49 protein-coding genes (2 of these 49 running past the window's edge) are annotated in these 57,671 nt (G+C 62.5%); 20 read left to right on the top strand and 29 right to left on the bottom strand.

Features of this window, described 5'->3' with window-relative positions:
- Positions 1–1,041 carry the 3' portion of a coiled-coil domain-containing protein gene (locus tag PO860_RS15935; protein WP_275032191.1) on the top strand. Its footprint begins 123 nt before the window's first position, so the window shows 1,041 of its 1,164 coding nt (coding positions 124–1,164); its start codon lies beyond the left edge, outside the window; its stop codon occupies positions 1,039–1,041.
- A gap of 54 nt (positions 1,042–1,095) precedes the next feature.
- On the opposite strand, the gene PO860_RS15940 is transcribed toward PO860_RS15935, so the two are convergent.
- Both PO860_RS15940 and PO860_RS15945 read right to left on the bottom strand, forming a co-directional pair.
- Positions 1,096–1,920 carry a TrmH family RNA methyltransferase gene (locus PO860_RS15940; RefSeq protein WP_275032192.1) on the bottom strand — a complete coding sequence of 275 codons (825 nt, stop codon included), beginning with the start codon at positions 1,918–1,920 and terminating at the stop codon, positions 1,096–1,098.
- A 6-nt stretch (positions 1,921–1,926) separates the two neighbouring features.
- Positions 1,927–2,313 (bottom strand): hypothetical protein, encoded by a 387-nt coding sequence (locus tag PO860_RS15945; RefSeq protein WP_183607786.1) that lies wholly within the window; start codon positions 2,311–2,313, stop codon positions 1,927–1,929.
- Between the two features lie 43 nt (positions 2,314–2,356).
- Between PO860_RS15945 and PO860_RS15950 the strand changes: the two genes are divergently transcribed.
- Both PO860_RS15950 and rpoH read left to right on the top strand, forming a co-directional pair.
- Positions 2,357–3,382 (top strand): RluA family pseudouridine synthase, encoded by a 1,026-nt coding sequence (locus PO860_RS15950; protein ID WP_183607785.1) that lies wholly within the window; start codon positions 2,357–2,359, stop codon positions 3,380–3,382.
- A gap of 176 nt (positions 3,383–3,558) precedes the next feature.
- Complete coding sequence (rpoH, locus tag PO860_RS15955) at positions 3,559–4,467, top strand: RNA polymerase sigma factor RpoH (RefSeq protein ID WP_003566040.1); 909 nt, start codon at positions 3,559–3,561, stop codon at positions 4,465–4,467.
- A 122-nt stretch (positions 4,468–4,589) separates the two neighbouring features.
- Here the strand turns inward: rpoH and PO860_RS15960 are convergent, their stop codons facing one another.
- Both PO860_RS15960 and PO860_RS15965 read right to left on the bottom strand, forming a co-directional pair.
- Positions 4,590–7,070, bottom strand: coding sequence for a hypothetical protein (locus PO860_RS15960; protein WP_275032193.1), 2,481 nt, complete (start codon positions 7,068–7,070; stop codon positions 4,590–4,592).
- Between the two features lie 60 nt (positions 7,071–7,130).
- Entirely contained in the window at positions 7,131–8,429 is a 1,299-nt protein-coding gene (locus PO860_RS15965; RefSeq protein ID WP_097613755.1) for an adenylosuccinate synthase, read from the bottom strand.
- A gap of 191 nt (positions 8,430–8,620) precedes the next feature.
- Between PO860_RS15965 and PO860_RS15970 the strand changes: the two genes are divergently transcribed.
- A complete protein-coding gene (locus tag PO860_RS15970; protein WP_183607783.1) occupies positions 8,621–9,538 on the top strand; it encodes a DMT family transporter in 918 nt (305 codons plus the stop codon).
- Here PO860_RS15970 and PO860_RS15975 read toward each other — a convergent pair whose 3' ends face one another.
- The 7 genes from PO860_RS15975 to PO860_RS16005 all read right to left on the bottom strand — a co-directional run bounded on the left by PO860_RS15975 (position 9,539) and on the right by PO860_RS16005 (position 20,934).
- A complete protein-coding gene (locus PO860_RS15975; protein WP_183607782.1) occupies positions 9,539–10,387 on the bottom strand; it encodes a GNAT family N-acetyltransferase in 849 nt (282 codons plus the stop codon).
- 313 nt (positions 10,388–10,700) lie between these two features.
- Positions 10,701–12,500 carry a putative bifunctional diguanylate cyclase/phosphodiesterase gene (locus PO860_RS15980; RefSeq protein ID WP_272781785.1) on the bottom strand — a complete coding sequence of 600 codons (1,800 nt, stop codon included), beginning with the start codon at positions 12,498–12,500 and terminating at the stop codon, positions 10,701–10,703.
- 157 nt (positions 12,501–12,657) lie between these two features.
- The gene (locus tag PO860_RS15985; RefSeq protein WP_275032194.1) at positions 12,658–14,442 is read right to left on the bottom strand and encodes an IlvD/Edd family dehydratase; all 1,785 of its coding nucleotides are present in this window, start codon (positions 14,440–14,442) and stop codon (positions 12,658–12,660) included.
- Positions 14,439–15,347, bottom strand: a complete 909-nt coding sequence (locus tag PO860_RS15990) for an NAD(P)-dependent oxidoreductase (protein WP_272781783.1) — start codon at positions 15,345–15,347, stop codon at positions 14,439–14,441. The genes PO860_RS15985 and PO860_RS15990 overlap by 4 nt, the downstream gene beginning before the upstream one ends.
- Positions 15,348–15,563: 216 nt before the next feature.
- Positions 15,564–18,764, bottom strand: a complete 3,201-nt coding sequence (locus PO860_RS15995; protein WP_272781782.1) for an efflux RND transporter permease subunit — start codon at positions 18,762–18,764, stop codon at positions 15,564–15,566.
- A 118-nt stretch (positions 18,765–18,882) separates the two neighbouring features.
- Entirely contained in the window at positions 18,883–20,073 is a 1,191-nt protein-coding gene (locus tag PO860_RS16000) for an efflux RND transporter periplasmic adaptor subunit (protein WP_275032195.1), read from the bottom strand.
- Positions 20,074–20,121: 48 nt separating this feature from the next.
- Positions 20,122–20,934, bottom strand: coding sequence for an alpha/beta hydrolase (locus tag PO860_RS16005; protein ID WP_183607776.1), 813 nt, complete (start codon positions 20,932–20,934; stop codon positions 20,122–20,124).
- Between the two features lie 164 nt (positions 20,935–21,098).
- Between PO860_RS16005 and PO860_RS16010 the strand changes: the two genes are divergently transcribed.
- Positions 21,099–22,010 (top strand): LysR family transcriptional regulator, encoded by a 912-nt coding sequence (locus tag PO860_RS16010; RefSeq protein WP_272781780.1) that lies wholly within the window; start codon positions 21,099–21,101, stop codon positions 22,008–22,010.
- 252 nt (positions 22,011–22,262) lie between these two features.
- Here PO860_RS16010 and PO860_RS16015 read toward each other — a convergent pair whose 3' ends face one another.
- On the bottom strand, positions 22,263–23,006 hold the full coding sequence (locus tag PO860_RS16015) for an SDR family oxidoreductase (RefSeq protein WP_183607774.1): 744 nt from the start codon (positions 23,004–23,006) through the stop codon (positions 22,263–22,265).
- Between the two features lie 120 nt (positions 23,007–23,126).
- Here PO860_RS16015 and PO860_RS16020 point away from each other — a divergent pair, with 120 nt between their 5' ends.
- The 3 genes from PO860_RS16020 to PO860_RS16030 are packed head-to-tail and all read left to right on the top strand — an operon-like array spanning position 23,127 to position 25,054.
- Positions 23,127–24,047, top strand: coding sequence for a LysR family transcriptional regulator (locus PO860_RS16020; protein WP_272781779.1), 921 nt, complete (start codon positions 23,127–23,129; stop codon positions 24,045–24,047).
- Positions 24,048–24,069: 22 nt separating this feature from the next.
- Positions 24,070–24,384 carry a hypothetical protein gene (locus PO860_RS16025; protein WP_183607772.1) on the top strand — a complete coding sequence of 105 codons (315 nt, stop codon included), beginning with the start codon at positions 24,070–24,072 and terminating at the stop codon, positions 24,382–24,384.
- 52 nt (positions 24,385–24,436) lie between these two features.
- Positions 24,437–25,054 carry a DNA-3-methyladenine glycosylase gene (locus PO860_RS16030; RefSeq protein ID WP_272781778.1) on the top strand — a complete coding sequence of 206 codons (618 nt, stop codon included), beginning with the start codon at positions 24,437–24,439 and terminating at the stop codon, positions 25,052–25,054.
- Here the strand turns inward: PO860_RS16030 and PO860_RS16035 are convergent, their stop codons facing one another.
- The 3 genes from PO860_RS16035 to PO860_RS16045 are packed head-to-tail and all read right to left on the bottom strand — an operon-like array spanning position 25,055 to position 28,269.
- Positions 25,055–26,596 carry a DHA2 family efflux MFS transporter permease subunit gene (locus PO860_RS16035; protein ID WP_272781777.1) on the bottom strand — a complete coding sequence of 514 codons (1,542 nt, stop codon included), beginning with the start codon at positions 26,594–26,596 and terminating at the stop codon, positions 25,055–25,057. It abuts the gene before it with no gap.
- Positions 26,589–27,812, bottom strand: coding sequence for an HlyD family secretion protein (locus PO860_RS16040; protein ID WP_275037896.1), 1,224 nt, complete (start codon positions 27,810–27,812; stop codon positions 26,589–26,591). The genes PO860_RS16035 and PO860_RS16040 overlap by 8 nt, the downstream gene beginning before the upstream one ends.
- The gene (locus PO860_RS16045) at positions 27,805–28,269 is read right to left on the bottom strand and encodes a MarR family winged helix-turn-helix transcriptional regulator (RefSeq protein ID WP_272781775.1); all 465 of its coding nucleotides are present in this window, start codon (positions 28,267–28,269) and stop codon (positions 27,805–27,807) included. The genes PO860_RS16040 and PO860_RS16045 overlap by 8 nt, the downstream gene beginning before the upstream one ends.
- A 246-nt stretch (positions 28,270–28,515) precedes the next feature.
- On the opposite strand from PO860_RS16045, the gene PO860_RS16050 reads away from it, so the two are divergent.
- From PO860_RS16050 to PO860_RS16060, 3 genes are all read left to right on the top strand, one after another.
- Entirely contained in the window at positions 28,516–30,060 is a 1,545-nt protein-coding gene (locus PO860_RS16050; protein WP_183607767.1) for a cation:proton antiporter, read from the top strand.
- 257 nt (positions 30,061–30,317) lie between these two features.
- Positions 30,318–31,496: an efflux RND transporter periplasmic adaptor subunit gene (locus PO860_RS16055; protein WP_273884596.1), complete on the top strand. Its 1,179-nt coding sequence runs from the start codon at positions 30,318–30,320 to the stop codon at positions 31,494–31,496.
- Entirely contained in the window at positions 31,493–34,678 is a 3,186-nt protein-coding gene (locus PO860_RS16060; RefSeq protein WP_275032197.1) for an efflux RND transporter permease subunit, read from the top strand. Before PO860_RS16055 ends, PO860_RS16060 begins: the two co-directional genes overlap by 4 nt.
- 10 nt (positions 34,679–34,688) lie before the next feature.
- Here the strand turns inward: PO860_RS16060 and PO860_RS16065 are convergent, their stop codons facing one another.
- A complete protein-coding gene (locus PO860_RS16065; RefSeq protein ID WP_183608332.1) occupies positions 34,689–35,426 on the bottom strand; it encodes a metallophosphoesterase family protein in 738 nt (245 codons plus the stop codon).
- A 170-nt stretch (positions 35,427–35,596) separates the two neighbouring features.
- Here PO860_RS16065 and PO860_RS16070 point away from each other — a divergent pair, with 170 nt between their 5' ends.
- Positions 35,597–36,721 (top strand): acyl-CoA dehydrogenase, encoded by a 1,125-nt coding sequence (locus tag PO860_RS16070; protein WP_275032198.1) that lies wholly within the window; start codon positions 35,597–35,599, stop codon positions 36,719–36,721.
- On the opposite strand, the gene PO860_RS16075 is transcribed toward PO860_RS16070, so the two are convergent.
- Together PO860_RS16075 and PO860_RS16080 are read right to left on the bottom strand one after the other, a co-directional pair.
- Positions 36,722–37,186 (bottom strand): RrF2 family transcriptional regulator, encoded by a 465-nt coding sequence (locus PO860_RS16075; protein ID WP_183607763.1) that lies wholly within the window; start codon positions 37,184–37,186, stop codon positions 36,722–36,724.
- Positions 37,187–37,359: 173 nt separating this feature from the next.
- Entirely contained in the window at positions 37,360–38,148 is a 789-nt protein-coding gene (locus PO860_RS16080; RefSeq protein WP_183607762.1) for an SDR family NAD(P)-dependent oxidoreductase, read from the bottom strand.
- Between the two features lie 139 nt (positions 38,149–38,287).
- On the opposite strand from PO860_RS16080, the gene PO860_RS16085 reads away from it, so the two are divergent.
- A complete protein-coding gene (locus PO860_RS16085; protein WP_273884599.1) occupies positions 38,288–39,058 on the top strand; it encodes a TIM barrel protein in 771 nt (256 codons plus the stop codon).
- Here PO860_RS16085 and PO860_RS16090 read toward each other — a convergent pair.
- Complete coding sequence (locus PO860_RS16090; protein WP_273884600.1) at positions 39,055–39,591, bottom strand: carboxymuconolactone decarboxylase family protein; 537 nt, start codon at positions 39,589–39,591, stop codon at positions 39,055–39,057. The two genes, PO860_RS16085 and PO860_RS16090, sit on opposite strands and share 4 nt — an antisense overlap.
- A 122-nt stretch (positions 39,592–39,713) precedes the next feature.
- Here PO860_RS16090 and PO860_RS16095 point away from each other — a divergent pair, with 122 nt between their 5' ends.
- Positions 39,714–40,187 carry a cupin domain-containing protein gene (locus PO860_RS16095; RefSeq protein ID WP_047618592.1) on the top strand — a complete coding sequence of 158 codons (474 nt, stop codon included), beginning with the start codon at positions 39,714–39,716 and terminating at the stop codon, positions 40,185–40,187.
- 41 nt (positions 40,188–40,228) lie between these two features.
- Here PO860_RS16095 and PO860_RS16100 read toward each other — a convergent pair whose 3' ends face one another.
- The 5 genes from PO860_RS16100 to PO860_RS16120 all read right to left on the bottom strand — a co-directional run bounded on the left by PO860_RS16100 (position 40,229) and on the right by PO860_RS16120 (position 46,209).
- Positions 40,229–41,338: a sn-glycerol-3-phosphate import ATP-binding protein UgpC gene (locus tag PO860_RS16100; protein ID WP_183607759.1), complete on the bottom strand. Its 1,110-nt coding sequence runs from the start codon at positions 41,336–41,338 to the stop codon at positions 40,229–40,231.
- 12 nt (positions 41,339–41,350) lie between these two features.
- A complete protein-coding gene (locus tag PO860_RS16105; RefSeq protein ID WP_183607758.1) occupies positions 41,351–42,265 on the bottom strand; it encodes an ABC transporter permease subunit in 915 nt (304 codons plus the stop codon).
- A 10-nt stretch (positions 42,266–42,275) separates the two neighbouring features.
- A complete protein-coding gene (locus tag PO860_RS16110; protein ID WP_183607757.1) occupies positions 42,276–43,160 on the bottom strand; it encodes a carbohydrate ABC transporter permease in 885 nt (294 codons plus the stop codon).
- Between the two features lie 124 nt (positions 43,161–43,284).
- On the bottom strand, positions 43,285–44,640 hold the full coding sequence (locus PO860_RS16115) for an extracellular solute-binding protein (protein ID WP_275032205.1): 1,356 nt from the start codon (positions 44,638–44,640) through the stop codon (positions 43,285–43,287).
- A 363-nt stretch (positions 44,641–45,003) separates the two neighbouring features.
- Complete coding sequence (locus PO860_RS16120; protein WP_272781768.1) at positions 45,004–46,209, bottom strand: ROK family transcriptional regulator; 1,206 nt, start codon at positions 46,207–46,209, stop codon at positions 45,004–45,006.
- 222 nt (positions 46,210–46,431) lie between these two features.
- Here PO860_RS16120 and PO860_RS16125 point away from each other — a divergent pair, with 222 nt between their 5' ends.
- The 6 genes from PO860_RS16125 to PO860_RS16150 all read left to right on the top strand — a co-directional run bounded on the left by PO860_RS16125 (position 46,432) and on the right by PO860_RS16150 (position 52,499).
- Positions 46,432–47,670 carry an extracellular solute-binding protein gene (locus tag PO860_RS16125; protein ID WP_272781767.1) on the top strand — a complete coding sequence of 413 codons (1,239 nt, stop codon included), beginning with the start codon at positions 46,432–46,434 and terminating at the stop codon, positions 47,668–47,670.
- 80 nt (positions 47,671–47,750) lie between these two features.
- A complete protein-coding gene (locus PO860_RS16130) occupies positions 47,751–48,635 on the top strand; it encodes a carbohydrate ABC transporter permease (RefSeq protein ID WP_183607753.1) in 885 nt (294 codons plus the stop codon).
- Positions 48,635–49,480, top strand: coding sequence for a carbohydrate ABC transporter permease (locus PO860_RS16135; RefSeq protein ID WP_183607752.1), 846 nt, complete (start codon positions 48,635–48,637; stop codon positions 49,478–49,480). The genes PO860_RS16130 and PO860_RS16135 overlap by 1 nt, the downstream gene beginning before the upstream one ends.
- Positions 49,477–50,499 (top strand): SIS domain-containing protein, encoded by a 1,023-nt coding sequence (locus PO860_RS16140; RefSeq protein WP_272781766.1) that lies wholly within the window; start codon positions 49,477–49,479, stop codon positions 50,497–50,499. The genes PO860_RS16135 and PO860_RS16140 overlap by 4 nt, the downstream gene beginning before the upstream one ends.
- Positions 50,500–51,429: a PfkB family carbohydrate kinase gene (locus PO860_RS16145; protein WP_183607750.1), complete on the top strand. Its 930-nt coding sequence runs from the start codon at positions 50,500–50,502 to the stop codon at positions 51,427–51,429.
- Positions 51,426–52,499 (top strand): ABC transporter ATP-binding protein, encoded by a 1,074-nt coding sequence (locus PO860_RS16150; RefSeq protein ID WP_183607749.1) that lies wholly within the window; start codon positions 51,426–51,428, stop codon positions 52,497–52,499. The genes PO860_RS16145 and PO860_RS16150 overlap by 4 nt, the downstream gene beginning before the upstream one ends.
- 43 nt (positions 52,500–52,542) lie before the next feature.
- Here PO860_RS16150 and PO860_RS16155 read toward each other — a convergent pair whose 3' ends face one another.
- From PO860_RS16155 to PO860_RS16175, 5 genes are all read right to left on the bottom strand, one after another.
- Positions 52,543–53,370, bottom strand: a complete 828-nt coding sequence (locus PO860_RS16155; RefSeq protein WP_183608331.1) for a glycoside hydrolase family 16 protein — start codon at positions 53,368–53,370, stop codon at positions 52,543–52,545.
- Positions 53,371–53,420: 50 nt separating this feature from the next.
- A complete protein-coding gene (locus tag PO860_RS16160; protein ID WP_275037897.1) occupies positions 53,421–54,902 on the bottom strand; it encodes a lipopolysaccharide biosynthesis protein in 1,482 nt (493 codons plus the stop codon).
- 80 nt (positions 54,903–54,982) lie between these two features.
- Complete coding sequence (locus tag PO860_RS16165) at positions 54,983–56,227, bottom strand: glycosyltransferase family 4 protein (RefSeq protein WP_183607747.1); 1,245 nt, start codon at positions 56,225–56,227, stop codon at positions 54,983–54,985.
- Positions 56,224–57,570, bottom strand: a complete 1,347-nt coding sequence (locus PO860_RS16170; RefSeq protein WP_273882304.1) for a glycosyltransferase family 4 protein — start codon at positions 57,568–57,570, stop codon at positions 56,224–56,226. The genes PO860_RS16165 and PO860_RS16170 overlap by 4 nt, the downstream gene beginning before the upstream one ends.
- Positions 57,570–57,671, bottom strand: the 3' end of a protein-coding gene (locus tag PO860_RS16175; RefSeq protein ID WP_183607745.1) for a Crp/Fnr family transcriptional regulator. It continues 636 nt past the right edge of the window; only the last 102 of its 738 coding nucleotides appear in the window; the start codon falls outside the window, past its right edge; it ends in the stop codon at positions 57,570–57,572. Before PO860_RS16175 ends, PO860_RS16170 begins: the two co-directional genes overlap by 1 nt.

The raw sequence follows: 57,671 nt of genomic DNA on the forward strand, positions 1-57,671 counted from the left end.
ATGCCGCTGAGCCCGCAGGAGGTTCGCGCCCAGAAGGATATGGTGCGCGCGCTCTATGCCGCTGAAAATGCCCGGACCGCCCAGGACCTTCTGCGTGAGCGCGAAAAATCCCTGTCGCTCCAGCTCCGCCATGACGCGCTTGCCATCGATGCCGGCAGGCTTGCCGCCGAAATCGGCGAATTGCGGGCCCAGATCGGCGAGATGCATGTCGAAGCCGCCGAGCAGCGCTCGCATCTGCGCAAGGACGAGAATTATATCAGCCAGTTGAAGACCAATCTGCATATTGCCGAACAGTCCGCTGCCAACAAGGAGAGCGAACTGGCGACCATGAGGACGCGGCTGAGCAAGCTCGGCGAACAGACCGATGGGCTGAGGATCGACCTGGCGGCACGCGAAACCGAGGCGGAGAGCCTGAAATTCCGCGCCAACGCGCTGCGCGATGAACGAGATACGCTGCGCCAAGACGTCACCCTTTTGCAGAACCGCGCAAGGGATGCCGAACAGAAACTGACGCAGCAGCAGCATATGGTGATCCGCCTCGAGGACAAGGCAGCGCGAGAGAGCGCTTCCGCCGCCGAAAAGGAGGCCCTGGTCGCCCGCCGCCTTCAGGAGGTCGCCAAGTTGAAGGAACAGTTGAAGGCCGCCAATGCCGAGATCCGCAGGGTCAACCGGGTGCTGCGCGACGCCGGCCATGCCGGGATGGCCGCGGAGCTGCCGGCGGAATTGACGGCCGAAGACACGACAACATCCACGCTCGACGCCGCCTTTGTCACGGCTGAGATCGGCGAGGATGTCCGCAAGCGCAGCGCCGCCCTTGCCGAGCGCCTGCAAAAAGCGAAGGCCGTTGCCGGCCGCGATGGCGCGATCCGCGAGGAAATCGCCTCGATCGCCGCCAACATGGTGGCGCTGACCGCACTCAACGAGGGTCCCTCCTCGCCGATCCGAACGCTTCTCCCGGAAGGCGCGGAGAAGAACCCCAACGAGCGCGTCAGCCTTGCCGACAGGGCAGCCGCCATCATCGCCAATCCCCCCCGCATCTGAAAGATGCGCGGCGCGCGCTCATAAACCCGGGAAAATCAGTTCCGATTGTCGCGGTTAGACCCGCCCCATCGCGGAAGCCATGGAAAACAGCGCGATCCCCGTTGCCGTCGCGGCATTGAGGCTGTCGAGCTCCTCCGACTGTGGAATGCGCACGCTCCGGAAGCGCGCAAGCAGCGCCTCCGGCAACCCCTCCCCCTCCGTGCCGACGACCAGCGCCATGCGCGCTGAAGCCGGAATGGCGCGGATATCGGTCTTGCCATGCGGCGAAAGCGTCCAGATGGCAAAACCCCGTTCGGCAAGCGCCAGCAGCACATCCAACGCCTTGCCGCCGCGCCGGTGCGGAATGCTCAGCACCGAACCGACCGAGACACGCAGCGCCTTGCGGTAGAGCGGATCACAGCAGGTTTCGTCGAGCAGCACCGCATCCGCCCGGAAGGCCGCCGCATTGCGGAACATCGAACCGGCATTGTCGTGATTGGAAATGCCGCAGCCGACGAGCACCAGCGCCTGTTCCGGCAGCGCTTCGAGAAGCACCGCCTCGCCGCGATCCTCCCGCCGGCCGAGCGCGAGAACGCCGCGATGCAGATGGAATCCGACGACGCCGTTGAGGACATCGGCCTCGGCGACATAGACCGGCACATCGGCCGGCAACCGCTCCAGGATCGGCAGTACGCCGTCGACGCGGTTGCGCAGCAGCAGGATCTTCTCGGCAAAAAAGCCGCGGCCTCCCGCATGCGCTTCGGCGAGCATGCGCAGCACGACGGTGCCCTCGGCGATGAAACGGTTCTCCCGGCCCGTCAGGTCACGCTCTCTTATATCACGGAATTCAGCGACGCGCGGATCGTCGGCGCTGTCGATGGTGATCGGAACGGCGGCCATGCCGGCCTACTTGCCCGCGACGGTGACGTCGGCAACGGTGCGACCGGTTCTGAGGTCGAAGACCAGCGCCTTGCTCTTGCCCTCGACCGTTTCGCCGTAGAACAGGATCTGCCCTGCCGAAAACGAGGTGGACTGCACCTTGAAGCCGAGCGGCAGGGAAACGGTCGCCGCAAGCGGCGCATCCGAGGGCACGCCGGAGGCGGCAACGGTGGCCGCTGTCTCCTTCGGTTCGCTGTGCATCGCCTTGTAGACAACCGCGCCGAAGACCGCCATAAGGCTCACGAACATGATGGCGCCGGAGACGATCTGCAGGCGGACCATCTTGCGCCGGACACTTTCCATCGCCGGATCAAGGGGCTTCTCTTCCTGGTCGTCTGGCTCGATTGCTGTCATCTGTGCGTCCCGTTCTAAAAAAATATGTCGGAGAAGAAGCGTCTTGAGCGACCCCTTTAAACAAGCAGCCGGCAATAGAAAAGTCCTGACCGCCGATGAAACTGCCGAAGGCCGGCTTGATGCCTGGCTGACGGCGCAGCTCGGCGAGGAATTTTCGCGCAGCCGCATCAAGGCGCTGATCAAGGACGGCCAGGTTTTTCTGCGCGGCCAACCCGTTACCGACCCGCAACGCAAGGTGCGCACCGGCGATAGTTTCGAGATCACGCTGCCCGAACCGGATGACCCGACGCCGCAGGGCGAGGACATCCCGCTCGATATCCTCCATGAGGACGAAGACGTCATCGTCATCTCCAAGCCCTCAGGTCTCGTCGTCCATCCCGGCCCCGGCAACTGGACGGGGACGCTGGTCAACGCGCTGATCTACCATTGCGGCGATACGCTCTCCGGCATCGGCGGCGTGCGCCGCCCCGGCATCGTCCACCGGCTCGACAAAGACACGACAGGGGTCATGGTCGTCGCCAAGAACGACATTGCCCATCGCCACCTGTCGCTGCAATTTGCCGACCACGGCCGCACCATGCCGCTCGAGCGGGCCTACCAGGCCATCGTCTGGGGCCGACCCCGCACTCTGACAGGCACGGTCGACGCGCCGCTCGGCCGCGCCACCGGCGATCGCACGCGCCGCGCCGTCAAGCGCCCCGACAGTCATGACGCCGACGAGGCAATCACCCATTACGAGGTGATCGAACGCTTTCAGGAGAAACCGGATGCGACGGCGCTGGCCTCGCTGGTCGAGTGCCACCTCGAAACCGGCCGCACCCACCAGATCCGTGTTCATATGGCCCATATCGGCCATCCGCTGCTCGGCGATACGGTTTACGGCGCCGGCTTCAAGACCAAGGCCAATCTGCTGCCCGAAGACATCCGCAAGGTCGTCAACGGTTTCGGCCGCCAGGCGCTGCATGCCTTCATGCTGCAGTTCGAGCATCCCCGCACCGGCGAAGTCATGCATTTCGAAGTACCGCTGCCGGATGATATGGTGGAACTGGTCGAGGCACTGCGGCGATAAAGTCTGCTTCCAGCTCACACCTGCGTGAGCGGCACACTTGAACCGCCGTTTCGCCACACTTATCTGTATATGGATTTAGTGCGGGCTCGCAGTAGAGCCGCACGTCCCGGTTTGCCTTTTTTAACGCGAGAACGCGTTTCCATCGGGAACCGGAATTCACTTTAGGAGGGTGCACTATGGCCCGAAATACCTTGCCGTCCATTACCGCCGGCGAAGCCGGTCTCAATCGTTACCTCGACGAAATCCGCAAGTTTCCGATGCTTGAGCCGCAGCAGGAATATATGCTTGCCAAGCGTTATGCCGAGCATGGAGATCGCGACGCCGCTCACAAGCTGGTCACCAGCCATCTTCGTCTCGTCGCAAAGATCGCGATGGGTTATCGCGGCTACGGCCTGCCGATCGGCGAAGTCGTCTCCGAAGGCAATGTCGGCCTGATGCAAGCCGTCAAGAAGTTCGATGCCGAGCGCGGCTTCCGCCTTGCCACCTACGCCATGTGGTGGATCAAGGCCTCGATCCAGGAATATATCTTGCGTTCATGGTCGCTGGTGAAGATGGGCACGACCGCCAACCAGAAGCGCCTGTTCTTCAACCTGCGCCGGCTGAAAGGCCGCATCCAAGCGATCGACGACGGCGACCTGAAGCCGGAGCACGTCTCGGAAATCGCCACCAAGCTGAAAGTCTCGGAGGAGGAGGTCATTTCGATGAACCGCCGCCTCTCCGGCGACGCCTCGCTGAACGCGCCGATCAAAGCGGCCGAAGGTGACAGCGGCCAGTGGCAGGACTGGCTGGTGGACGACCATGACAGTCAGGAAGACGTGCTGATTGAACAGGACGAACTCGACACCCGCCGGCGTATGCTGGCGAAAGCGATGAGCGTCCTGAACGAGCGCGAACGCCGCATCTTCGAGGCTCGCCGCCTCGCCGAGGATCCAGTGACCCTGGAAGACCTTTCGACTGAATTCGACATCAGTCGCGAACGCGTCCGCCAGATCGAGGTCCGCGCCTTCGAAAAGGTGCAGGACGCTGTCCGCAAGGAAGCCCAGGAACGCGCCAAGGCCGTCCGCGTCGTCGAAGCCACGGCATAAACCTGCCGCGGTGGCAGAATTGAAGAAGGCGGGCTTTGCGGCCCGCCTTTTCTGTTTCATCCACTTTTCACAGCCTCAACGCCCCGCCTAGGGTCAGGGAAGCTGGGTATTGCGGAAAACCATCACTGGCTCGTCGACACGTCCCCGAGCGCAGTCCATTCCTTGATCGCGGTATTGAAGGCTTCGGTTCCCGTGTCGCCCTTTTCCATGGTCAGCAGCGCGCGGCGGCCGTTGCGGTAGGTGACCGGGATATCGATCCAGCTGCGGGTCGACATCAGGTCGAGATTGGCCTTGCGCGCATCGGGATAGTCGTTGAGCGCGATCATGTGGAAATCGTCGGTGATCTTGGCCGGAACCGCGATCAGCGCGTCACCGCGGTCCTGCTCGGTGCGCTTCATCGAGATGCGCTGGACGCTGTCGATGCTGCCGCCTTCGAAATTCGGCGGCACCGAGAACACGATCTCGACGAGATGGCTTGCCGGCAGCGACGGATCGGAATTGCGTTTGAAGGTGACGAGAGCCGAGAGATTGCGCTCCGGCACGGTGACGTTGCCCTGCACCGTCGCCTCCTGCCGTCCGTCCTGGCCGGTCTCGTGCTGCACGCTCCAGACGACCGATCCCTCGATCGCCGTCGGCGAGCTTTGGCCGATGCGCTCCTCATAGAGGAACATCTTTTGCGACGAACCGACGGGAGCGGTCTGCTGCGGCGATGCCGCCGGGCCGTTCGGTGTCAGCGTTTCGGCCGGTGCCGCATCGCCCTGCGCGCTGGCAGGCGGCGGCGTATCGGCGGCCGCGACATTCTGTTCGGCGACCGATTTTCCTTCCGCGGTCAGCGTTCCCGGCACCGTCGCCGGTCCGCTGTCGACCTCGGTGCCATCCGTCAGCAGCCGCTGGGTGAATTTCGAATTGGCCACCGCGCCGTCATTGTTCACCGACGCCACCTGCGGGTTCGGGTTCGGGTTCGGCTGCGCCGGCGCCGCGGGAGTATTCTGCGCTCCTGGTGTCGTCGGCTTGGCTGGAGTCACCGCACCCGGCTGGGCAGGCGTCGCGGAGCCGGCCGGCGGTGTCGCCGTCTCGTTCCTAGTCGCCTGCGACGGTGCCGAACTGACGAGCCCGTCGACCATCGCCACCAGCGCCTCTCTGTTCATCCAGCCGGCATAGGCGCCGCCACCGATCAAGATGAGCGCGAAGATGAGGGTGATCACCGTGCCGATGCCGAAGCGACGGCGCTTCGGCTCCATCCGGAAACTCTTGCCCTGCAGCTTGGAAGCGACGATCTGATCGATATCCATTCCCCGATTGGCGTCATCGTCGTCAGCGGCGACCGAGCCGCGGCGGTCGTAGCCGCGCAGCGCCTTCGCTTCGCGCCAGTCCTCGCTCGGCGTGCCGCTTGCGGCCGCCGGCTTGCCGCTGTGCACTTCCGCGAAGATATCGACATCGTCGAAATGCGAGGCGACTGGCGTCTTCTTATTGCTGCCGGCCTCGATCGGCGGCAGATCGTCGAAGGCTGCGGTCTCCCAGGAGAAACTTTCCTTGGCCGCCGGCATGACGGCCGCAGGTGCCGCCTTTTCGAGGCTCGATATCACCTCCTCAAAGGCGCGCGCCGAGGTATCCGGAGTGATCGGCGCCGTCTGCGAATACTGCCGGAGTTCCTCTTCCGCCCATTCGGTCTCCGCTTCCTTTGGCGCCGGAGCCGGCGTTTCGGCGGCGGGCTCGGCCCAGACGGGATCGAAATGCGCCGCGGCGTCAGCCTGCAGCGGCTCCTCGCGGCTGTGCTCGACAAATTCCTGCGGACGATCGAAATTGGCGACCGGCTCCACCAGCCGGTTCGATGCATGATCTATGCCGCGCGTAACCGGCTGAAGCGGCTCGACGGGTTGGTAAGCCTCCTCGGCCTCCGGCTCATCATCTTCCACGGGCACCGGCTCAGCCGCAACCTCATCTTCAGCCGCAACCTCCTCGGCTTCCACGGGATGCTGCTCTTCAGCATGGTATTCGTCGGCTTGCGCGTCGCGATCCCCGGCGGACGGCTGCCAGCCATGATGTTCGGCCCGCACATCCTCGGCGGCGACGCCGCGCGCCTCGCTGGCATGCCATTCCTCGGCCGGCGCTTCCTCCTCATGCGAGGGATGCCAGTATGTCTCGGCGGAAACAGGAGTTTCCGCGGAAAGGGGTTCTTCGGCAGCGACCTCTTCCTCAGCGTCCCCAGGTGGGGCAGCTTCCAGGTGATCGGGCTCGTCGGCGGCCTCGGCCGTCTGCGGCTCGGCATAAGCTGCGTCAACCGGCTCCTCGACATCAGTCTCCGGCGCAGGCGCCGGTTCGCTTTCGTCGTGAACCGCTTGTTCTTCTGCGGATTCCAGCGCGGCGGCAACCGGCTCATCGAGCGGCAGTGCCTCGGAGTGTTCGCCTTCCACTTCGCGGATGGCAGCCTCGAGCTTTTCGAGCTGGCGTTGCAGCATGGCTTCCGGCGGACGCGGCTTCATATTCTCGAGCTGCCGCTGCACTGCGCCGCGGGCACGTTCGTAGACTTTCACCCGCATCTCGGGGGTATTCTCAGCCAAGCCGTCAACGGCCCGCCGAATGACTGCAATAAAATCCGCCATCAGTACTTTCTCAAGAAGTCCGGTACCCTACCGAACCATCCTCCACAGTGACCCGTGAGCTTAATCCTCAAACGGATCGGTCACAAGTATCGTATCATCCCGCTCCGGGCTGGTGGACAGGAGCGCGACAGGCGCCCCGATCAGCTCTTCGACCTGGCGAACATATTTGATCGCCTGTGCCGGCAGATCCGCCCAACTGCGGGCGCCGACGGTCGATTCCTTCCAGCCTTCCAGCGTGATGTAGATCGGTTCGACCCTAGCTTGCGCTCCCTGGCTTGCCGGAAGATGATCAATCTGTTCGCCGTCGAGCATATAGCCAACGCAGATCTTCAATTCCTCGAGACCGTCGAGCACGTCGAGCTTGGTGAGCGCGATGCCCGTGATGCCATTGGTGGCAATCGATTGGCGCACGAGTGCGGCGTCGAACCAACCGCAGCGCCGCTTGCGTCCGGTCACCACGCCGAACTCATGGCCTTTTTCGCCCAGGAACTCACCGATCGCGTCCTTCAGCTCGGTCGGGAACGGGCCTTCGCCGACGCGCGTCGTATAGGCCTTGGTGATGCCGAGGATGTAGCCGAGCGAGCCGGGCCCCATGCCGGAACCGGCCGCGGCCTGACCGGCCACGGTGTTCGACGACGTGACGAAAGGATAGGTGCCATGGTCGATATCGAGCAGGCTGCCCTGTGCACCTTCGAAGAGGATGCGGGACCCCTTGCGGCGCTCCTTGTCGAGGAAGAGCCAGACGGTATCACGGAACGGCAGCACCCGATCGGCGATCGAGGTCAGCTCTTCCATGATCGCCTCGTGGCTGACTTCGGCAACGCCGAGGCCGCGGCGAAGCGCATTGTGATGGGTCAGAATACGGTCGACCTTGCCGGAAAGGCTGTCGAGATCGGCAAGATCCATGACGCGGATGGCACGGCGGCCGACCTTGTCTTCATAGGCCGGACCGATACCGCGGCGTGTCGTGCCGATCTTGGTGCCGCTGTTCGACGCAGCATCCTCGCGCATCGCGTCGAGCTCGCGGTGCAGGGAAAGAATGAGCGTCGCATTGTCGGCGATGCGCAGATTGTCAGGCGTAACCGTCACGCCCTGCGCCTCCAGCCGGCCGATCTCGGCGATCAGCGCATGCGGGTCGACGACGACACCGTTGCCGATGACAGCCATCTTGCCCGGGCGCACAACGCCGGACGGCAAGAGCGAGAGCTTGTAGCTCGTGCCGTCGATGACGAGCGTATGGCCGGCATTGTGTCCGCCCTGATAGCGCACAACGATATCCGCACGCTCCGAAAGCCAGTCGACAATCTTGCCCTTGCCTTCGTCACCCCATTGCGAACCGACCACGACTACGTTCGTCATCCAACTCTTCCTGTTACCGGCGCAGAACCGCGCACCTGCTCAAACCCGCGCATCTATAAAGCTTTGTTTTTGGGAAAGCGACCCTGTTGTCACAGTAGATTGGGCTTTTTACGTGACAAATCAGCAGGCGGCAGGCTATTGCCCGTCACAAAACACCGGACGACGATCGCGGAAAGACGGGAAGAACGCTCTTGCAAGCCACGGCCTATATCTGCCTCGTCATCGCCACCCTCTGCTGGGGCGGCAACTCCGTCGCGGGAAAGCTCGCGATCGGGCATATCAGCCCGATGATGCTGACCTTCCTGCGCTGGTTCCTCGCCGTCGCGTTGATCGCCGTGATCTCCGTGCCCCAGCTGAAGAAGGACTGGCCGGTGGCGAGGAAGAACCTGCCGCTGCTCCTTTGCTACGGCGCCATCGGCTATACCCTCTTCAACGCCATGCTTTATTCGGCCGTGCAATATACGACGGCCATCAATGTCGCCATCGAGCAGGCCGGCATTCCGATGCTGATCTTCCTGCTGAATTTCGTGCTTTTCCGCACCGGCATCTCGCTGGCGCAATGCCTCGGCTTCGGCATGACGCTGGTCGGCGTGGCGCTGACGGCAGCCCATGGCGACCTCACCACGCTGTGGCAGCTGCAGCTCAATCGCGGAGACGGGCTGATGCTGATCGCCATTGCTGCCTATTCGCTCTACACGATCTTCCTGCGCTGGAAGCCGCCGGTCGACTGGCGCACGCTGATGGCCTTCCCGGCCTTCGCCGCCATGCTGACGTCGGTGCCGCTGCTCCTTTGGGAACTTGGCCGAGGGGCGGCGCAATGGCCGGATCAGGCCGGCTGGGGCATCACCCTCTACACGGCAATATTCCCATCGCTGCTGGCGCAGATTTTCTATATCAAGGGCGTCGAGGCAATCGGCGCCAATCGGGCGGGCCTCTTCATCAATCTGGTGCCGGTGTTCGGCACGCTGCTTTCCGTCGCCCTGATCGGCGAGACGCTTCAGTCCTTTCACGCAGTCGCGCTGGCGCTGACGCTAGGCGGCATCGCGATCGCCGAAAAGGGCCGGCCGAAAGCGTCCGCTTCGACCGTGCCGGCCTCGCCGATGGATTAACTAACCGAGCTCCAGCGTCGTCACGCCGAAGACGTGCTTCAGCGGGATGGCCGGCGCCGGCCCGCGATACATGCGCGTCGTCTCGAACACCGGTTGAAGGCCGAGGCCTTCGGCAAGCGCGACCGCCTCATGATTGTCGGCGGGAATATCGATGAAGATCGCAGCCCCCTTCGCCTCGGGGATCAATTCGGCAAGCAGCGCTGCGGCGCTGTCGGCATCGTTGGCAAAAAGCGGGCCGATCTTGTAACCCTCGTAGCAGCGGCGGATCGTACCGTAACCGCGGATCTTGTGGCTCTTGCGCACCACCGCCGAACGACGGCCCTTGCGGCCGGTGCACCAGGCAGCGAGAAAGGCATCCCGGGGCTGCGGAAAGATCGCCGAATCATACCGCTGCAAGCCTTCGAGGCGTGAATCCAGCACCGCCTGCGCGGCAAGCGTCGAGACAGGCAAGGAGGTGGCGACGCCGCCGTAGCGAATGGTGGAATAGGCGGGTTCGAAGCCCGCCTTGCGGTAGTTGCCCTGTTGAGCGGCGACGCCGTCGAGACCGATCGTGCGGTCTAGCGCGCTGGCGATACCCACCTCCCAGATCGCCTTGCCGTAACCCTTGCCGCGGAAATCTGGATGGACGATGTAGAGGCCGAGGAAGGCGAAACTATCGCCATATTTGACGACCGAGATCGAGCCGACCGGGACTTCACCGATGGCGCCGACGAAGAATCCGGACGAATCGGCCTCGAGGAATGCAAGCGAATCGTCGAGACCCGGGTTCCAGCCCTCCTGACGCGCCCATTCGAGCACGAGCTCCAGTTCGCCGGGCCGCATCGAACGAACGGCAAATTCCGAATTCATGCGACCTTCCCAGATTGAATGTCCCGCAAATCCATGCCGGCAACGGCAAAGCAATTGTCAGGTCCAAGCTAATCATTTTTCGATGTAATGCAGAAAACTTCGTTTCCGCATTACCATGAAACAATGCCGATGCAAGCTCAAGAAAATTACTTGCGCGCCAATTATCTTCCGGCCGCTGCGAATGAACCGCCGCGCCGGAAAAGTATCGCCTTCCCGGCCCGAAAGGCTGGTAAAGCATTTCGGCCGACATCACTTCCGCAAGCCGGAAAAACGCTGTTGCAACCGGGCGCGACGGCGGGCGCCCGCTGACGGATCACCGGGCCGTTCCGCTCATTGCGGACTTCTGCTTTTCGATCCCGCTCGCCATCGGTGAGAAAAGAAGAGCGGTCTCGGCCGCCGGTGCGGGATAACCGAACGCGTAACCCTGCAAGCCATCGCAGCCAAGCTCAGCCAGCACGACGGCATGCGCCTCGGTCTCGATGCCCTCGGCGATCACCTCGACGTCGAGCGCCTTGGCGATTTCCACGATCGAGCCCACCACGCGCCGCTGCTCGGCGGAGCTGACGACCTCGGCGATGAGCTGCCGGTCGATCTTCAGCCGCTTCGGCCGCAGCTTGACCAGACCGATGAGCGAGGCGTGACCGGATCCGAAATCATCGATCTCGATGTCGATGCCCATCTGTTTGATCTCGCCGATATGATCGAGCAATTTTTCGTCGCTGTCGTCGAGGAAAATCGTCTCGACCAGTTCGAAGACGATCTCGCCGGGCGGGATGTCGAGTTTCCTCAGCTTGCCGAGCAACGTCGGATCGGCGAGGCGCGATGCCGAGATATTGACGGCGATGCGCGGGACCGCAAGGCCGCGCAACGACCAGAACAGCCGGTCTTCCAGAACGCTTTTGAGGATCGCCGCGTCGATCTCCGCCGCAAGCCCGTGCTCGTCGGCGATCTTCAGGAATATCCCCGGGGCGAGTACACCCTTCTCGGGATGTTTCCAGCGCGCCAGCGCCTCGAAGCCGATGACTTTCCGCGTCCGGGCGTCGAGCTGCACCTGATAATAGGGAACGATCTCGCCGCGCTCCAGCCCGAGCTTCAGCTCTTCGGCGAGGCGACGCTTGGCGCGCAGATCCTCCTGCAGCTGCCGCGTGAAGAATTCGACGCGGTTGCGCCCGAGCTTCTTGGCCTGGTAGAGCGCCAGATCGGATTCAGCCAGCAGGTTGCGCGCCCGCCGATCGCCGCTCCAGGAAACGCCGATCGAGGCACCGGATTGCAGCATCTCCTGACCGAAGCGGATCTTCTTGCGCAGCCGGCGCTGGAGATCCTCGGTAATCAGCTTCAGCTCAGTGAGATCGCTGAAATTGACCAGCACGATGACGAATTCGTCGCCGCCGACGCGGGCGACCATGCCATTGGCAGGAATGGCGGCGGTGATGCGAAGGGCTGCGGCCCTGAGCACGGCATCACCTGCCGCATGACCGTGGCTGTCGTTGATCTGCTTGAACTGGTCGAGGTCGAGATGCAGCACGCCAAGCGTCGTGATGCTTTTGTCTGAAGGCAGCTCGGTGAGCCGCTTGTCGAGAAGACGTCGGTTGGGCAAGCCAGTGAGATAATCGTGATCGGCGACATGCTCGATGCGCGCATTGCTTTCCTCGAGCGCCAGCGCCCTCGCCTCGGCCACCACTCTCTGCCGCGCCAGCTCCGCGTTGAGCAGGACGTCGGCGGTCACATCCCATTCGGCGCCGATGAAGGAGGGCAGCCCCTCCGCATCCACGTAGAAATGCGCGCGTGAGCGCAGATGGCGGATTTCGCCGCTCGGCAGTACGATTCGAAATTGCGAATTATAGGCGCCCCGTGTTGCAATCGCCTCATCGAAGTCGCGTGCGGCTCGCTCGCGATCGTCGGGATGGATCGCGTTCGACCAAAGCAATGCCGGCACCAGACGGCAAGTCTCCCCAGTCTGGTAAAGACGATGCATCTGCGCATCCCACAAGATCCCGTCTTGCTCGATACTGTGCTCCCAGACACCGATCTGGGATGCATCGAGAGCGAGTTCGAGCCGACGCAGAAGATCCTGAAATTCTCGTTCGGATCGTGTGGCTTTATTCTCTGGCAACGCGGTCTCAGCCTTAGAAGCTTTGCATAACGGCAATATGGTCTCAAGCCGGCATTAAAGAAGCCTTGTTCTGATGATCGAACTCGTGACTAGGTGAACTGTTCGTTACGGCTTCCTCTTTTGGATCAAAGGACTTGCAGTCTCCGGCACGTCAAGATCAGTGGTTATGTCGTGGCGGGTTTTTGGCGATCTGGCGGAATTCCGTCGCCCCCTCCAACACCGCGCCGTCCGACAATTGCGTGACCGAGCGGCGGTAGATCTGCTGCCACGGCGTCGCATCCGCCGGCACCGGCGGAATACCCTCGCCCTTGCGCCGTTCGATCTCGGGCTCGTCGACCAGCATATCGCAGCGCCCATGGTTGAAGTCGATGCGGATAATATCGCCGGTGCGAATCCAGGCAAGACCGCCGCCGACGGCACTTTCCGGCGACGCGTTGAGGATCGACGGGCTGTCCGCCGTGCCCGACTGACGTCCGTCGCCGATTGTCGGCAAGCTGCGAATGCCGCGTTTCAGCAGGTGATCCGGCGGCTGCATGTTGACGACCTCAGCCGAACCCGGCCAGCCGATCGGTCCGGCGCCGCGGATGACGAGGATGGTATTTTCGTCGATGCCGAGGTCGGGTTCGTTGATGCGCTTGTGATAGTCCTCGGAGCCTTCGAAGACCACCGCCCTGCCCTCGAAGACGCCTTCACGCCCGGGCTCCTGAAGATAGCGCCGTCGGAAATCCTCCGAAACCACGCTCATTTTCATGATGGCGAAATCAAAGAGATTGCCCTTGAGAACGAGAAAGCCCGCCCGCTCCTTCAGCGGTTCGGCGAACGGCTTGATGACCTCCCGGTCGCGCGCTTCCTTGCCCTCCAGGTTCTCGGCCATCGTCCGGCCCGTCACCGTGCGACAGTCGCCGTCGAGCTTTCCGGCCTGCAGCAGTTCCCACATGATCGCCGGCGTACCGCCGGCGCGATGGAAGCGCTCGCCGAGATAGGCGCCCGCCGGCTGGACATTGGCCAGCAGCGGAATATCGAAGCCGTGCACCTGCCAGTCGTCGGGATGGAGTTCGACGCCGGCGTGCTTGGCCATCGCCGCCAGATGCGGCTGGGCGTTGGTCGACCCGCCGATCGCCGAATTGGTGCGGATGGCATTGAGGAAGGCCTCACGCGTCAGGATATCCGACGGCTTCAGATCCTCGAGCACGATCTCGACGGCGCGCCGGCCGGTGCGGTAGGCCATCTGGCCGCGCTCGCGGTAAGCGGCGGGAATGGCGCCGCAGCCGGTCAGCGACAGGCCGAGCGCCTCGGCCAGCGCATTCATCGTCGAAGCGGTGCCCATCGTATTGCAGTGGCCGACGGAAGGAGCCGAGTCGAGCGCCGCCTGAAGAAACTCCTCCCGGTCGATCTCGCCAGCCGCATATTTCCGCCGCATCCGCCAGATCACCGTGCCGGAGCCCGCCAATTCCCCCTCGTGCCAGCCGTCGAGCATCGGGCCGCCGGAGAGCACGATCGCCGGAATATCGACCGTCGAAGCAGCCATGATCGCCGAAGGCGTAGTCTTGTCGCAGCCGGTGGTCAGCACCACACCGTCAAGCGGATAGCCATAGAGAATTTCAACGAGGCCGAGATAGGCGAGATTGCGGTCAAGTGCGGCCGTCGGGCGTTTGCAGTTCTCGAAGATCGGGTGCGTCGGAAACTCGATCGGAATGCCGCCGGCATCGCGGATGCCGTCGCGCACGCGTTTGGCCAAATCGACATGCACCCTGTTGCAAGGCGTGAGATCGCTGCCGCTCTGGGCAATTCCGATGATCGGCTTGCCGGAACGCAGTTCCTCCGGCGTGATGCCGTAATTCATGAAACGCTCGAGATAGAGCGCGGCCATGTCGATATGATCGGGATTGTCGAACCAGTCCTGCGAACGCAGGCGCCGCGGCGGCGAATGGCTGTCGGTCACTGCTTTCCTCCCGGCCGGCCATTCTTCTCTTCAAGATGGAGAAGCAGGCCGCTGTGATCCTTTTCGCCATTGCCGTTGGCGACGAATTCGCTGAATTCGGCATGCACCGCCGCAGTCAGCGGCAGCGTCAGCGACAGGCTGCCGGCCGTCTCCATGGCGGCGTTCAGATCCTTCAGCTGGTTGCTGGACGAACCGCCCGGCGTAAACTGCCGCTCGACCATGCGCTTACCGTGAAGTTCCAGGATACGGCTCTCGGCAAAGCCGCCGCGAATGGCGTCGCGGAAGGCCGCCGGCGAGCCGCCGCCGGCCGCAATCAGCATCATCGCTTCGGCAACGGCACCGATCGTCACCGCGACGATCTGCTGGTTGGCAAGCTTGGCAAGCTGGCCCGCACCGCTTGGACCGACGCGGGTCACGCGCCCCATCGGCGCAAAGACATCAGCAAGCCCGTCGATCACCTCCTTGTCGCCGCCCGCCATGATCGCCAGCGTACCGGCTTCCGCCCCGACCACGCCGCCGGAAACCGGGGCATCGACATGAGCGATACCGCGTTCGGCAAGCCCTGCTGCATGATCGCGGGCAAAATGCGGGGCAATCGAACTCATGTCGATGACAGTGGCGCCCGGCGCCATCGCACTGGCCGCGCCACGGTCGAACAGCACGTCCCTCACCGCTTCGGCATTGGTCAGCATGGTGATGACGACGTCGGCGCCCGCAGCGGCATCGATGGGCGTTTCCGCTAGGACCGCGCCGTCTCCCGCCAGTGCTTCGGCCTTGCTCCGATCGCGATTCCAGACGGTGACGGCAAAGCCCGCGCCCAGCAGCCGGCGGGCCATCGGCGCGCCCATCAGGCCGGTGCCGAGAAAGGCGATCCGCCTGCCGTCATGACCTCTACTCCCTGTCATTCAGTCCTCCCAACTGTTGTCCGTCTTTGATAGTCCCCTCGCCCCCGGTTGCAAACCGTTTTGACTGGCGCAAAGCACTTTTGTGGTGTGTCCTTGGATAGAGCATGATGTCGTCCGAAAACCGCGCACACTTTTCGGCATCATGCTCTGAAAACGATACGGGCGAGAACCGAAGTTCCCGCCCGATTTACTCGACAAAGGAAGGTTGAATTCCGTTTATTCCGCCGCCAGCCGGATGACCTCCGCCTCTTCTTCCTTGTGTTCGTCCGGCTTGTGCTGGACGAGCGGACGGTTGCCCGTCAACCGCCGCAAGAGCACGTAGAAGACAGGCGTCATGAAGATGCCGAAGAAAGTCACCCCGATCATGCCCGAGAAGACCGCGACCCCCATGGCCGCGCGCATCTCGGCGCCAGCGCCGGTGGAGACGACGAGCGGCACGACGCCCATGATGAAGGCGAGCGAGGTCATCAGGATCGGACGAAGACGCAGCCGGCTGGCCTCGATCGCGGCCTCCCGCGGCGTCCTGCCCTCAAACTCCAGTTCGCGAGCGAATTCCACGATCAGGATCGCGTTCTTCGCGGATAGGCCGACCAGCACCACCAGACCGATCTGGGTGAAGATATTGTTGTCTCCACCGGTGAGCCAGACGCCGGTCAGCGCGGCCAGCACACCCATCGGCACTATCATGATAATCGCGAGCGGCAAGGTCAGGCTTTCATACTGGGCGGCCAGCACCAGGAAGACCAGCAACAGCGCCAAGGGGAAGACGACGATGCTCGAATTGCCGGCAAGGATCTGCTGATAGGTCAGATCCGTCCATTCGAAGTCGATGCCCGCCGGCAAGGTCTCGTGCAGGATCTTCTCGATTGCCGCCTGCGCCTGGCCGGACGAGAAGCCCGGTGCCGGACCGCCGTTGATATCGGCAGCGAGGAAGCCGTTGTAGCGGTTCGCACGCTCCGGACCGGTGCTCGGCTCCACCTTCAAGAGGGCCGAAAGCGGGATCATCTCACCCGATGCCGACCGGACCTTCAACTGGCCGATATCTTCCGGCTGGGCGCGGAATTTCGCATCGGCCTGCACACGGACGCTGTAGGTGCGGCCGAAGGCGTTGAAGTCGTTCACATAGAGCGAACCGAGATAGATCTGCAGCGTCTGAAAGACGTCGGTGACGGAAACCCCGAGCTGCTCGGCCTTGGCACGGTCGAGATCGGCATAGAGCTGCGGCACGTTGATCTGGAAGCTGGAGAACAGCCCGGCAAGCTCGGGTGTCTGATAGGCCTTGGCAAGAACGGCCTTGGTCGCGTCGTCGAGCGCCTGATTGCCGAGGCCGGCACGATCCTCGATCTGCAGCTTGAAGCCGCCCGTCGTGCCGAGACCATTGACCGGCGGCGGCGGGAACATGGCGATGAAGGCGTCCTGGATGACGCCAAACTTCTGGTTCAGCGCCATGGCGATCGCGCCGCCCGAAAGATCCGGCGTCTTGCGCTCCTCGAAATCCTTCAGCGTCACGAAGACGATGCCGGCATTGGAGGAGTTGGTGAAGCCGTTGATCGACAGGCCCGGGAAGGCGATCGCATTGGCAACACCCGGCTGCGCCAGCGCGATGTCGGTCATGCGCTTGATGACGTCTTCCGTGCGGTCGAGGCTAGCGGCATCCGGCAACTGGGCGAAGCCGATCAGATACTGCTTGTCCTGAGACGGCACGAAGCCGCCGGGGACTGTCGTGAACAGGCTGTAGGTCGCGCCGACCAGCGCCAGATAGATCACCATGACGATGCTCTTGCGCGACAACAGCCCACCCACACCCTTGCCGTAGGCATTCGAGCCCGCGCCGAAGACACGGTTGAAGCCGCGGAAGAACCAGCCGAAGATGGCGTCCATGAACCGCGTCAGCCAGTCCTTCGGCTGATCATGGCCCTTCAAGAGAAGGGCCGCCAGCGCCGGAGACAGGGTGAGCGAGTTGAAGGCCGAGATGACGGTCGAGATTGCGATCGTCAGCGCGAACTGGCGATAGAACTGGCCCGACAGGCCGGAGATGAAGGCGAGCGGCACGAACACCGCGACGAGAACCAGCGCGATCGCGACGATCGGACCGGAGACTTCCCTCATCGCCTTGTAGGTGGCAGCCCGCGGCGACAGGCCTTGTTCGATATTGCGCTCGACGTTTTCGACCACCACGATCGCGTCGTCCACGACGATACCGATCGCCAGCACCAGGCCGAACAGACTGAGCGCGTTGATCGAGAAGCCGAAGACATACATGACCGCGAAAGTGCCGATGATCGAGACAGGAACAGCGATCAGCGGGATGATCGAGGCACGCCACGTCTGCAGGAACAGGATGACGACAAGGACGACGAGCGCGATGGCTTCGAGCAGCGTGTCGATGACCTTCTCGATCGAGGCCCGCACGAATTTCGTCGTATCGTAGACGATCTCGTATTTGACGCCCTCAGGCATGGCGAGCTGCAGCTGATCCATGGTCGCGTTCACATTGTCCGCGATCTCGATCGCGTTCGAACCCGGCGCCTGAAGAACGGCGACGGCGACGGCCGGCTTGCCGTCGAGCAGCGAGCGCAACGTATAGTCGGCAGCACCGAGCTCGATGCGGGCGACATCGCGAAGGCGGGTGATCTCGCCATTGGCGCCCGTCTTGACGATGATGTTGCCGAACTCCTCGGGCGTGCGCAGGCGGCCCTGGGCATTGACGTTGAGCTGCAGGTCCACACCGGGCTGGCTCGGCGATGCGCCGATGATACCGGCGGCGGCCTGGATGTTCTGGGAACTGATCGCGCTGCTGATGTCGCTGGCGGCAAGATTGTGCTCGGCGGCCTTTTGCGGGTCGATCCAGACACGCATGGAATAGTCGCCGGCGCCGAACACCTGCACCTGACCGACGCCTGCGATGCGGGCGAGTCGATCCTTGACGTTCAGGGTCGCGTAATTGCGAAGATAGGTGATGTCATGACTGTTCCCGTCGGAGACGAGGTTGACGACCATGATGAAGTTGGGTGAGCTCTTGACCGTCGTGATGCCGAGCGAACGGACTTCCGCCGGCAGGCGCGGTTCGGCCTGCGAAACGCGGTTCTGCACGAGCTGCTGCGCCTTGTCGGGGTCGGTGCCGAGCTTGAAGGTAACGGTGACGTTGAGCACGCCGTCCGATGTCGCCTGGCTAGCCATATAGAGCATGCCTTCGACGCCGTTGATCTGCTCTTCGAGCGGCGTCGCCACCGTTTCGGCGATGACGCTTGGGTTGGCGCCGGGATAGGTAGCGCGCACGACGATCGACGGCGGCACGACCTCCGGATATTCGGAGATCGGCAGCGCGCGTAGGCCGATCAGGCCGGCAACCAGGATGAGGACCGAAAGAACGCCGGCAAAGACCGGGCGGTCGACAAAGAATCTGGAGATGTTCATATCAAAGCCCTCTCCGGGGTGAACATGGATGCAACGTCCCTCTCCGGCGGTTTGGCAGCCGCCGGCGGGTCATGTCATTTCGGATATCGGCCCTCCCCGAGAGGGGAAGGCGAAGTCTTTACTGCGCGGTCGCGACCTTCTCTTCCATCTGAGGTGCGACGACGGCACCCGGACGGATGCGCTGCAGACCGTTGACGACGATCTTCTCGCCGACGTTCAGGCCGCTTTCGACCACCCGCTGGCCGTCGGCCAGTGTGCCGAGCTGGACCTGCCGGTAGGCCACCTTGTTCTCATCGTCGACGATGAAGACGAATTTCTTGTCCTGGTCGGTGCCAACGGCGCGGTCGCTGATGACGATCTTGTTCTCGGCCTTCGGCTGGCCCATGCGCACCCGCACGAACTGGCCGGGGATGAGACGCCCGCCCGGATTGTCGAAGACGGCGCGAACGCCAATCGTGCCGCTTGATGCATCGACCTCGTTGTCGATCAATTGCAGCTTGCCCTTGATCGGCGTGCCGCTGTCGGTCAGCGTGCCGACCTCGACCGGGATCTGCTCGACGGGAGGCAGGGCGCTGTCCGTCTGCGGAAGCTGGGCGAGCGCCCGCGTCACCATCTCTTCGCTGGCATTGAAGCTCGCATAGATCGGATCGACGGAAACGAGCGTCGTCAGCGCCGGCGAGGCCGACCCGGCCGCCACGAGGTTACCGGCGGTCACCTCGATCTTGCCGATACGGCCGGACACTGGAGCCCGCACCTCAGTGTAATCGAGATCGAGCTGGGCCGACTGCAGTGCGGCCTGCGCCGAACGCAGCCCCGCCTGGGCCTCTGCCAGCGTGCTCTGCCGCTGATCGAGATCGCTCTGGGAGATGGTGCGGTTGTCGGAAAGCCGGCGGCCGCGATCGAGTTCGGTCTGCGCCAGGCTGACCTTGGCCTCAGCCGAAGCGACCTGGCCTTGCGCCTGCGCCACGCTCGCCTGGTAGGGAGCCGGATCGATGGTGAAGAGCAGATCGCCCTGCTTCACCAGCGCCCCTTCGCGGAAAGCCACCGCCAGGATGGCGCCGGCGACGCGCGAACGCACCTGCACCCGGTCGACCGCTTCGAGACGGCCGGAGAAATTTTCCCAGGCCGTCACGTCGCGCGCCGCGACGACGGCAACCGTCACCGGCACAGCGGGAGCCTGTGCGGGGGCCGAAGCGGCCGTGGCGGTCGTGCTCATCGGCAATTCGAAAAACAATGCGGCGCCGGAAACGGACGCAACAAGGCCTAAGCCGGCGCCCACCAGGGCCCAGCGCTTACTTCTAGACGTCATCAGTGCTCTCCTTGCGGCCCCCAAGGCCGCCGAAATATCAGGTCTTCTTCAATGCAATTGCGGTTGGACGCTTACGTCCCGAAGGAAGCTTCCGAAATGGCGGCTGACGTTTTCCTGCCAGTCGAGCGCTCCGTCGGATTTCCCACCATAAATCGAGGGCCAGCCCGTCCCGGCGGGAAGAACATGCTGACGCACACCGACACCGGCCTGTTTCAAGCGGGCACCGTAACCAATTGTTTCGTCGTGCAGCGGATCGTCCTCCGCGGTGAATATCAGCGCCGGCGCGACGCCTGAGATACGCGAACAGAGGCAAGGCGCCGCATAAGGGTGGCAACCGCCGCCGCTCAGATAGTGGCTCCAGCCCTCCGTCCAGCGCCGGCGCATGCCGATGGCATCCGCCTTGCGGATCGAGGACGTGCCCATGAACGGATCGAGCAGCGGCGAAATCAGCACCTGGCCGTCGAGCGCATCCGGCATCTGGTCGCGCGCCTTCAGAGCCACGCCGGCGGCAACATTGCCGCCTGCTTCTTCGCCGGCGACGAAGAGCAGCGACTTGCGGTCACCGAGACCGGCGCGTTTGTTGGCGAGATAGCTGAAAACCGAGAAGGCGACTTCCAACGCCTGCGGAAACAGATTGCCGGAAAGGCTGCTGTAATCGGCAGCGACAACGATGGCCCCTGCTTTGGCGAGGCTGATTGCCACCGGCCGGTCGACGTTCTTGTCGCTGTCGAGAAAGGCGCCGCCATGCAGGTAAAGCACGATGGGCGGACCCTTGCCGTAGTCGGCGCCCTGGTAGATGCGTGCGGAAACGGGGCCGATGGCCACCTTATCCAGCATCATATCTTTCCATTCCACCGTCATGCTTCCGGTCTCTTCTGCGTCAGCCACAGGCAGACAACGTCTGCCGCTTGCATTTTGCATAAAAAAGATATTGTTATTCCAACCAAGGAATAAGAAGCTATATCGCGATAACACTGTTCCAGATATCGAACAATGCTGCAACGCAAACTGCGGATTTCAAACCGATGGATCAGCTCTCGGCAATGCGCGTCTTCATTCGCGTCGTGGAGACGGGCAATTTCACTCGCGCCGCCGACATGCTCGCCATGCCCAAGGCGACGGTGACCAATCTCATCCAGGGGCTGGAGGCGCATCTGCGCACCAAGCTCTTGAATCGGACCACGCGCCGGGTGATGGTGACCACGGACGGCGCGCTTTACTACGAACGCGCCGCCCAGATCATTTCGGAGCTGGAGGAACTCGACGGCAGCCTCTCCAATTCGCAGAGCCTGCCGAGCGGGCGGCTGCGCGTCGAGATGGCCGGCGCTTTCGCCGATTGGATCGTGGTTCCCGCACTCTGCGATTTCTATCTGCGTTATCCCGATATCCGCATCGACCTCGGTGTCGGCGACCGCACGGTCGATTATCTCGCGGAAAATGTCGACTGCGCGCTGCGGGGGGGCACGCCGGCCGACCAGTCGCTGATTGCCCGGCGCGTCTCCGAAGTCGAGATGATCACCTGCGCTTCGCCGAGCTACATCCAGAAATTCGGCATGCCCGAGCGGCCGGAGGATCTGGAGACCGATCATTACTCCGTCAACTATTTTCGCGCCCAGAACAACCGCACGCTACCCTTCGAATTTCGCCGGCACGACGAGGTGATCGAGAGCAGTCCGCGTTACATCGCCTCGGTTAACGACAGCCGCACCTATCTGACCGCGGCGCTGACGGGTCTCGGCATCGCGCAGGTGCCGATCTTCATGGCGCGTGAGCCGATGGCAAGGGGTGAACTCGTCCGCGTGCTGCCGGAGTGGCGCCGCGATCCGCTGCCGCTCTACGTCGTCTACCCCCCGAACCGCCACCTCAGCAACAAGGTCCGTGTCTTCGTCGACTGGCTGGTGAAGCTTCTGGCAGAGGCAAGACTGAACGACGGCTGAGCGCCAAGACAAATACGGCCCGGAAGGCAGGGGAAACCTTCGACGGGCCGCAATTTACAACTTTGAACATCAAGCCTGTCACACCGCAGATGGGCGCGGCAGGCTCTGGAGGTCCGGGAGAGAGCGGCAGGGAATTCCACTCTCTCGCGATAAGACAGATATACGCACTCCCCGCAGGATTGTAAGGGAAAACTCCGCAATCGCGTTCACATAATTGCGATGACGGCGGCCTGAAACCGCCGCCGGTCTTCGTCAGATCATCCCGCCATTGGCGCGCAGCGTCTGGCCGTTGACCCAGCCGCCGTCCGGGCCGGCGAGAAAGGCAACCGCAGATGCGATGTCGTCAGGTGTGCCGAGGCGTTCCAGCGGGTTCATCTTTGCCATGCGGGCGATGAGTTCGTCCGACTTGCCGTTGAGGAAAAGATCGGTGGCCACAGGGCCGGGCGCGACGGCGTTGACGGTGATGTTGCGGCCGCGCATCTCCTTGGCCATGATCGCCGTCAGTGTTTCCACCGCAGCCTTGGTGGCGGCGTAAACGCCGTAGGTTTCGAGCTTCAGCCCAACGACCGAGGTCGAGAAGTTGATGACCCGGCCGCCGTCGCGCAGGCGCTTGGCGGCCTCCCTCAGCGTATTGAAAGTGCCCTTGAGATTGACGTCGATCTGACGGTCGAAGTTGGCATCGTCAGCCTCGACGAGTGGGGACAGCATCATGATGCCGGCATTGTTGACAAGCACATCGACGCCGCCGAAGGCGGTTTCCGCCGCATCGAACATGCGGCGGACGGCTTGCGCCTCGCTGACATCGGCCTTGGCCGTCAGCGCCTTGCCGCCGGCCTGCTCGATCTCCCGCGCCAGTTCCTCGGCCGGAGCCGCATTGCCGGAATAATTGATGACGACGGTGAAACCGTCCCTGGCGAGGCGTTGAGCGACTGCCGCGCCGATGCCGCGGGAAGCGCCGGTGACGAGGGCGACCTTGCCATTTTCGTTGGAAGTCATTGTCTTTCTCCTTTCAGTCTGCGCAGCAGCGCGTTTTCGATGAGAAGAAGATGCGCCTTTTCCAAAAGCGGATAATCAGGCATTCTTCGGCATCACTATCCGGGGATGGCGAACAAAGAGATGGACAGATTCGATGCCATGCGGGTGTTTTGCCGTGTCGTGGAACGCCGCAGCTTCACCCTTGCTGCCGAGGATACCGGCCTGCCGCGCTCGACCGTCACCGATGCGATCAAGCAACTCGAAGCCCGCCTCGGCGTGCGCCTGCTCCAGCGCACGACACGCCATGTCAGCCCGACGCTGGACGGCGAAGCCTATTACCAGCGCTGCCTGTCGATCCTTGGAGATATCGAGGATGCCGAAGGCGCTTTTGCCGGCGCCAGACCGAAGGGCCTGCTGCGCGTCGATGTGCACGGCACGCTTGCCCGCCATTTCGTTCTGCCGAGCCTGCCATCCTTCCTGGAGACTTATCCCGAGATCGAATTCTACATGAGCGAAGGCGACCGGCTGGTCGATCTGGTGCGCGAAGGCATCGATTGCGTACTGCGCGTCGGCACGTTGGGGGATAGCGACATGGTTGCCCGGCGTGTCGCCATGCTCGATGAGATCACACTCGCCTCTCCCGCCTATATCGCCACCCATGGCCTGCCGCAGCATCCTGACCGGCTAGCCGGCCATCGCATGGTCGGCTTCCGCTCCACCACCGGCGGCCTGCTGCCGCTCGAATTCATCGTCGACGGCACCGTGCATGACATCACCATTCCCGCCACCGTTGCCGTCAACGCCGCCGAAAGCTATATTTCAGCGGCGAGGATGGGCCTCGGCATCATCCAGATCCCGCGCTATCACGCCGAAAAGGACCTTGCCGAAGGGACACTGATCCATGTGCTTAAGGATTTCCCGCTGACCCCGACACCGGTTTCCCTGCTCTACCCCCGCAACCGCCAGCTGTCGCCGCGCGTGCGCGTCTTCATCGATTGGCTGGTGAAGGTCTTCGCTCGACAAAATTCCGAAAACGCGCTTCATTACAACGCGCTTTCCTAATATGCGCTTAGGGGGAACGGCCGTGGCACTCAGCGATATCACCGTCTACCAGACGGAAGACGGCTTCGTCGTCGAATTCGGCGGCGAAGGCGAAGACAGCATTGCCGTGACGCTGCGGAGCACGCCTGAGCTGACGGCGGAAAACGCCGTCTTGCGGGCCAAGGCCCTGCTTGCGGCGGCAATCGAACCGACCCATAGCAACGGCGCGCGCAGCAAGGATCCCGCCTTGCTCGAAGAAGAACTGGAGGAGGGCCTGGAAGATTCCTTCCCGGCAAGCGACCCGGTCTCGGTCACATCACCCTCGATCCCGATGCGCGATCCGAATGCCGGCCGCTGACGCCCGTCGCCAAAAGCGTCAAGCGGTTTTGGGATGACGGCGGATGCATCGGATGTTATCTGCCTCGGTCATGACCGATGGTGGAACGACAACGGGTGCGATCGGCGCCGGCACGCTCACCGGCGAAAGCCTCAGGGCGTTTTTCGACCGCGATGCGATCACCGTCTCTCGCGAACTGCTCGGCTGCCACCTGACCGTCGATGGTGTCGGCGGCCGCATCACCGAGACCGAAGCCTATTTCCCCGACGACGAGGCCTCCCACAGCTTCCGCGGCCCTACCAAGCGCAACGGCGCCATGTACGGCAAGCCCGGCAACGTCTACATCTACCGCATCTACGGCATGTACTGGTGCCTGAATTTCGTCTGCCATCCGGGCTCGGCTGCCCTCATCCGCGCCTTAGAGCCGGAAACGGGAATCCCTCTCATGATGGAGCGGCGCGGCACCGATACACTAACCTCGCTCTGCAGCGGTCCGGGCAAACTCTGCCAGGCGCTCGGCATCGATATCGGGATCAACGACAGGCTGCTCGATTGCCCGCCCTATGCGATCGCGCCGTCGGCGCCGGTGCCTGTAGTCTCGGGAAAACGCATCGGCATCACGAAAAATGCCGAAGCTCCATGGCGCTTCGGCATTCAGGGATCGCGTTATCTCAGCAAGCCGTTCCGCTGATTATTCCATGACAGCACTATGGTCGACGGCGGGCGCAGCTTTCGGCTTGCGCAGCAAGAGCACCAGCGGGATGACAGCAAGCGACATCAGCATCAGCAGCTTGAAATCGTCCATATAGGCGATGATCGTCGATTGCAGCGTGATGACCTCGTTGAGCGAGGCCCGTCCGGCGGCGGTCAGCGGACTGAGCCCCTGTGCCGCCACCGCGTTGAAGGCATGGTTGAACGGCGTCACATAGGCCGCGATCGATTCATGATTGCTCTGGGTGTTCTCGACGATCAGTGCCGAGACGATCGAGATGCCGACCGCCGAACCGATGTTGCGTGACAGATTGTAGAGGCCGGTGCCGTCGCCGCGCATATGGGCGGGCAGCGTGGCGAAAGCGATTGTCGTCAGCGGCACGAAGAGAAAGCCGAGACCGGCGCCCTGGATGAAGCCGACCGAGACGATCGTCCATTGCGAAACATCGGGCGTCCAGCCGGTCATGTCGTACATCGCCCAGGCGGTCAGGCCGAGGCCGAGCACCAGCAGCAAGCGCGTGTCGACCTTGCCGATCAGCCGCCCGACAATAAACATGCAGAGCATGGTGCCGAGGCCGCGCGGCCCCATGACGATGCCGGCGGTGATGACGGGATAACCCATCAGCGTCTGCAGATAGGGGGTCATCAGCGCCAGCGAGGCGAGATAGGTGACGCCAACCACGAAGATGAAGATCATGCTGATCGTGAAGTTCTGGTCGAGGAACAGCTTCGGATTGACGAAGGATTTCTCCGCCGTCAGCGTGTGCACGAGAAGGAGATAGAATGCGGCGGCTGAGATAATCGCTTCAAGCATGATCTCGCCCGAGGAGAACCAGTCGAGCTGCTCACCGCGGTCGAGGAAGAGCTGCAGCGCGGCGATAAACAGACTCATCATCCCGAAGCCGAACCAGTCGAGCTTGGCGAGCGCATCCCTCTTCGTTTCCGAAACGAAGATGACGATACCGGCGAAAGCCAGCGCGCCAATCGGCACGTTGATGTAGAACACCCAGCGCCAGCTGATATTGTCGGTCAGCCAACCGCCGATGACCGGGCCGAGGACCGGCCCGACCATGACCGAGACGCCGAAAAGCGCCATGGCCGAACCACGCTCCTCCACGGTATAAATATCGAGAAGGATGCCTTGGGACAGTGGCACCAGCGATGCGCCGAACAGGCCCTGCAGCAGGCGGAAGGCGACGATCTGGTTCAACGATTGCGCCAGGCCGCAGAGCACGGAGGCAACGACGAAACCGGCGATGGCAACGAGCAGCACGCGCTTGCGGCCGAACTTGGCGGCGAGGAAGCCGGATGGCGGCGTCATGATCGCCGCCGCGACGATATAGGAGGTCAGGACCCAGTTGATCTGATCGGCCGAAGCCGACACGCTGCCCTGGATATAGGGCAGCGCCACGTTGGCGATCGTCGTGTCCAGCGCCTGCATAATGACGGCGAGAATGACGCAGGCCGTGATTGCGCCTCGATTGGCAACGGGCGTCGCTGCAGATGCGGAAGCGTTACTCATGGTCCTTGCCCTGAGGCCGGCCCAGAAGCTTATTGAGGGAATCGGGGAGGCCGCGGGCATGGCCAGTTTCGACATCGACCACCGTGCTCATGCCGACACGGAGCGGCGGCTTGCCTTCGGTATCTTCGATGCTGACGCGCATCGGAATGCGCTGGACGACCTTCACCCAGTTGCCCGTGGTATTCTGCGCCGGCAGCAGCGAGAAGCTGGAGCCGGAGGCGGGGCTGATGCTCTCGACCTTGCCCTTCCATGTCACGCCCGGATAGGTGTCGACGTAGATCTCGGCTATCTGGCCGGGTTTGACGTAGGTCAGCTCGGTTTCCTTCGGGCTGGCGGCGATCCACAGATGATCGGTGGCAACAAGCGAGAAGGCCTGCTGCGACGGCTGCAGATAGGAGCCGACCTGCAGCGCATTGACATTGGTGACGATGCCGTCGAACGGTGCCTTTACGATGCTGTGGTCGAGTTCGCGCTGGGCATTGTCGACCTGCGATTTGGCCTGCAGGTAGAGCGGGTTTTCCTCGACCGGCTGGTCGGCAACGCCACCGAGCTGGGCGAGCGTCGTTGCGGCTTCCGCCTTGGCAACGGCAACCTTCTGCCGAGCCGCGTCCAGATTGTGCTTGGCCTCGTCATAGGCCGACTGCGTCGCGCTGCCATTGTTGACGAGGTTCTGCTGCCGGTCGAACTGATCCTGGTAATAGGGAATGTCGGCTTGCGCCTGCGTGATCTCGGCGAGCGACTGCTGGTAGCTCGCCTTGAGATTCATGATCTGGTTGCGCTGCGCTCCGAGCTGCGCCTTGGCGCCATCGAGCGCAATCTTGAAAGAATCCGAGCGCAGGCTGAAGAGCACCTGCCCCGCCTTGACCGCCTCGTTCTCATGCACATTGATCCGTTCGACGATCCCCGAGACATCGGTGGTGAGCCCGACCATATCGGCCTGGATATAGGCGTTGTCGGTCGACATCACCTGGCCGCCATTCACGTAATAATAACCGCCGACGACGAGCGCCACCGGCAGCAGGGCAAACAGGATCGGCCGCGTGAGACTGCGCCGGCGGCGGACCTTGTTGCCGCCAGGCGCAGCCACGGCGGCAGCCGGCGCTGAATTGGATGAAGGCGCTTCGGCTACCGTTTCCTGCTGTTTGGCTTGGTTTTCTTCGACAGATGTCTTGGCACTAGCGTCGGCAACGACGCGGAGGGAGGGTTGATCAGCCATCGTTCGTCTCATTCTCTTCGACCGGTGTTCGGCAAGCCTGCACCAGGTTCGTCTTCATTACGGAGAGGATTTGGTAAAGCTGTTCGCGCTGCTCGACGGAGATGCCTTCCAGCGCCTCGCCGCGGGTTACATCCCCGAGTTCGCGCATTTCGGCGAGCAGCGGGTGCGCCTCCTCGCGCATATAGAGCAGCCAGATGCGCCGGTCGGTCGGGTGCTGGCGGCGCTCGATCAGACCGCGTTCGGCGAGTTTGTCGAGAATGCGCACCAGCGTGATCGGCTCGACTTCGAGGATTTCGGCAAGACCGCCTTGATGAATGCCTTCATTATTCGAGAGATAGGCAAGCGTCTGCCATTGCGACCGGGTCAGCCCCAGGCACTTCGCACGCTGCTCGAACCGCTTGCGCAGAAGTCGCGCGACGTCGTGGAGAAGGAAACCAAGGGTCGGAGTGGCGCTCATGAAAACCTGCGATCATTATTTATAAGCTTACTTATAATATCGGTAGATATATTGAGCTTGTGCAATGCACAAGGGCATGAGCGGTAGATTCGCCCGCCGCCGCGAAAATGCCGCAGGCCGGTAGAGCCATCCCGCGGCTCCCTCGTGCAACCATTTCGAGACTCCGGACAGTAGCCGTGGCCAGCCTCCGCCCTAACTCTGCCTGTAGTCGTCGCCTCCGCCGGAGGTGCCGCATTGGGGAGATCGATGGCGTTCTTCGAAAGCATGCTGACGCTGCTGCTGGTGGCGATCGTCTTTCTGCAATTTTCCAGGAAGTTCCGCATCCCTTATCCGACAATGCTGGCGATCGCCGGCGTCATCGTCGCCGCCGTGCCCTGGGCGCCCGAGGTCGCGATCGATCCCGAACTTGCACTGGCGCTGCTGATCGCGCCTGTGCTCTTCGACGCCGCCTATGATCTGCCGCCGAGGACATTGCGACGCAACTGGCTGCCGCTGTTCTCGCTCGCCGCCATCGCCGTGATCCTGACGGCCGCAGCAGTTGCCATCGTCGGCGTGACGATGGCAGGCCTGCCGATTGCCGCAGCCGTGGCGCTCGGCGCCATCGTCGCGCCGCCGGATGCGGCGGCAGCAACCGCCATGCTCGACCGCTTCACCCTGCCGCGTCAGACCTACGTGATCCTTAAGGGCGAAAGCCTCCTGAACGATGCCGTGGCACTCCTAATCTTCAGCGCCGCCGTGACAGCCGCCGCAAGCCCCGCCTTCTTCGCCGGCGCCCTGGCGGAACTGGCGCTCGCCGTGCCCGGCGGCCTCATCCTCGGTTATCTCATGGGCCGCCTCTACATGGTCGTCGGCCTCAGGCTCGCCGGCACGCTCGGCGGCACCCTGCTCGAATTCGTCGCCACCTTCGGCACGTGGATCATCGCCGAGCACCTGCACCTTTCGGCCATTCTGGCGATCGTCGTCTATGCCATGGTCATCGCCCGCTACATGCCCGAGCGGCAGACCGCCCGCCACCGCATTCATTCCTATTCGGTCTGGGAAGCCGCGGTCTTCCTGCTCAACGTGCTCGCCTTCCTGCTGATGGGCCTGCAGGCCCGGCAGATCGTCCTCGGCCTCGATCCCGGCCGGCTGAATTTCGCAATCACTTTGGCGGCCGCGGTCTTCATCACCGTCATCGTCACCCGCCTGGCTTGGGTGCTCCTCTATAACCGCGTCATCACCTTCCTTGCCGAGCGCGGCTATACCAAGCAAGCCGTTCCCACCTTCGCGACCAGCTTGCTTGCCGGCTGGTGCGGCATGCGCGGCCTCGTCACGCTGGCGACCGCGCTCGCTCTGCCAATCGACTTCCCCGATCGCGACATCATCCTGCTCTGCGCGCTCGCTGTCGTTCTCGGCACGCTCATTGTCCAGGGCCTGACGCTCGGGCCGCTGATCCGTTTCCTGAAATTCGACCCCGACACCTCCCTGGACCGCGACCTCGCCAGAGCTCGTGTCACGTTGATCGATGCAGCCCTTGCCGAACTCGCCGGCGGCGAGGAGAAATCCACCCGCATCCTGCGCGACGTCTATACCTCCGAGCGCGAGATCGCCGCCGACGGGAAACACCCGCGCGAAGTCAGCAGGCTCGACAAGCAGCGCCGCGGCGTCATCGCCGCGAAACGCCGCAGGCTGGCAGCGATGCGTCGTGCCGACGAGATCGACGACGATGTTTTCCACATGCTGGAACAGGAGCTCGATTGGGCCGAACTCGCCGTCCTGCCGCCCGGCCGCGACGAGATCGTCGAGAGTTGACGCCGTCCATGAAGTTTGATGGATTCCGGAACTGCAGCCAATTGGCATTTGCTATTTTTTGCCGCTGCCGTTTATATCCACTTCCATAGCGTCACGATTTTTCCGATGTGCATTGCGTGCCGGCCTTCCTTACCAAGGATTGAACGCCGGGAGAGATCACGGGGGCCAAGGCCTTCGTTCAAATCAAAGACCTGAATAGCATCACTTCATCTTAGGTTCGTCGGCAGTCGATCGGCCGTCGAGATTGGAGGACCGGTATGACTTACGTGCTTCGACAGATGTTGGTGCTTGGCTGCATCGCCACGTTCATGCCTCTGGCCGCGATGGCGCAGGGTGCACCGGCTGCTCCTCCTCCTGTCACCGTCGCAAAACCGGTGGTGCGCGATGTGGTCGACAATGACGAGTTCATCGGCCGTTTCGAACCGGTCGATGAAGTCTCCGTCCGCTCGCGTGTCGGCGGCTATCTGCAGGAAATCCATTTCGAGGACGGGGCCCTGGTGAAGAAGGGCGACCTTCTCTTCGTCATCGACCAGCGGCCGTTCATAACCGCGCTCAACCAGGCAAAGGCGACGCTCGAAGCGTCACAATCCGCCCTGGTCTTTGCTGATGCGCAGTATAAGCGTGCCCAGTCGCTCGCATCGAGCGGCAGCCAGTCGGCGCAGACGCTGGACGATCGCCGCCGCGAATTCGATTCGGCCGAGGCCAATGTCCGCGGCGCGCAGGCCGCAGCCGATCGCGCTTCCCTCGACATGGAATATACCGAGATTAAGGCCCCGCTCAGCGGCCGCATCGACCGCCGCCTGATCTCGGCCGGCAACCTCGTGCAGACCGACCAGACGGTGCTCACGACGATCGTTTCGCTCGACCCGATCGATTTTTATTTTGACGTCGATGAACGCCGCCTGCTGAATTTCGCCGACACGGCGCGCAAACAGGGCCAGGTTCTGCAGCAGGGCGGCGGCGGCGTCGATGTATCCGTCACCATCTCGGATGCCACCGCCAAACCCTTCAAGGGAAAGCTCGATTTCGCCGAGAACCGGATCGACAATGAGAGCGGCACCATCCGCATCCGTGCCCGCTTCCCCAATCCTGATTTCGTCCTTCAACCCGGCCTCTTCGGTCGCATACAGGTTGCAGCCTCCAACACATATAAGGCCATTCTCGTGCCCGATGAGGCGATCGGCTCGGACCAGAATGAACGCGTCGTTTATGTCGTCGACGCAGACGGCAAGGTTACGACCAAACCCGTGAGGCCCGGACCGCGGCTCTACGGCTATCGCGTCATACGCGAAGGTCTCGACGGCACCGAGACGATCATCGTCAACGGCGTGATACGCGCCCGGCCCGGCTCGAAGATCACGCCTCAGATGACCGAACTGCCGCAGGAACGGCAGGACGCTCCGCCTGAGACCGCCGGCGCGGAGAACGGACAATGAGATTTGCTCATTTCTTCGTCGACCGGCCGATCTTTGCGGCGGTCATCTCGATCCTCTTCCTCGTCGTCGGCGGCATTGCCTATACGCAATTGCCGGTCTCTCAGTATCCGGAGATCGCGCCGCCGACCATCGTCGTGCGCACCTCCTATCCCGGCGCCGATCCGCAGACCATCGCGGACACCGTTTCGACCCCGCTCGAACAGCAGATCAACGGCGTCGAAGACATGCTTTACATGTCGTCTTATTCAAGCGCCGACGGCGCCATGTCGCTGACGATCACCTTCAAGCTCGGCACCGATCTCGACAAGGTCCAGGTGCTGGTCCAGAACCGCGTTTCGATCGCGCTCCCCCGCCTTCCCGAGGAAGTCCAGCGGCTCGGTGTGACCACCGACAAGAGTTCGCCTGATCTGATGATGGTGGTGCACCTGCTGTCGCCGTCGCACCGCTACGACCAGCTTTACGTCTCGAATTATGCCCGCAACCGGATCCGCGACGTTCTCGTGCGTCTCGACGGTGTCGGCGACGTGCAGCTCTTCGGCGAACGCCAGTATTCGATGCGAATCTGGTTGGATCCGGAAAAGCTCTCCGCCTACGGCATGACATCCGATGACGTCGTTTCCGCCTTGAGAGACCAGAACGTTCAAGTGTCGGGCGGCAAGATCGGCGCGCCGCCGGTGACCGGCAAGAACGCCTTCGAATATACGGTGCGAACGGACGGACGCTTCTCCGACGTGCGCGAGTTCCGATACGTCATCGTGAAATCGACGACATCGGGCCGGCTGGTGCAGTTGCAGGATGTCGCCCGTATCGAACTCGGCGCACAGGATTACGTCACCAACAGCTATCTCAACAATGACCCGGCCGTTGCTCTCGGCATCTTCGCCCGGCCGGGAACCAACGCCCTGGACACCGCCCATCAGGTCCAGTCGATCATGAAGGACCTCTCGCAGAATTTCCCGGAAGGGCTGGAATATCGGATCGTCTACGACACCACCGAATTCATCTCGGATTCGATCTCGGAAGTCTATAGAACCATCGCCGAGGCGGCCATCCTTGTGGCGATCGTCGTTCTCGTCTTCCTGCAGTCCTGGCGAACCGCGATCATCCCGATCGTCGCCATCCCGGTATCGCTGATCGGCACCTTCGCCGTCCTGCTGGCCTTCGGCTTCTCGCTCAACATGCTTACTTTGTTCGGCCTGGTGCTGGCGATCGGTATCGTCGTCGACGACGCGATCGTCGTGGTGGAAAACGTCGAGCGCAATCTGGCGCGCGGCATGTCGCCGAAGCAGGCCTCCCATGTCACGATGGACGAAGTGGGGACCGCGGTCGTCGCCATCTCGCTGGTGCTGATCGCGGTGTTCGTGCCGACGGCCTTCATCCCGGGGATATCGGGCCAGTTCTACAGGCAGTTTGCGGTGACGATCTCCGTCACGACAGCGATCTCGGCATTGAATTCGCTGACGCTTTCACCCGCACTTGCTGGTATATTGCTGAAAACCCATGACCACGAAACCAGGCGCAAGAATATCGCCTCGCGCCTGGGAAGCGGCCTTGCAAATGGTTTCAATCGCGGATTCGATCGGCTGAGCTCCGGCTATTCGTGGATCGTCCGGCATCTCGTCAGCAGCTGGGTCGGATTGACGGCCGCGATGGTCGCCTTCGTCTGCCTGCTTGGAGCAACCTGGTACATCGGCACCAGAGTGCCCGCGGGTTTCATCCCGACCATGGACCAGGGTTACGCGATCATCGTCATCCAGCTTCCGGACGGCGCCTCGCTTGCCCGTACCGACGCCGTCGTCAAGCAGGTGGGCGATATCGCCCGCACCGTGCCCGGTGTCGGCAATGCCGTACAATTCGCCGGCTTCAGCGGGGCGACATTCACCAATGCCTCGAATTCCGGCGTCGTCTTCGTTCCGTTCAAATCCTTTGCCGAACGGGAAGAAGGCGGAGAGAACGCCAACAAGATCATCGGCGAGCTTTACGGCAAGCTGCAAAGTATCCAGGAAGCTTTCATTATCGCCATTCCGCCGCCCTCCGTGCGCGGCGTCGGCAACTCCGGCGGCTTCAAAATGCAGATATCCGATCTTGAAAACGCGGATATGACGCGTGTGCTCGGTCTGGCCCGCCAGATGATGGGTGCGGCCGCCACGACCGAGGGGCTGACCGGCGTCTTCACCACATTCTCCGATGCAAGCCCGCAATACTTCCTGGAGATCGACCGTGACAAGGCACGCTTCCTGAACGTGCCGATCCCCAATATCTTCAATGCGCTTTCGATCAATCTCGGCGTCGCCTATGTGAACGATTTCAATGCGTTCGGCCGCGTCTACCAGGTTCGCGCACAGGCCGACCGGCAATACCGCATGGACCGGGACGACATCCTCGCCCTGAAGGTCCGATCGGCGACGGGCGCACTGGTTCCGCTTGGAACCCTGATGGACATCCAGGATTCCAGCGGGCCGGCGCTTGTCCAACGCTACAACATGTATGTCTCGGTCCCGCTCCAGGGTAATCCGACGCCGGGCACGTCGACAGGCGATGCCATCAAGAAGATGGAAGCCCTGGCGGCGAAGATCCTGCCGCAGGGAACGACCTTCGAATGGACGGAACTCGCCTATCAGGAAACTCATACCGGCAACACGGCGATCTACATCTTCGCCCTGTCCGTCGTCTTCGTCTTCCTGGCACTGGCTGCACAATATGAAAGCTGGGTTCTGCCCTTGGCGATCATTCTCATCGTCCCCCTTGCTGTGCTCGCCGCGCTGATCGGGGTCTCGTTGAGGGGAATGGACAACAACGTCCTGACACAGATCGGTCTGATCGTCCTGATCGGCCTTGCGGCCAAGAACGCCATTCTGATCGTCGAGTTCGCCAGGCAGGCCGAAGACGAGGGCAAGTCGGCGGTGGACGCGGCCATCGAAGCCAGCCATCTTCGCTTGCGCCCCATCCTGATGACGGCATTCGCCTTCATCTTCGGCGTTCTGCCGCTTGCCATCGCCACCGGCCCCGGCGCCGAAATGCGCCAATCGCTCGGCACCGCCGTCTTTTCGGGCATGCTCGGCGTGACGATCTTCGGCCTGTTCCTGACGCCGGTCTTCTACGTCGTGCTGCGCGGATGGCGCCGCAAGCAGCCGGTTGAAAAGACGGTGGAGGTCACTCCGACCGAGAGAGAAACGGTCTGAGGCCGGAAGGTCAGGTGGAAAACAGATGCACCTGACCCTGCCACAAGCGGGCGACGGTGAGCTTGCCGCTGCGAAAGGCGCGCGTATCGAGATTGAGCCGCCTCGGCCGTATGTCGGGCTCGTCGTTCGGCGTATGACCGTGAACGACGAGTTTCGGCAACGGTATCCGGCTTTCGAGAAACCGCTGGCGGATGAGGACCAGATCCTCGTCCGTCTGCTCGCCGAGCGGCAGCTTCGGATTGATGCCGGCATGCACGAAGATCACGCTCGGAGTCTCCAGCATGACCGGCATTGCCCGCATGAAGTCGATATGCGTGTGCGGCAGCGACTGGCGGATGAAGGCATCGAGTTTCGCGCCGGTGGGAAAGACCAGCGGCAGGTGATCCGGATCGAGTCCATAGGATCTGAGCAATTCCGCCGAACCCATCCCCATCCAGTCGTCATAGGAGATCCAGCCATCGATATAGTCGAGCATGGCGATTTCGTGATTGCCGACAAGGCAGATGCGATCGAATCCCTCAGGCAGCGGTTCCATGAGATGGGTAATGACCCGCGCCGATTCCGGGCCACGGTCGATATAGTCGCCGAGCGTGACGATCAGCTTACGCCCGGGCAGCCGCTCGCCATCTCGCAGGATCGCCTCCTCGGCTTTCATAAGCAGGTCGTATCTACCGTGAATGTCGCCGATCGCATAGGTTGGGATAGCGGCAATATCCAGCGTCAGACGCGGTCTCGGCTGGCGTGCCATTTTCATCATGTTTCTCGATCAAGGAAGCCCAATTTCACCGTAAGTAGCGTTGAGAACAAGGCAATCAAGCTGGTAGAAAAATTCAAACCATTCGGGTTTTGTAGAAAAACCGGCCTTATCATTCGAGGGGCAATCCCTCAATCCTGTATCCGTCGAGAAGAGAGTGACCGATGGGAACGGTATCGCAGTTTCATGAGAACTTGAGGCCTCCCGCGCATCGCATCGAAAGCGAAGAGGAGGCGATATCCACGGCCCGCGACCTCGCCGCCGCATTCCGGCACCAGGCGAGCGAACGCGATATCAACCGCATCCTGCCCTTTGCCGAGCTCGACGCGCTGTCGGTATCGGGACTGACGGCAATCACTGTTCCGCCCGACCATCAGGGGCTCGACGTGCCGAACGCCCTGCTCGCCGAAATCGTTGCGATCATTGCCGAGGCCGACGCCTCGATCGGCGAGGCGCTGGAAAGTCATTTTTGCGCGCTGGAAACCCTCCGCACCCAGGCTACCGAGGATCTGAAGGCATCGCTGTTTGCCCGTGTGCTGCTCGGAGACCGTTTTGCCGCCGCTACCCTCGCCGACGGGGCCGAACTGACGGCAGAAGGCCCGGGCTATCGCCTGAGCGGACGCACGCGCCAGGCGCGCGGTATTCTCTTCGCCGACTGGATCGCCGCTGCCGCCACCGTGCCGCCGAGCCGCCCGGTAACGCTCTGCCTCGCAAACGACGAAAGCGTGCAGGTGGTCGACGATTGGGACGGCTTCGGCCAGCGCACCAACGGATCGGGGACGGCGATCGTCGGCACGCTTCATGTCAATGCCGATGCGATTGCGCCCGCTCCTTCGTCCGGATATTCGACCGGCATCTCGCTCGGCTTGCTGCTCAGGGCCGGCGTCAGCCTAGGCATCGCGCGGGCCGCATGGACCGACCTGATGACCGCGGTCGGCGATCGCAGCCCGGCCGTCCTTGCCCGGATCGGCGAACGCGCCATCCACATCGAAACGACGGCAGCAGCCCTGGAACGGGCCGGCCGCAAACTCGACATTGCCCAGGTCAATCCTGTGGAGGCCGCGATGGCGGATGCGCATTTCTCCGCCTCGGCGGCCGCGGTCGTTGCCGGCGAAACGGCGCTCGACACCGCAAACGCGCTGTTCGAACTTGCCGGGGAAAGATCGGCCGGCATCGGCCTCAATCTCGACCGCCATTGGCGCAATGCCCGCATTCACGCGCTTTCGCTGCCGCGGGATAGACTGATGCACACCGCAGGCGAATATATGTCGAAGGTCGGCGGTGCCTAATCAGCTGGCGGCGGAGATCGGGAATTCCTCTTTGTCGCCTTCGATGCGGCCGCCGTCGGTGACGAATTGCTCGAGGGTCATATTGTCGAGAATGGCGGCGATCGCGTCACGAACATCGGTCATCGAGCGCCGCACCTGACAGGTCTCAGGATCGGCACAGTCGTCGCAGGCCTCGTAAGCCGTACGGCTGGCACAGCGGATCGGCGCCAATGGCCCGTCGAGCGTGCGGATGACATGGCCGATGCGGATTTCCGAGGCCGGCCGCGACAGCGAATAGCCGCCGCCCGGCCCCTTCTTCGAGCGCAGGATGCCGACATTGCGCAGCTCGAGCAGGATCGTATCGAGGAACTTCTTCGGGATATTATTGCGGGCCGCGATGTCATTGATGAAGGCAGTCTCGCCCGGCGCCAGCCGCGCCAAGTCGACCAGCGCCTTCAGCCCGTATTTTCCCTTTTTCGTCAGCATCGTCGTCGCCTTGTAGAATCGCAGTATTCATCCTGCCAATAGCAGGCAAATAGCGTCAAAAGCGTGAACATACAACAAAATAGCTAATATTTATAGCTTGTATCGGCAACGTCCACAGGCCGGCCCGGCAGTCTTGAGAAAGATCGACTTGTCGAGCCCCGCCGGCGGCTCGGTCAGATCGTCTTCAGCATGCCGCCATCGACGAAATAGGTCGAGCCGACGCAATAGCTCGCGCGCTCCGAACTCAGGAAGACGAAGACATTCGCCAGTTCTTCCGGCGTGCCGAAGCGCTTGGAGGCGGCGTGCTCGTTGGCGACGTTCTGCAGATAGCCCTCCCAATTGCCGCCGGTCTCAGTCGTCAGCTGCTTGGCGGTCTTGATCCAGTCGGGCGTCAGGATCAGGCCGGCATTGACGCAGTTGACGCGGATATTGTCCTTGATGAGCTCGGTCGAGAGCGTCTTCGAAAACATCATCAGCGCCGATTTGCTGACATTGTAGATCGGCTCGTACCAGAGCGGCTGGACGGCGCAGATCGAAGCATTGTGCAGGATCACACCGCCGCCGCGGGCCTTCATCTGCGGTGCGATGCCGCGCGCCAGCCGCACGGCGGCCATCACATGCAGCTCCCAATAGGCCTGCCACTTCTCGTCGGGCGCCTCCATCACAGTCTCATTCGATCCGGTGCCAGCATTGTTGATGAGGATATCGGCGCCGCCCTTTTCGGCAGCCGCCGCAATGATCGCCTCCGTTCCCCCGGCCGTCGCCACATCGGCTGCAACAGCGGTGGCGCTGACGCCGTACTTCCCGGCGATACGGGCGGCTTCCGCCTCGAGCCGTTCGCCGCCGCGGGCCGCCAGCACGAGGTTGGCGCCCTCAGCCGCCAGCCCCTCGGCGATCGCCAGTCCGATGCCGACCGACGCGCCTGTTATGACGGCAGTCTTTCCCTTCAATCCGAGATCCATGTCTTCCTCCGCAACAGCCGGTGGTCCCGGCCTGACTGGTGAGTGTTCCGCCAATGAACTCGGGCGTCAAGCGCCCCAACGCCTATTGCGAGAGGCTCCGATCTGTCGCATGCCTGCATCCAGAGATGGGAGGGTTTTGATGCGACGTTATTCAGCCTGCATAGAGTGGCTGTTTGCCGAAGAAGGCGACAGCTTTCCCGATCGCATCCGCCGCGCCCATACCGCCGGCCTGACGGCAATCGAATTCTGGCGCTGGAGCGACAAGGATCTGAATGCGATCGAGGCGGCGCTGAAGGAAACCGGCCTTGCTGTCACCAGCCTCGTCGCCGAACCGATGATCGCGCTGACCGACGCCGCCAACCGGCGGGCCTGGCTGAAAGGCCTTGCCGAATCCGTCACCGTCGCGAAACGTCTCGGCGCGCCGGTGCTGATTGCCCAGGCGGGCGACGATCTTCCGGGCCTGAGCCGGCAAGAACAGCGCCGGGCGCTGACCGAAACCCTGAAGGCCGGCGCCGATATTCTGGCAGGCAGCGGTGTGCGCCTCGGCGTCGAGCCGCTCAACATCCGCATCGACCATATCGGCTATTTCCTCGATTCGACCCGCGAAGGCCTCGACATCATCGATGACGTCGCCCGCCCCGAGATCGGCATCGTCTACGACATCTACCATTCCGCCGTGATGGACGAGCGCACCGAGGAGGTGCTGAACGGCCGTCTCGACCGCATCATCCACGTCCACGTCGCCGATCACCCCGGCCGCAACGAACCGGGCTCCGGTCGGATTGATCTTGCCCATCGCCTCGGCTGGATCTTCGCCAATGGCTACGACGGCGCCGTAGGTCTGGAATACCGGCCGACCAGGCCTGGCGCGGACGCAGTCAGGGTCGCGGTCGCCGCACTCGGCGGTTAGGCTGAACTGGCGCCTTCGGCAAAGGCTTCAAGCTCGGGGTCGAATTCGACCTCGACGACATTGTTGAAAACGGCCGTGGCCAGCATGATGCCGGCGAAGGCGACAAGATCGACCAGCACCTTGGTCTCGTAGCGCTGTTTCAGCTTCACCCAGAGTTCAGTGGGAACGGCGTTGGAATCGGCGACAACAGCCTTGCCGAAGGCGGCAAGTAGCGCTTCCGCCTCGGAAAGCTCCAGCGCGTCCGGATCGAAACCCTTGTTGATCAGCGCCCGGCGAAAGAAGGTGACGGCGATTTTCGATTGCGCCGTCTTCGAGATCGCATGCGAGAAGATCCAGATCTCCCGGTCGCTGAGGGCGGGATCGAGCTCGGCCCGCAGCGTGAACCATTCGGCATAGATGCGATGGGCGGCCGGCGAATGTAAGAGCGTCCGCTTCATGTTGGTCATGCGTCCGCGCAGCTTGATTTCCTCGTCATGCGCCGCCCGAATCTCTTGCGAAGCCGTGTCGTAGTCGATCTGCGGGAGGTGGCTCATCGGCTCCGTTTTTTCCTTTGTGCACAGAAGCTATCGGGGTGCAGGGGTATCGTGCGGGCAAATCCGCTTGGCCGCCGCGCCGCTCCCGCCTAGACTGACCAAATCGAAGCGGGAGGCAAGGCATGAGCGACGACCACGAGCATCATCATGTCGACTGGCGCGAACATGGCGTCAAGGTCATTCCCGGCAATTCGCTCGATCCGAACACCGCACAGACGCCGGGTATGAACCGCGCCACCGCGATCAACAATGCCCGCGCCGGCGCCGAGAAGATCTGGGCCGGCACGGTGACGATCCATGCCAACGCCAAGACCGGCGCCCATCATCACGGCGATCTCGAAAGCATCATCTACGTGGTCAAGGGCAAGGCCCGCATGCGCTGGGGCGAGCATCTGGAATATACCGCCGAGGCCGGCCCCGGCGACTTCATCTATGTCCCGCCCTATGTGCCGCACCAGGAGATCAACGCCAGCCGCGACGAGACGCTGGAATGCGTGCTCGTCCGCTCAGGCCAGGAACCGGTCGTCGTCAATCTCGACATCGAGCCCGTCGAAAAGCCGGAAGACGTGCCCTGGATCGACCCGATCCATCGCTGATATCGGGCGCCCAGGCGGGACGGGAAACGGCTGCGGCGGCCTCAGGCGTGAACGACGCCGGCACCGCTGGTGGCGGTGTTCTCGATGATCCGGCCGGTATCGGCGGCATAAAGGTGGATCGCGTTATAGTCGATGGCGATGCCGATCGGATCGCCCGACTTCACCTTCACCGCCTCGGTCAGCGCCACGGCAAAGGGCAACCCGTCGAAATCGGCGTGGACGACGCGGCTTGCGCCGAGCTCTTCGATGAAATCGGCCGTTGCGGTGAGGGCGCCGGGCGCATCCGGAGGCACCAGCCGAGCGGCTTCGGCGCGCATGCCGAGCACGACGCGTTTGCCTTTCAGCGGTGCGGCGCGTTCGCGCGGCAGCACGATCTTGCGGCTCTGGTCGTAGACGAAGACGCCCTCGTCGTTGATCGTGCCCTCGAGCAGGTTCATAGCCGGCGTGCCGACGAAGCCCGCGACGAAGCGCGAGACCGGATGATGATAGACCTCTTCTGGCGTGCCGACCTGCTCCACCCTGCCGCCATTCATCACCACCAGCCGGTCGGCCAGCGTCATCGCCTCGGTCTGGTCATGCGTGACGAAGATCGAGGTGGCGCCGAGACGCCGATGCAGGCGGCGGATTTCGGCGCGCATGGCGATGCGCAGCTTGGCGTCGAGGTTGGACAGCGGCTCGTCGAAGAGGAACACTTTTGGTTCGCGGATCATTGCACGGCCCATGGCGACGCGCTGGCGCTGGCCGCCGGAAAGGGCGGCCGGCCGGCGGTCGAGGAAGGGTTCGAGGCTGAGCGCCTTGGCGACTTCGGCGACGCGCCGGCTGCGCTCCGTCTTCGGAACACCCGCAACCTTCAAGGCGTAGCCGATATTCTCGGCGACGCTCATATGCGGATAAAGCGCGTAGTTCTGGAACACCATGGCGCAGCCGCGCTCGCGCGGCTCCAGCTGGTTGACGACCCGGCCGTCGATGGCGATTTCGCCGCCGCTGATTTCCTCGAGCCCGGCGATCATCCGCAGCAGCGTGGACTTGCCGCAGCCTGACGGACCGAGGATGACGATGAATTCGCCGGACTGAATCTCCAGGTCGACGCCGTGAACGACGGGATTCTTGCCGTAGCTCTTTTTCACATCACGGATTGAGATCGGTGCCACAGGACTATTCCTTCACTTCTCGGTGGAGATAAGGCCGCGCACGAACCAGCGCTGCATCAGGATGACGAGCACCAGTGGCGGCGACATGATGATAAGTGTGCCGGCCATGGCGACGTTCCAGTCGGGCAGGCCGAATTCGGACGGGATCAGGGTCTTGAGCTGCGTCACCGCAATGCCGAAATTCGGATCGGTGGTGATCAGCAGCGGCCAGAGATATTGGTTCCAGGCCCAGACGAACATGATCGTGAACAGTGCGATCATGTTCGGCCGCGACAGCGGCAGCAGAATATCCCAGAAGAACCGAACCGGACCCGATCCGTCCATCTTCGAGGCCTCGGCCAGTTCGTCTGGAACCGTCAGATAGAACTGCCGGTAGAGGAAGGTGCCGGTTGCGGTTGCGACCAGCGGCAGAACGAGACCGGGATAGGAATTCAACAGGCCCCATTCGAGCTTGATCTGAATGCCGGTGATCTGCGCAACGAGCCAGCTTATGCCGGTGAAGTCGAGGATCGTCTGGAACGGCTGCAGCGCGTTGGCCGCAATCGAATAGGTCGGCACGATGCGAACTTCCAGCGGCAGCATCAGCGTGATGAAGATGATCCAGAAAATCACATACCGGCCGCGGAAGCGGAAGTAGACGATCGAGAAGGCCGCCATGGCGGAAAGGATGACCTTGCCGGCGCCGACCGCTGTGGCGAAGATAATGCTGTGGATCAGCTTGTTGCCGAGATCGGCGCGAACCCAGGCGGTCTGGACGTTTTCCCAGAAATGCGAGCCTGGGGTGAGCGGCAGCGGCACGCGATTGACCGTCTCCAAATCGAGCGTCGATGCAACGATGACGATGAAGAAAGGCAGAAGCGCGATCAGCATGCCGAGCGCCAGAAGCGTATAGCAGATGAAGTTGAATATCGGCGTGCGTTCGATCATGTCCGAGACCTCACTTGTAGTGCACGCGCCGCTCGATGAAGCGGAACTGGAAGATGGTGAGCAGAACGACGAGCGCCATCAGGATGATCGACTGCGCCGCAGCCCCGGAATAATCGAGCCCCCTGAAGCCGTCGAAATAGATCTTGTAGACCATGAGTTCCGTCGCGCGTGCCGGCCCGCCCTGCGTCATGACGTCGACGATACCGAAGGAATCCTGGAAGCTTTCGGTGATATTGATGACGAGCAGGAAAAACAGCGTCGGCGTCAGCAGCGGCAGCTGGATATCCCAGATACGGCGCATCGGCCCCGAACCGTCCATGGCGGCGGCCTCGATCAGCGAGCGCGGAATGCCTTGCAGCGCCGAGAGGAAGAAGATGAAATTATAGCCGATATATTTCCAGGAAAAGGCAACAATGACGGCGATCATCGCGTCCTTGCCGTCGAGCGCGGGGTTCCAGAGGCCGGGCCAGACATGATTGATGACCGACAGAAGGCCGGCCTCCGGCGCCAGGATGAAGCGGAAGGCAAGGCCGAGAGCGGGAGCGGCAATCGCGTAAGGCCAGATGAAGACCGACCGGTAGATTTTATGGCCGCGCAGCTCACGATCCGTCAACAGCGCCAGGATGAGCGCCATCCCCATGGCAATGGCCGTCGAGCTGAAGCCGAAGATCATGCTGCGGGTGATCGACTCCCAATAGATCGGATCGCTGAGCAATTGCTTGAAATTGTCGAAACCGACCCAGGCATTGCCGCCGCCCCATGGCTGCTCGAGCGTGAACGCCCAATAGAGCGCCTGCGCACTCGGCCAATAGAAGAAGACGAAGATCAGCAGCAGCATCGGAAACGCGAAGAGCAGTCCGATCGTCGTCGAGGAGAAAGTGACGCGCTTTTCCATGGGTGGTCGTTTTCGGCCTGGTTTGGTTTAGGCGGGAGGCGCGTTCGCCTCCGCAGCCGGTATGAATGGACAAGGACACACCCGGCACGCAAAACGCGGGCCGGGTGCGGCTCATAGCGGTCGATCAGGGAAGCTGAACGTTCTTGTAGGTCTGCTGGAAACGGCGCAGCAGCTGGTTGCCGCGTTCGGCAGCGCTATCGAGCGAAGCCTGGACATCGGCATTGTTGACGAAGATTGCCTGCAAGCCATTGGCGATCTCGGTGCGGACCTGCAGCAGGCCGCCGAGGCGGATGCCGTGCGGGGCCGCGTCGCCAGCCGGGGAAACGGTCAGGCTCTGAATGGCGAGCTCGCGGCCGGCATAAGGAGCCTTGTCGTAAAAGCCCTGCTTCTTCAGATATTCGAAGCCGGAGTTGCGAACCGGGATGTAGCCGGTCACGGTCGACCAGGTCAGCGCTTCTTCCGGCTTGGCAATGAAGTTGAAGAAGGCAGCGGCAGCCTTGTATTCAGCGTCCGAATGACCCTTCAGAACCCAGAGCGAAGCGCCGCCGACATAGGAGCTGTGACGGGTTGCATCGCCGTAAGTCGGGAGCATGGCAACGCCCCAGTTCATGCCCTGCTTGGCGGTGCGGCCGATGTTGCCGTGGTCGCCGACCGAGGTCAGGATGACCTGGCAATCGCCGGCAGCGAAAGCTTCGACGAAGGTCTGGCCGACAGCCTTGTTCTTAATGACGGCGAGCTTGTTGTCATACCAGGACTTGAGGTCCTTGATATAGCTGACGAGCAGCGGGTTCTTGTTGAACACCAGTTCGGCATCGAGATCTTCAAAGCCGTTCTTCTTCGTGGCGATCGCTTCGCCGTTCACGGCTTCGAATTGCTCGACGTACTGCCAGACTTCGTTGTTGGAGATGTCAAAGCCGAGCGGGCAAGCATAGCCTGCATCCTTCAGAGCCTTGAGGTCCTCGCCTGCTTCCTTCCAGGTCGCCGGAGCATGATCCTTGCCGATCTTGGCGAAGGCGTCCTTGTTCCAGTAGAGAAGAGCGGTCGAGGAGTTGAAGGGGAAGGAGTACATCTCGCCCTTCGATGTCGCGTAGTAGCCGGAGATACCGGAGAAGTAGTCCTTCCAGTCGACAGTGTAGCCCGTGTCGGCCATCAGCTTGTTTGCCGGATAGTAGGCGCCGGAAAGCATGATGTCGAGCGTGCCGGCGTCGGAGACCTGGGCGATGGTCGGCTGCTTGCCGGCGCGGAAGGCAGCGATGGTGTTCTGCAGGGACGCATCATAGCTGCCCTGGCTGGTGCAGACGACTTCGTAGTCGGCCTGCGACTGGTTGAAGCGATCGCACTGCTCCTGGACACGCTTTGCAATGTCACCGGAATTGCCGAACCAGAAGTCGATCTTGGTCTTATCGGCGGCGGCAGCGGGACCAGCAAGAAACGCTGTAGCGAGAAGGGCGCCAACGGCGCCGAGAAGCTTGGCTTGCATGAGAACCTCGAACGTAAAAGGGACGCGCACTTTCAGCGCACGCCCTATTAGCTGGTTCAAATTGCCGCGGCCAATGAATATTACATGACATGAAACGATCGAAATCGTGCCGTCACAAAACCTTCACGCGGATGTTATTTGTCACGGCCGAGGCTATATTTAGAGAAACCTCGCCAGCCACTCCAGCGCACTGCCGAACAGATATATTTATATTCGAATAAATATAATTTTTAAGGGTTTTTAATATTTGCCTATATTGCGATAGCGCGTCTTTATTCGCTGATATCGTTGCATGAAACTTGCAAAAATGGCCGTCTTTTCTGCCATTGCACTGCTGTGCAACGCCCGGTTTCAGCCCCTGAATCAGAGGGAATCCTTCAAAATTGCAGCAAAATGCGGATCGAATGCACGACTGATCGGTCCGGCGGCGGCTCCGAGCGCCACCGACCAGGGATCGGCCATGCCCGGCTGCAGGCGCGGCAGCGTCCGGCCGCGCCGTTCGGCGATCGAGGGCAGCAGTGGCCCGATGGCGGCGATCAACCTGTTCACCAGTGCGTCCGGGGCGCTGCCGCAGAGGATCACCGTCTGCGGATCGAAGACCGTTTCGATGAGATGGACGCTCCAGCGCAGGTCTGCTGCCGCCGCTTCGATCCAGGTCTCGATGCCTGGATCGCCCTCCAGGACGAGGTCGTTGATCTGTGCATGCAGGTCGGGATCGGCAGGATCGATCGACAGGTGCTGGTAGAGCGAGGCAAGCGAGGCGCGATGTTCGAGCGGCGTCGATTTGCCGTCGGCAAACAGCAGCGCCATGCCGATCTCGCCAGCGTTGCCGTTGGTGCCGCGGTAGAGTTCGCCGTTCAGAATGAGACCGGCGCCGATGCCGTAGCCGACGAAGAGGCAGACGGCATGGTCGAGACCATGGGCGGCTCCCACCATGCGCTCGGCGGTCGCTGCCGCCGCCGCATCGTTCTGCAGGCCGACATCGAGCCCGGTGCCGGCGGTCAGCGTTTCCAACAGCGGAAACTTCTGCCAGGCCTCCATCATCCAGGGGTCGTCGCCATTGCCGGCGACGCCGAAGGGTCCGGGCATGGCGGCGCCGAGGCCGACCAGCCGCTTTTCCGACTGCTGAACGATCCCGGCAAGCTTTGCACGCACGCCGGCGACGAGATCGAGGATGACCTTCGCCCCTTCCGACGGACCTCCTGTGGGAAGGCCGGCCTCATCGCGCACGAGAACGCTGCCGACGAGATCGACCGCGACCGCCCGCGTCACATGCCGGTCGATCTGCAGACCAATCGCAAAGGCGCCCTCGGGAACGAGTCGATAAGGCGTCGAGGGCTGACCTCGGCCCTTCCTCACCGCCTCTTGCGAACGGACGAGGCCGTCGCGCTCGAGTTCTTCGATGATATTCGACACGGTCTGCTTGGTCAGCCATGTCGCCCGCGCCAGATCGGCGCGTGAAAGCGCACCGTTCATCCGCAAGGCATCGATCATCACGCGCCGGTTATGGGCGCTGGTGCCTTCGTGATTGGTGCCGCTCTTGGCCCGGATCGGCCTGCTGTCATTCATGTGCAATTGCCTCTTGACTCCAATAGAATGTTGAAGAAGTAATAAGTCAAGACAATTGACTTAATAAGGGACCGGAGAGTTCCAGGGAACGCAGGAGGCCGGACAAGGCCCCGACGACGCTCCGAGACGAAAACCGGCACGTGTCCGCGCGTGCCTTCTCGAACACCGATGGCGGAAAGTCTGCCCTCGGCCATGCGTAAATGTCACAAACTGGAGGCTGCAATGCTGAAATCCCTTACCAAGACGCTTCTGGGTGCGGCCTTGATCGGCGCATCCTTTGCACCGCACGCTTTCGCCGAAACGACGCTGAACGCGCTCTTCATGGCGCAGGCCGCCTATAGCGAGGCCGATGTGCGCGCCATGACCGACGCCTTCGCCAAGGCGAACCCCGACATCAAGGTCAATCTTGAATTCGTTCCCTATGAAGGCCTGCATGACAAGACGGTGCTGGCGCAAGGTTCCGGCGGCGGTTACGACGTGGTGCTCTTCGACGTCATCTGGCCGGCCGAATACGCCACCAACAAGGTGTTGGTCGACGTCACCTCGCGCATCACCGACGAGATGAAGAAGGGCGTACTACCGGGCGCCTGGACCACCGTGCAATATGACGGAAAATATTACGGCATGCCGTGGATCCTCGACACCAAATACCTATTCTACAACAAGGAGATCCTTGAAAAGGCCGGCATCAAGGCGCCGCCGAAGACCTGGGACGAGCTGACCGAGCAGGCAAAGACGATCAAGGACAAGGGCCTGCTCGCCACGCCGATCGCCTGGAGCTGGTCGCAGGCCGAGGCCGCGATCTGCGACTACACCACGCTTGTCAGCGCTTATGGCGGCGATTTCCTGAAGGACGGCAAGCCGGCCTTCCAGACCGGCGGCGGCCTCGATGCGTTGAAATACATGGTCTCCAGCTATGCCTCCGGCCTGACCAATCCGAATTCCAAGGAATTCTTGGAAGAAGACGTCCGCAAGGTCTTCGAAAACGGCGATGCCGCCTTCGCTTTGAATTGGACCTACATGTACAACATGGCCAACGATCCGAAAGACAGCAAGGTCGCGGGCAAGGTCGGCGTCGTGCCGGCGCCGGGTGTTACCGGCAAGAGCGAGGCTTCGGCCGTCAACGGCTCGATGGGCCTCGGCATCACCTCGGCCAGCAAGCATCCTGATGAGGCCTGGAAATACATCACCTTCATGACCTCGCAGGCGACGCAGAATGCCTATGCCAAGCTCAGCCTGCCGATCTGGGCGTCCTCCTATGAGGACCCTGGTGTCACCAAGGGCCAGGAAGAGCTGATCTCCGCCGCCAAGATCGGCCTTGCGGCCATGTATCCGCGCCCGACGACGCCGAAATATCAGGAGCTCTCGACCGCGCTGCAGCAGGCGATCCAGGAATCGCTGCTCGGCCAGTCCTCTCCCGAGGACGCGCTGAAGTCGGCCGCCGACAATAGCGGCCTCTGAGCAAAGCACGAAACCCCGGGCGGCGCCGGCCGTCGCCCGGTTCGATCTCGATAACCTGTGAATGAAGAAGGGGCGCCTTGATGTCGGGCACTTGGCTGACAACCCGCGCGTGGCTTTTGATGCTGCCGCTTCTCGTGGTCATGATATCAGTCATCGGCTGGCCTCTGATCGATACCGTCGGCCTCTCCTTCACCAATGCCAAGCTCGTCGGCACGCAAGGAAACTTCGTCGGCATCGACAATTACGCCAAGATGCTCTCCGGCTCGAATTTCCAGCGCACGCTGATCACCACCGCATGGTTCGCGATCGTCTCGGTCGCCGCCGAAATGGTGATCGGCGTGCTTGCTGCCCTGCTGCTGAACCAGCAGTTTCGCGGCCGCACCGCGCTCCGCGCCCTGATGATCCTGCCCTGGGCGCTGCCGACCGTCGTCAACGCCACGCTCTGGCGGTTAATCTACAATCCCGAATACGGCGCGCTGAATGCCGCGCTGACCCAGCTCGGCCTGCTCGACGCCTACCGCTCCTGGCTTGGCGAGCCGGGCACGGCGCTGGCCGCCCTCATCGTCGCCGACTGCTGGAAGAATTTTCCGCTGGTGGCGCTGATTGCGCTCGCTGCCTTGCAGGCCGTGCCACGCGACATCACCGCCGCCTCGCTGGTCGACGGCGCCGGCGCTTTCGCCCGCTTCCGCTTCGTCATCCTGCCCTATCTCGCCGGCCCGCTGATGGTGGCGCTGGTGCTGCGCACGATCGAAGCCTTCAAGGTCTTCGACATCATCTGGGTGATGACCCGCGGCGGCCCGGCCAACAGCACCCGCACCCTGTCGATCCTCGTCTATCAGGAAGCCTTCTCCTTCCAGCGGGCAGGCTCGGGCGCATCGCTGGCATTGATCGTCACGCTGCTGGTGACGCTGCTTGCTGCCGGCTACGCCGCTCTGGTGCGTAAAACCGCCGGGAGTGCGGCCTGATGGAACGCCGGAGCCCGCTCTTTTCTGTCTTCATTCATCTCTGCGCCCTGCTGCTTGCCGCCGTCATCCTGGCGCCGATCCTGTGGCTGTTCATCATGAGCATCTCGCCGGCCGCCGACCTTGCCGCAAAGCCGCTGCGCTGGTGGCCGCAGACGGTGGATTTCTCTCGCTACGGCGTACTGCTCTCGACGCTCGAAAACAGCGCCGGCGCCGCCTTCACCTCGTCGCTGCGCAACAGCATCGAAGTGGCGGGCATGGCGACGATCGCCGCCATCGCGCTCGCCATTCCGGCCGGCTGGGCGGTGTCGCGCACGCCCTCTGTGGGATGGTCGCTGTCGATGGTCATCGCCACCTACATGCTGCCGCCGGTGGCGCTCGCCGTGCCGCTCTATATGGGCCTTTCCCATCTCGGATTGCTGAACAACGTCTTCGGCCTTGCCCTCGTCTATCTGACCATCCTTGCGCCCTTCACCACCTGGCTGATGAAATCGGGCTTCGATTCCATCCCGCGCGAGATCGAATCCGCCGCGATGATCGACGGCGCCGGCCTGTTCCAGACATTGCGGATCATCACGCTGCCGCTCGCTGCCCCCGTGGTGGCGACGTCGAGCCTGTTTGCCTTCCTGCTGGCCTGGGATGAATTCTTCTATGCGCTGCTCTTCACTTCGGACCAACGCGCCAAGACGCTGACCGTCGCCATTGCCGATCTCGCCGGCGGCCGCGTTTCCGATTACGGACTGATCGCCACGGCAGGCGTGCTCGCCGCCCTGCCCCCGGTGCTGATCGGTCTCGTCATGCAACGCGCCCTGATTTCCGGGCTCACCAGCGGCGGCGTCAAGGGATGAAGATGACAGAAGAAACAATCCGGCCGGCCGGACTTGCGGCGATCGACCGCGAAATGGCGCGCCAGCATGCCGATGCGATCGCCTCCTATGAAGCGGCCCAGCCAATGGCAGCCACGGCCGCCGCTTCGCTGAAAAAGACCGGCAGGTTGCTGCTCATCGGCATGGGCGGCTCGCATGCCGTCAACCGCGCCGTCGAGCCGCTCTACAGGACGCTCGGCATCGATGCCGTCGCTTTGCCGTTGTCCGAACAGCTCGGCCAGCCGCTGCCGATCGCCGGCAGGACGATCTTCGTCACCTCGCAATCCGGCGAAAGCGCCGAGGTCGTGCGTTGGTTCAACGAGACCGGCGGCACGCAGGAGACCTTCGGCCTGACGCTCGAAGGCAGCTCTTTCCTCGCAAGAACCGCCCCGTCGCTGGTCGGCGCCGGCGGCACCGAGCTGGCTTTCGCCGCAACCCGCAGCCTGACGGTGACCTTCGCCCTGCATCTCGCGATCCTCGCCGCCCTCGGTGAAGATCCGGATGCAGCGCTCGCAGTCCTCAAGACGCCCGAAGACCACGATATCGCCGATGCCCTCGCCGCACTCGAAAACGTCGGGACGGTCGTTACGTCGGGACGCCGTCTGCAAGGCGTTGCCGAGGCGTTGGCGCTCGGATTGACGGAGCTGTCGCGCCGCCCCTGCTTTTCGCTCGAAGGCGGCCAGTTGCGCCATGGACCGATGGAGATGCTGGCGCCGGAGATCGGCGTCGTGCTCTTTCGCGGCTCGGACGAAACGGCCAGCCTAGTGACTGTTATGGCGACATCCGCCGTCGAGACCGGTGCCCCCGTCATCCTGTTCGACGCATCCGAGCAAGCACCGGTCACCGGCGCAGTGACGATCCGCTTTGCCCCGGCAACCGGCCTTGCCGCGATCTTTGCCATGCTGCCCGTCGCTCAACGGCTGATGATCGCCTTTGCCGACGCCCGCGTGGAGAATGCCGGAACACCGGTCCGCTCCACCAAGATCACCCGGAGCGAATGAATGCGGCCGCTTGCAGTCATCGGCAACGTCAACATCGACCTGATCCTTGGACCGGCCGCCCCCTGGCCAAAGGCCGGGACGGAAATCATCGTCGATCATGACGAGTTACGGGTCGGCGGAGCCGCCGGCAACAGCGCGCTCGCCTGGCAAGCGCTTGGCGTCGAATTCGAGATCGCCGCCAATATCGGCAGTGACCAGTTCGGCCACTGGCTGAGCGAAGCCTTCGGCCACCGTTCCGACAAGTGGCCGGTACGTCCTGAGAAAACGACGCTCTCCGTCGGCATCACCCATCCGGACGGTGAACGCACCTTCTTCACCACGAAGGGCCATCTGCCGCGCTTCAGCCTGGCAGATGTCTTCGCGGTCATCGAGGGCGAGAGACTTCAGGGCGGTTACGCCCTTCTCTGCGGCTCGTTCCTGACCGACGATTTGACGAGAGAATATGGTGCCTTCTTCGACTGGGCCGACAGTCATGGCATCACCGTCGCGCTCGATACCGGCTGGCCGCTCGACGGCTGGACAGACGAGAATTGCGCCGCGACACGCGCATGGCTCTCCCGCAGCGGTATCGCGCTGCTGAATGAGGTCGAATCGACGACGCTTGCCGGCATTGCCGATCCCGTCGAGGCCGCACGTCACATCAGGTCGCATATGCCAAAGGGTGCGATCATCGTCGTCAAGCGCGGCCCGGACGGCGCTCTCGCGATCGGGCCGGACGGCCTGTTGGTTTCGGTAGCGGCACCCGTTGTCGAGGTCGTCGATACGATCGGCGCCGGCGATGTTTTCAACGCCGCCTTTCTCGCCGCACTCGCCAGCGATGAGCCGCTGATTTCTTGCCTGGAGGCGGGAACCGCAGTCGCCTCGCGCGCCATATCCACCCTTCCCCGCAACTATGGCAGCCCGTCATCTCCTGAGGAGCCTGTGCGATGAGCGCACTCGAAATTCAGAACATCCGCAAGACCTATGGCGAGGTCGAGACGCTGAAGGGCATCGACATCGCGCTGGAAAGCGGCGAATTCCTCGTGCTGCTCGGCTCCTCCGGCTGCGGCAAGTCCACGCTCTTGAACATCATTGCCGGCCTCGCCGAGGCGACGAGCGGCGATGTCAGGATCGGCGGCCGCTCGGTGCTCAGCGTGCATCCGAAGGACCGCGACATCGCCATGGTCTTCCAATCCTATGCGCTCTATCCCAACCTGACGGTGCACCGGAACATCGGCTTCGGCCTGGAAATGCGCAAGGTCCCGGCGCCGGAACGAGACAGGGCAGTGCGTGACGCGGCCAAGCTCCTGCAGATCGAAAAGCTGCTCGACCGCAAGCCGAGCCAGCTTTCCGGCGGCCAGCGCCAGCGCGTTGCGATCGGCCGCGCGCTGGTGCGCAAGCCTGAGGTCTTCCTCTTCGACGAACCGCTCTCCAATCTCGACGCCAAGCTGCGCATGGAGATGCGCACCGAGATCAAGCGGCTGCATCAGATGCTGAAGACCACGGTCGTCTATGTCACCCATGACCAGATCGAGGCGATGACGCTTGCAAGCCGCATCGCCGTCATGCGCGACGGCCGCATCGAGCAGTTGGGCACGCCGGAGGAGATCTACAATCATCCGGCAACGCTCTATGTCGCCACCTTCGTCGGCGCGCCGCCGATGAACCTGCTGGAGGCGACGGCGCGGGACGGTCGCCTGGCGCTTTCAGGCTCCGATATCAGCCTGCCCCTGCCCGCCCGTTTCCGCGAGACGGCCGGCAATGGCCGCGACCTTATCCTCGGCATTCGTCCCGAGGCGCTTCGCACAGACGGCACCGGCCCGTCGATTGAGGCAACCCTCGAGGTCGCAGAGCTGACCGGCCCGGAACTCGTTGTCACCGCCCTTACGGGAAATCAGCGGTTGACGGCCTGCCTGCCGCCGCGCACGCCGATCCGCGACGGTGAGAAACTCACCCTCTTCTTTGACGAGGAGGCAATGCACCTCTTCGATTCGGAGACTGGTCTCAGCTGCTGCCGCTAACGATAAGAAACGGCCTGTCGCGGGCCGACCGACCCATCGGTCGTCAATTCGCCGCGTCGACGGGTTTCCGCTTGTAAACGTGAATATAGTCGACGAGCAAAATCGAAGGGTTCGGCGTTTCATCGATCGGCCAGCCCGAGCCGAGCGCCAGATTCACCAGCGGATAAAACGGCATGTGGAACTCCTTCGGCGTGTCGAAGCTCCAGATGAACTGACGGTCAAGGTAGAAGCTCGTCTTGTCCGCTTGGATATCGACGCCGTAGGTGTGATAATCACTGTTCAGAATTCCGTCCTGGACGGTTTGCCAATGGCCACCAGTGGTGTTCTGGCCGCCTTGGCTCTGACGCCAGATATGGAAGCCCATGCTGAATTCGTAGGGCGCGCGTCCATAATATTCCAGGACGTCGATTTCGGCGGTGTATTTCGACCGGTCGAGCCCGATGAGCCAGAATGCCGGCCACACGCCCTTGCCCGGCGGCAGCTTCATTCTGGCTTCGAAATAACCGAACTGCTGCGAAAAACCTTCCCCCTTCGGGTTCACCGACGAGAGCAGCCCCGAGCGCCATGTGCCGTCGGCCTCCTTGCGCGCTTCGATCTTCAGAATTCCCTGACCTGTGGTAAACGGAAAGCCGGGAGCCGGATCGGTGAAACGGGCATCACCGAAGTCGCCGTTCCAGGGCGTATGGGCGATCCAGCGGGAGCTTTTCTCTCCCCAGGCCGAAACGTCGAGACTGTCGAAACTCTCCTCGAACGTCAGCTGGTATGCGTTGATATTGAGCGGTTCCTGGGCCACACTCGGTCGGCCCGGCAACGCCCCCAGACCGAGAACGACGAGCAAACCCAAAACCTTAGAAGATATTCCGTAACGCATCCCGCTCCTCCGAAAACGCCAAACCAATCGTTGGACTGCACTTGTCTCGATCATGAAGTGAGAACCCCGTTTCGTCGCGGCATGAGCCTTTGGACGACGATGGTCTCGATGCCGTCGGGTCTTCCCAGAATCTGCCACACGAGCAGCGCGAAAGCCCAGAAGATCGCCACTGCCGCCCCGCCGCAAAGCGCCAGGCCGACGACAAGGTTGAGGCCGACAGGCATGGCGGCGAGCATCGGCTCCGCCCAGACCAGGAAAGCGATCATCGGCAAGCTCGCGGCCAGCGGCCGGCAAAACGAATTCAGCTGCGCGGCAAAACTCGCGCCGATCAGCCGCCGCGTGATGACCAGCGATGCGCCATAGGCGACGAGGACTGCCACGATCCGCGCGCCCAGCGCCCCCGCCACCTGAAAATAGGCGATACCCAGGACGGTGAGCGGAGCCCTGACGGCGAACTCGACAAACATCCTGAGAGCGACATAACGGGTATTGTTCATCACCATGGCCAATGGCGGCATCATGTTCGTGGGAAGGCCAAGCAGGCTGACAAGGCACAGCCATTGCAGGATCGGCGCGGACGATACCCACTTCTCACCGACGAGAATCCGTACGGTCGGCTCGGCGAGAAGGGCAAGCGCGATGAGAATGGGCGCCGCGACGAAGGTGATCGCATTCGTTGCCTTGAGATAGGCGGCAACCAGGTTGCGGCGGTCTTCGACAGTGGAAAATGCCGCCATCAGCGGACGCAGCAAGGGCCCGACGAAGGTCTGATATGGAATACCGGCGATATTGTCGGCGACGCTGAAGGCGCCGAAGGTCGACAGACCGGTAAAACGCGGCAGCAGCAGCCGGTCCAGCTGCCAATTGATCGAATTCAGCACCTGCGACACAGTATTCCAGCTGATCATGTCCTGAAAATGCTTCCATTCGGAAAGGCTGAATGTCGGTCGCATCGGCGCAAAGACATAGGACGTGATCATCGCCGCGGTCGGGCCGGCGACCGCTCCGATCGCCAGCCCCCAATAGCTGCCTGTTGCCACAGCTACCCCTACCCCGAACAGCAATGTCGATCCCTTGGCGATGAGATCGAGCGCGAACTCGCGTTTAAAATCGAACCGCTGCATGAAAAGAACCATGCGCGGACTGATCGTGCTGCGCATGGCAGGCGCGATCGAGAGAACGGCGACAAGGGCGAAAAGCCGGGAATCGTCGTAGATCAGCGCCATCGGCCAGGAGATGATCATCATCAGCAGGCTGATGGCGAACCCCCTCAGCAGGCTGAGAGTGAAGGCCGTGGCAAACATCTCGTTCGAAGGCGACGGCTGGCGCATCAGGGCCTGCGTCAACGGCAGATCCAGGATCGCCTCGACGATGACCAGGACCGAGGTCGCGATGGCGACCAGGCCGAAATCCGCCGGGCTCAACAGCCTTGCCAGGACAAGCAGGCTGACGAAATCGAGCATCCGCGCCAGGAATTTTCCGCTGATGGTCCAGATGCTCGCCGTCGCCGTCCTCTCAGATACGCTTGACATGATCTATTTAACTATTCCTCGTCGAGGGTTTGAGATGGCTTCGGTCGCAGCGGCGGGGCAGCGAGCTCCGCTCCTTCCCGTCAACCCGCCCGTCTTCTGAAGACGTCTGCGGATCGGTCGCCGTGGCTGGACAGCTGTTGCTCGATGAGACCGGACAGACGATCGCGGAATACGGCGGAGGAGAATTTCAGCGAGTGCGCGCGGATTGCGTGCGGATCGATATCGTCCTCGACCTCCTCGAATGCGGCCATCGTTTCCAAAAGGGCTTCCGTCGTCTGCTCAGCGAAGCGAAAGCCGACCTGCGGCGACGACACGGTTTCCCTGGCGCCGCCGGCGTCGAAGGCCAAGACCGGCCGCCCGGATGCCATGGCTTCCACCGGCAGGATGCCGAAATCCTCCGTGCCCGGAAACAACAGGGCGCGGCATCGTGACAGGTGGTCGCGCAGCACGTTGAAGGGCTGATGACCGAGAAACTCGACGGTCGGTCCGGCGATCGACTTCAGATAGGGCAATTGTTCGCCCTCGCCGATAACAACCAGCTTTCGCCCGGCCTCGGTGCAGGCGCGCACCGCAATATCCGGCCGCTTGTAGGTGGTCAGCTGTCCGGCATAAAGGTAGAATTCGCCTTTCCCTTTCCCCACCGCAAAATCATCGGTGGCAACGGGCGGATGGATGACGATGGATTCCCGGTCGTAGAAGCGGCGAATGCGGCTTGCGACATAATCGGAGTTGGCAACGAACACATCGACGCGCGAAGACGTCGTCACGTCCCAGGCGCGCAGCATCGGTGCGGTAATCGACATCAGGGCGCGGCCTACCCAGGGAAGGCCATGGCGATAGACATGGAACTGATCCCAGATATAGCGCATCGGCGAATGGCAGTAGCAGACATGGAGAGCGTCGGCGCGCGTGATGATGCCCTTGGCAGGCCCGGATTCGCTCGACAGCACCAGATCGTAATCCTGCAGATCGAACTGCTCGAGCGCGAAGGGCATCAGCGGCAGCATCTTGGTATAATGCCGCTGCGCGCCGGGGATCTTCTGCAGGAAGGAGGTGCGGATGTTCCGCGTCTTCAGAAAATCGCTGATGCGATCCCGGTTGCAGACCAGGGTGAAAATATCGGCCTGCGGAAACATGCGGCACAGTTCTTCGACGACCTTCTCGCCGCCTCGCATCGAAACGAGCCAGTAATGCACGATAGCGACGCGAAGCTGCTTGGCTTCGCCTGCGCTTCCGGCCGCGGCGACGCGTCTTTTCGCCATCACAGGCGCATCGCCGAGAAAGGCTCGCGCGTCGGGAAGAGAGGTTGTTGCTTTAAGGGTCAACTGAATACTCCTTGTCTCGCCGCACCGTCTGTCAGTTCGGCAACCACATTCGTCGAAATCAGGCTGTGATATTCGGCAAGAAGCGCGTCGCGCCATTCCTCGTGTGTCGAGGCGAGATCCGGCGACTTCAGGAAAGCCCGCTCGCTCATGGCGCGGACCTCTTGCCTCGACATCTGGCTAAATCGCGCCAAAGTCTCGGCAAAGGCGCTTTCGTCGGCCGTATCGCAGGCAAGCGCCATGCCGGCTCTTTCCATTTCCTCGGCGAGAAAGGCGCTGCGCGACATGATGACGGGCAGACCGCTCCTGGCCGCTTCGATAGCGACGAGACCGAACGGCTCGGGGTAGCGCGAGGGCATCAACAACGCCCGCGCCTGGCGGATGGTCGGGCCGATCTCCGCATGCGACTGCCAGCCGACGGCCCTGACGTGATCTCCCGACGCTCTGACCAAAGGCATCAGCGGTCCGTCCCCGATCACGCAGAGCCTGGCGCCGGCTCTGCGCGTGGCAGCTATGGCGTCCTCGACGCCTTTCTCTTCGTCCAGTCGACCGATAAAGACAAACTCGTCGTTGGCCTCAGCCTCGATGCGTTTGATCGAGAGGGGCGCGACGGGATTGCGGATCGTCGTCAGCCGTTCGGGCCGATACCCGGCGCCGACGAGAAAACTCGCCATCTTCTCGTGCAGCAGGATTATCCGGCCGAAATCGGCCTGATCCTTCAAGAGCCGGAGGACATTGGAGCCGCGGGCGACCCGCCATAATTTGTGCGAATAACTTCTCTTGTCGCAGGCCGTCGCAATGCAGCTTCCGCCGAGCGGACGTCGAAGGCAGATCTCCTGCGCCTGATAGTCGAAGAAGGCGCCGTTGGGGCAGGCCGTGAAGAAATCATGCGCGTGAACCACGCATCGTCCGGCGACCGGCGCCAGCGCCTTGAAAATCGCGGGAGACAGGATCTGGTGCCAGCCATGCACGTGGTAGACGGTGTTGGCGGTATCCTTCGCAGCAATCCAGTTCGCCACCATGCGGACGGCGGCGCCGTTGTGAATGCCGGTGACAAAAGCCTTCGCACGCTCGGCGCTGAGCAGGTCGCGGCTGTTCAGTCCGACCATCGAGACGCCGAGCGCGACAAGCTCCGCATTGGCGGCGTCGTCCCCGCAAATATAAGTCACGGGGATGTCGAGCCCGCGAAAAAGCTTGGCAGACAGCACCGCCAGGCCTGTCGCACCGCCTCTGGCCACCGAATAGTCGTCGATGATGACCACACGATCGATCTTTGTCGTGCCGAGGCCGGGAAAGCGGCCGAGGCTTGCCGTGGATCGGATGGCTTGGGAAAGCGACGGGCGCATCACTTCACCGAAACCGCGCCGTTGGCACAGGCCTCCAGCGCCTTGCGGTTGAGAATGCGGATCTTGCCCTGCCCCCCGTCGATGATCTTGCCTTCCCGCAA

Origin of the sequence: Rhizobium binxianense (genome assembly GCF_028994275.1) — a bacterium.
Lineage (GTDB): Bacteria > Pseudomonadota > Alphaproteobacteria > Rhizobiales > Rhizobiaceae > Rhizobium > Rhizobium binxianense.

What these genes read in the sequence shown, in the direction of transcription:
- PO860_RS16140 (WP_272781766.1), top strand. Translation starts at nt 49,477, where the DNA reads ATGAAGATGACAGAAGAAACAATCCGGCCGGCCGGACTTGCGGCGATC.
- PO860_RS16035 (WP_272781777.1), bottom strand. Translation starts at nt 26,596, where the DNA reads ATGAGTAACGCTTCCGCATCTGCAGCGACGCCCGTTGCCAATCGAGGC.
- PO860_RS16040 (WP_275037896.1), bottom strand. Translation starts at nt 27,812, where the DNA reads ATGGCTGATCAACCCTCCCTCCGCGTCGTTGCCGACGCTAGTGCCAAG.
- PO860_RS16000 (WP_275032195.1), bottom strand. Translation starts at nt 20,073, where the DNA reads ATGACGTCTAGAAGTAAGCGCTGGGCCCTGGTGGGCGCCGGCTTAGGC.
- PO860_RS16050 (WP_183607767.1), top strand. Translation starts at nt 28,516, where the DNA reads ATGGCGTTCTTCGAAAGCATGCTGACGCTGCTGCTGGTGGCGATCGTC.
- PO860_RS16065 (WP_183608332.1), bottom strand. Translation starts at nt 35,426, where the DNA reads ATGGCACGCCAGCCGAGACCGCGTCTGACGCTGGATATTGCCGCTATC.
- PO860_RS16095 (WP_047618592.1), top strand. Translation starts at nt 39,714, where the DNA reads ATGAGCGACGACCACGAGCATCATCATGTCGACTGGCGCGAACATGGC.
- PO860_RS16145 (WP_183607750.1), top strand. Translation starts at nt 50,500, where the DNA reads ATGCGGCCGCTTGCAGTCATCGGCAACGTCAACATCGACCTGATCCTT.
- PO860_RS16020 (WP_272781779.1), top strand. Translation starts at nt 23,127, where the DNA reads ATGGACAGATTCGATGCCATGCGGGTGTTTTGCCGTGTCGTGGAACGC.
- PO860_RS16110 (WP_183607757.1), bottom strand. Translation starts at nt 43,160, where the DNA reads ATGGAAAAGCGCGTCACTTTCTCCTCGACGACGATCGGACTGCTCTTC.
- PO860_RS16080 (WP_183607762.1), bottom strand. Translation starts at nt 38,148, where the DNA reads ATGGATCTCGGATTGAAGGGAAAGACTGCCGTCATAACAGGCGCGTCG.
- PO860_RS16155 (WP_183608331.1), bottom strand. Translation starts at nt 53,370, where the DNA reads ATGCGTTACGGAATATCTTCTAAGGTTTTGGGTTTGCTCGTCGTTCTC.
- PO860_RS16005 (WP_183607776.1), bottom strand. Translation starts at nt 20,934, where the DNA reads ATGACGGTGGAATGGAAAGATATGATGCTGGATAAGGTGGCCATCGGC.
- PO860_RS16160 (WP_275037897.1), bottom strand. Translation starts at nt 54,902, where the DNA reads ATGTCAAGCGTATCTGAGAGGACGGCGACGGCGAGCATCTGGACCATC.
- rpoH (WP_003566040.1), top strand. Translation starts at nt 3,559, where the DNA reads ATGGCCCGAAATACCTTGCCGTCCATTACCGCCGGCGAAGCCGGTCTC.
- PO860_RS16125 (WP_272781767.1), top strand. Translation starts at nt 46,432, where the DNA reads ATGCTGAAATCCCTTACCAAGACGCTTCTGGGTGCGGCCTTGATCGGC.
- PO860_RS15995 (WP_272781782.1), bottom strand. Translation starts at nt 18,764, where the DNA reads ATGAACATCTCCAGATTCTTTGTCGACCGCCCGGTCTTTGCCGGCGTT.
- PO860_RS16130 (WP_183607753.1), top strand. Translation starts at nt 47,751, where the DNA reads ATGTCGGGCACTTGGCTGACAACCCGCGCGTGGCTTTTGATGCTGCCG.
- PO860_RS16015 (WP_183607774.1), bottom strand. Translation starts at nt 23,006, where the DNA reads ATGACTTCCAACGAAAATGGCAAGGTCGCCCTCGTCACCGGCGCTTCC.
- PO860_RS16030 (WP_272781778.1), top strand. Translation starts at nt 24,437, where the DNA reads ATGTTATCTGCCTCGGTCATGACCGATGGTGGAACGACAACGGGTGCG.
- PO860_RS15975 (WP_183607782.1), bottom strand. Translation starts at nt 10,387, where the DNA reads ATGAATTCGGAATTTGCCGTTCGTTCGATGCGGCCCGGCGAACTGGAG.
- PO860_RS15945 (WP_183607786.1), bottom strand. Translation starts at nt 2,313, where the DNA reads ATGACAGCAATCGAGCCAGACGACCAGGAAGAGAAGCCCCTTGATCCG.
- PO860_RS16060 (WP_275032197.1), top strand. Translation starts at nt 31,493, where the DNA reads ATGAGATTTGCTCATTTCTTCGTCGACCGGCCGATCTTTGCGGCGGTC.
- PO860_RS15965 (WP_097613755.1), bottom strand. Translation starts at nt 8,429, where the DNA reads ATGACGAACGTAGTCGTGGTCGGTTCGCAATGGGGTGACGAAGGCAAG.
- PO860_RS15960 (WP_275032193.1), bottom strand. Translation starts at nt 7,070, where the DNA reads ATGGCGGATTTTATTGCAGTCATTCGGCGGGCCGTTGACGGCTTGGCT.
- PO860_RS16075 (WP_183607763.1), bottom strand. Translation starts at nt 37,186, where the DNA reads ATGCTGACGAAAAAGGGAAAATACGGGCTGAAGGCGCTGGTCGACTTG.
- PO860_RS16105 (WP_183607758.1), bottom strand. Translation starts at nt 42,265, where the DNA reads ATGATCGAACGCACGCCGATATTCAACTTCATCTGCTATACGCTTCTG.
- PO860_RS16150 (WP_183607749.1), top strand. Translation starts at nt 51,426, where the DNA reads ATGAGCGCACTCGAAATTCAGAACATCCGCAAGACCTATGGCGAGGTC.
- PO860_RS16135 (WP_183607752.1), top strand. Translation starts at nt 48,635, where the DNA reads ATGGAACGCCGGAGCCCGCTCTTTTCTGTCTTCATTCATCTCTGCGCC.
- PO860_RS16070 (WP_275032198.1), top strand. Translation starts at nt 35,597, where the DNA reads ATGGGAACGGTATCGCAGTTTCATGAGAACTTGAGGCCTCCCGCGCAT.
- PO860_RS16085 (WP_273884599.1), top strand. Translation starts at nt 38,288, where the DNA reads ATGCGACGTTATTCAGCCTGCATAGAGTGGCTGTTTGCCGAAGAAGGC.
- PO860_RS16120 (WP_272781768.1), bottom strand. Translation starts at nt 46,209, where the DNA reads ATGAATGACAGCAGGCCGATCCGGGCCAAGAGCGGCACCAATCACGAA.
- PO860_RS16045 (WP_272781775.1), bottom strand. Translation starts at nt 28,269, where the DNA reads ATGAGCGCCACTCCGACCCTTGGTTTCCTTCTCCACGACGTCGCGCGA.
- PO860_RS16170 (WP_273882304.1), bottom strand. Translation starts at nt 57,570, where the DNA reads ATGCGCCCGTCGCTTTCCCAAGCCATCCGATCCACGGCAAGCCTCGGC.
- PO860_RS16010 (WP_272781780.1), top strand. Translation starts at nt 21,099, where the DNA reads ATGGATCAGCTCTCGGCAATGCGCGTCTTCATTCGCGTCGTGGAGACG.
- PO860_RS15940 (WP_275032192.1), bottom strand. Translation starts at nt 1,920, where the DNA reads ATGGCCGCCGTTCCGATCACCATCGACAGCGCCGACGATCCGCGCGTC.
- PO860_RS15990 (WP_272781783.1), bottom strand. Translation starts at nt 15,347, where the DNA reads ATGACAGGGAGTAGAGGTCATGACGGCAGGCGGATCGCCTTTCTCGGC.
- PO860_RS16055 (WP_273884596.1), top strand. Translation starts at nt 30,318, where the DNA reads ATGACTTACGTGCTTCGACAGATGTTGGTGCTTGGCTGCATCGCCACG.
- PO860_RS16090 (WP_273884600.1), bottom strand. Translation starts at nt 39,591, where the DNA reads ATGAGCCACCTCCCGCAGATCGACTACGACACGGCTTCGCAAGAGATT.
- PO860_RS16115 (WP_275032205.1), bottom strand. Translation starts at nt 44,640, where the DNA reads ATGCAAGCCAAGCTTCTCGGCGCCGTTGGCGCCCTTCTCGCTACAGCG.